This is a genomic window from Brevibacillus sp. WF146 (genome assembly GCF_001673705.2).
Taxonomy (GTDB): domain Bacteria; phylum Bacillota; class Bacilli; order Brevibacillales; family Brevibacillaceae; genus Brevibacillus; species Brevibacillus thermoruber.
The window spans coordinates 87501-143786 of record NZ_CP109943.1 but is presented as its reverse complement, the minus strand read 5'-3'; the positions used below and the strand labels follow the sequence as shown (position 1 = coordinate 143786).

General features: G+C 58.6%; 62 protein-coding genes and 1 pseudogene (2 of these 63 running past the window's edge). 60 read left to right on the top strand and 3 right to left on the bottom strand.

Annotated elements, in window-relative coordinates:
• The 8 genes from A6764_RS00880 to nadA form a co-directional block, all read left to right on the top strand.
• On the top strand, nt 1–95 hold the 3' portion of the coding sequence (locus A6764_RS00880) for a threonine/serine exporter family protein (RefSeq protein ID WP_035288859.1). It extends 361 nt beyond the left edge of the window; only the last 95 of its 456 coding nucleotides appear in the window; the start codon falls outside the window, past its left edge; its stop codon occupies nt 93–95.
• Nucleotides 67–1494, top strand: coding sequence for a tRNA lysidine(34) synthetase TilS (gene tilS / locus A6764_RS00875; protein ID WP_065067593.1), 1428 nt, complete (start codon nt 67–69; stop codon nt 1492–1494). Before A6764_RS00880 ends, tilS begins: the two co-directional genes overlap by 29 nt.
• Nucleotides 1491–2030: a hypoxanthine phosphoribosyltransferase gene (gene hpt / locus A6764_RS00870; protein ID WP_029098006.1), complete on the top strand. Its 540-nt coding sequence runs from the start codon at nt 1491–1493 to the stop codon at nt 2028–2030. The genes tilS and hpt overlap by 4 nt, the downstream gene beginning before the upstream one ends.
• A 69-nt stretch (nt 2031–2099) precedes the next feature.
• The gene (ftsH, locus tag A6764_RS00865; protein WP_029098005.1) at nt 2100–4025 is read left to right on the top strand and encodes an ATP-dependent zinc metalloprotease FtsH; all 1926 of its coding nucleotides are present in this window, start codon (nt 2100–2102) and stop codon (nt 4023–4025) included.
• A 163-nt stretch (nt 4026–4188) separates the two neighbouring features.
• Nucleotides 4189–4917 carry a hypothetical protein gene (locus tag A6764_RS00860; protein ID WP_044898674.1) on the top strand — a complete coding sequence of 243 codons (729 nt, stop codon included), beginning with the start codon at nt 4189–4191 and terminating at the stop codon, nt 4915–4917.
• 201 nt (nt 4918–5118) lie between these two features.
• Nucleotides 5119–5532 carry a hypothetical protein gene (locus A6764_RS00855; RefSeq protein ID WP_065067594.1) on the top strand — a complete coding sequence of 138 codons (414 nt, stop codon included), beginning with the start codon at nt 5119–5121 and terminating at the stop codon, nt 5530–5532.
• 252 nt (nt 5533–5784) lie between these two features.
• Nucleotides 5785–6630: a Cof-type HAD-IIB family hydrolase gene (locus A6764_RS00850; RefSeq protein WP_065067602.1), complete on the top strand. Its 846-nt coding sequence runs from the start codon at nt 5785–5787 to the stop codon at nt 6628–6630.
• Between the two features lie 94 nt (nt 6631–6724).
• Nucleotides 6725–7669, top strand: a complete 945-nt coding sequence (gene nadA / locus A6764_RS00845; RefSeq protein ID WP_029098001.1) for a quinolinate synthase NadA — start codon at nt 6725–6727, stop codon at nt 7667–7669.
• Between the two features lie 132 nt (nt 7670–7801).
• On the opposite strand, the gene A6764_RS00840 is transcribed toward nadA, so the two are convergent.
• Nucleotides 7802–8293, bottom strand: coding sequence for a PCYCGC motif-containing (lipo)protein (locus tag A6764_RS00840; protein WP_065067595.1), 492 nt, complete (start codon nt 8291–8293; stop codon nt 7802–7804).
• Nucleotides 8294–8462: 169 nt separating this feature from the next.
• On the opposite strand from A6764_RS00840, the gene A6764_RS00835 reads away from it, so the two are divergent.
• The 8 genes from A6764_RS00835 (at nt 8463) to A6764_RS00800 (ending at nt 16176) form a co-directional block, all read left to right on the top strand.
• Nucleotides 8463–9470 carry a metal ABC transporter substrate-binding protein gene (locus A6764_RS00835; protein WP_065067596.1) on the top strand — a complete coding sequence of 336 codons (1008 nt, stop codon included), beginning with the start codon at nt 8463–8465 and terminating at the stop codon, nt 9468–9470.
• A gap of 159 nt (nt 9471–9629) precedes the next feature.
• The gene (locus A6764_RS00830; protein ID WP_035296648.1) at nt 9630–10400 is read left to right on the top strand and encodes a metal ABC transporter ATP-binding protein; all 771 of its coding nucleotides are present in this window, start codon (nt 9630–9632) and stop codon (nt 10398–10400) included.
• Between the two features lie 31 nt (nt 10401–10431).
• Nucleotides 10432–11271, top strand: coding sequence for a metal ABC transporter permease (locus A6764_RS00825; RefSeq protein WP_065067597.1), 840 nt, complete (start codon nt 10432–10434; stop codon nt 11269–11271).
• Between the two features lie 31 nt (nt 11272–11302).
• Entirely contained in the window at nt 11303–11725 is a 423-nt protein-coding gene (locus tag A6764_RS00820; protein ID WP_029097996.1) for a Fur family transcriptional regulator, read from the top strand.
• A 324-nt stretch (nt 11726–12049) separates the two neighbouring features.
• On the top strand, nt 12050–13672 hold the full coding sequence (gene nadB, locus A6764_RS00815) for an L-aspartate oxidase (protein ID WP_029097995.1): 1623 nt from the start codon (nt 12050–12052) through the stop codon (nt 13670–13672).
• Nucleotides 13662–14507 (top strand): carboxylating nicotinate-nucleotide diphosphorylase, encoded by an 846-nt coding sequence (nadC, locus tag A6764_RS00810; protein ID WP_065067603.1) that lies wholly within the window; start codon nt 13662–13664, stop codon nt 14505–14507. Before nadB ends, nadC begins: the two co-directional genes overlap by 11 nt.
• Nucleotides 14508–14518: 11 nt before the next feature.
• Nucleotides 14519–15283 (top strand): type III pantothenate kinase, encoded by a 765-nt coding sequence (locus tag A6764_RS00805; RefSeq protein WP_035296656.1) that lies wholly within the window; start codon nt 14519–14521, stop codon nt 15281–15283.
• A 254-nt stretch (nt 15284–15537) separates the two neighbouring features.
• A complete protein-coding gene (locus A6764_RS00800) occupies nt 15538–16176 on the top strand; it encodes a hypothetical protein (RefSeq protein ID WP_065067604.1) in 639 nt (212 codons plus the stop codon).
• A gap of 227 nt (nt 16177–16403) precedes the next feature.
• On the opposite strand, the gene A6764_RS22300 is transcribed toward A6764_RS00800, so the two are convergent.
• Complete coding sequence (locus tag A6764_RS22300; protein WP_413541977.1) at nt 16404–16715, bottom strand: GNAT family N-acetyltransferase; 312 nt, start codon at nt 16713–16715, stop codon at nt 16404–16406.
• A gap of 155 nt (nt 16716–16870) precedes the next feature.
• Nucleotides 16871–17233 (bottom strand): FmdB family zinc ribbon protein, encoded by a 363-nt coding sequence (locus A6764_RS00790; protein ID WP_065067605.1) that lies wholly within the window; start codon nt 17231–17233, stop codon nt 16871–16873.
• A gap of 310 nt (nt 17234–17543) precedes the next feature.
• On the opposite strand from A6764_RS00790, the gene A6764_RS00785 reads away from it, so the two are divergent.
• The 44 genes and pseudogenes from A6764_RS00785 to greA all read left to right on the top strand — a co-directional run.
• Nucleotides 17544–18269, top strand: coding sequence for a Flp pilus assembly protein CpaB (locus tag A6764_RS00785; RefSeq protein WP_264622364.1), 726 nt, complete (start codon nt 17544–17546; stop codon nt 18267–18269).
• A complete protein-coding gene (locus A6764_RS00780; protein ID WP_065067607.1) occupies nt 18269–19672 on the top strand; it encodes a CpaE/TadZ family protein in 1404 nt (467 codons plus the stop codon). Before A6764_RS00785 ends, A6764_RS00780 begins: the two co-directional genes overlap by 1 nt.
• 12 nt (nt 19673–19684) lie before the next feature.
• Nucleotides 19685–21169 (top strand): TadA family conjugal transfer-associated ATPase, encoded by a 1485-nt coding sequence (locus tag A6764_RS00775; RefSeq protein WP_065067608.1) that lies wholly within the window; start codon nt 19685–19687, stop codon nt 21167–21169.
• Nucleotides 21170–21181: 12 nt separating this feature from the next.
• Nucleotides 21182–22081: a type II secretion system F family protein gene (locus A6764_RS00770; protein ID WP_065067609.1), complete on the top strand. Its 900-nt coding sequence runs from the start codon at nt 21182–21184 to the stop codon at nt 22079–22081.
• Between the two features lie 4 nt (nt 22082–22085).
• Nucleotides 22086–22994, top strand: coding sequence for a type II secretion system F family protein (locus tag A6764_RS00765; protein WP_065067610.1), 909 nt, complete (start codon nt 22086–22088; stop codon nt 22992–22994).
• 64 nt (nt 22995–23058) lie between these two features.
• A complete protein-coding gene (locus A6764_RS00760) occupies nt 23059–23235 on the top strand; it encodes a pilus assembly protein (RefSeq protein WP_065067611.1) in 177 nt (58 codons plus the stop codon).
• The gene (locus tag A6764_RS00755) at nt 23232–23711 is read left to right on the top strand and encodes a prepilin peptidase (protein WP_065067612.1); all 480 of its coding nucleotides are present in this window, start codon (nt 23232–23234) and stop codon (nt 23709–23711) included. The genes A6764_RS00760 and A6764_RS00755 overlap by 4 nt, the downstream gene beginning before the upstream one ends.
• A gap of 4 nt (nt 23712–23715) precedes the next feature.
• A complete protein-coding gene (locus A6764_RS00750; protein WP_029097981.1) occupies nt 23716–24135 on the top strand; it encodes a TadE/TadG family type IV pilus assembly protein in 420 nt (139 codons plus the stop codon).
• Nucleotides 24132–24641, top strand: coding sequence for a hypothetical protein (locus A6764_RS00745; protein WP_141669730.1), 510 nt, complete (start codon nt 24132–24134; stop codon nt 24639–24641). The genes A6764_RS00750 and A6764_RS00745 overlap by 4 nt, the downstream gene beginning before the upstream one ends.
• Nucleotides 24642–24734: 93 nt before the next feature.
• Nucleotides 24735–25352, top strand: a complete 618-nt coding sequence (locus tag A6764_RS00740; RefSeq protein WP_065067614.1) for a DUF4046 domain-containing protein — start codon at nt 24735–24737, stop codon at nt 25350–25352.
• A 106-nt stretch (nt 25353–25458) separates the two neighbouring features.
• The gene (locus tag A6764_RS00735) at nt 25459–25737 is read left to right on the top strand and encodes a hypothetical protein (protein WP_029097978.1); all 279 of its coding nucleotides are present in this window, start codon (nt 25459–25461) and stop codon (nt 25735–25737) included.
• 149 nt (nt 25738–25886) lie between these two features.
• Nucleotides 25887–26642 (top strand): hypothetical protein, encoded by a 756-nt coding sequence (locus A6764_RS00730; RefSeq protein ID WP_231558657.1) that lies wholly within the window; start codon nt 25887–25889, stop codon nt 26640–26642.
• 3 nt (nt 26643–26645) lie between these two features.
• Entirely contained in the window at nt 26646–27518 is an 873-nt protein-coding gene (locus A6764_RS00725) for a CpaE/TadZ family protein (protein ID WP_065067615.1), read from the top strand.
• Nucleotides 27515–28303: an SAF domain-containing protein gene (locus A6764_RS00720; RefSeq protein WP_035296682.1), complete on the top strand. Its 789-nt coding sequence runs from the start codon at nt 27515–27517 to the stop codon at nt 28301–28303. The genes A6764_RS00725 and A6764_RS00720 overlap by 4 nt, the downstream gene beginning before the upstream one ends.
• Nucleotides 28300–29421 (top strand): CpaE/TadZ family protein, encoded by a 1122-nt coding sequence (locus A6764_RS00715; RefSeq protein ID WP_065067616.1) that lies wholly within the window; start codon nt 28300–28302, stop codon nt 29419–29421. Before A6764_RS00720 ends, A6764_RS00715 begins: the two co-directional genes overlap by 4 nt.
• The gene (locus A6764_RS00710) at nt 29418–30767 is read left to right on the top strand and encodes an ATPase, T2SS/T4P/T4SS family (protein ID WP_035296686.1); all 1350 of its coding nucleotides are present in this window, start codon (nt 29418–29420) and stop codon (nt 30765–30767) included. Before A6764_RS00715 ends, A6764_RS00710 begins: the two co-directional genes overlap by 4 nt.
• On the top strand, nt 30764–31663 hold the full coding sequence (locus tag A6764_RS00705) for a hypothetical protein (protein ID WP_029097972.1): 900 nt from the start codon (nt 30764–30766) through the stop codon (nt 31661–31663). The genes A6764_RS00710 and A6764_RS00705 overlap by 4 nt, the downstream gene beginning before the upstream one ends.
• Nucleotides 31663–32502, top strand: a complete 840-nt coding sequence (locus A6764_RS00700) for a hypothetical protein (RefSeq protein ID WP_065067617.1) — start codon at nt 31663–31665, stop codon at nt 32500–32502. Before A6764_RS00705 ends, A6764_RS00700 begins: the two co-directional genes overlap by 1 nt.
• A 243-nt stretch (nt 32503–32745) precedes the next feature.
• Nucleotides 32746–32946, top strand: coding sequence for a hypothetical protein (locus A6764_RS00695; protein WP_029097970.1), 201 nt, complete (start codon nt 32746–32748; stop codon nt 32944–32946).
• 209 nt (nt 32947–33155) lie between these two features.
• The gene (locus A6764_RS00690; RefSeq protein ID WP_238550912.1) at nt 33156–33524 is read left to right on the top strand and encodes a hypothetical protein; all 369 of its coding nucleotides are present in this window, start codon (nt 33156–33158) and stop codon (nt 33522–33524) included.
• A 1-nt stretch (nt 33525) separates the two neighbouring features.
• Nucleotides 33526–33678, top strand: a complete 153-nt coding sequence (locus tag A6764_RS00685; RefSeq protein ID WP_162836733.1) for a hypothetical protein — start codon at nt 33526–33528, stop codon at nt 33676–33678.
• Nucleotides 33678–34094 carry a hypothetical protein gene (locus A6764_RS00680; protein ID WP_035296692.1) on the top strand — a complete coding sequence of 139 codons (417 nt, stop codon included), beginning with the start codon at nt 33678–33680 and terminating at the stop codon, nt 34092–34094. Before A6764_RS00685 ends, A6764_RS00680 begins: the two co-directional genes overlap by 1 nt.
• A 120-nt stretch (nt 34095–34214) precedes the next feature.
• Nucleotides 34215–34778: a hypothetical protein gene (locus A6764_RS00675; protein ID WP_035296937.1), complete on the top strand. Its 564-nt coding sequence runs from the start codon at nt 34215–34217 to the stop codon at nt 34776–34778.
• Between the two features lie 265 nt (nt 34779–35043).
• The gene (locus A6764_RS00670) at nt 35044–35988 is read left to right on the top strand and encodes a sigma-70 family RNA polymerase sigma factor (protein WP_065067618.1); all 945 of its coding nucleotides are present in this window, start codon (nt 35044–35046) and stop codon (nt 35986–35988) included.
• Nucleotides 35989–36298: 310 nt separating this feature from the next.
• Complete coding sequence (hslO, locus tag A6764_RS00665; protein WP_029097965.1) at nt 36299–37171, top strand: Hsp33 family molecular chaperone HslO; 873 nt, start codon at nt 36299–36301, stop codon at nt 37169–37171.
• 24 nt (nt 37172–37195) lie between these two features.
• Nucleotides 37196–38098: a peptidyl-prolyl cis-trans isomerase gene (locus A6764_RS00660; RefSeq protein WP_065067619.1), complete on the top strand. Its 903-nt coding sequence runs from the start codon at nt 37196–37198 to the stop codon at nt 38096–38098.
• Nucleotides 38099–38176: 78 nt separating this feature from the next.
• On the top strand, nt 38177–39109 hold the full coding sequence (gene cysK, locus A6764_RS00655) for a cysteine synthase A (protein ID WP_035296697.1): 933 nt from the start codon (nt 38177–38179) through the stop codon (nt 39107–39109).
• 142 nt (nt 39110–39251) lie between these two features.
• The gene (locus A6764_RS00650; protein ID WP_413541964.1) at nt 39252–40772 is read left to right on the top strand and encodes an anthranilate synthase component I family protein; all 1521 of its coding nucleotides are present in this window, start codon (nt 39252–39254) and stop codon (nt 40770–40772) included.
• Nucleotides 40769–41353: an aminodeoxychorismate/anthranilate synthase component II gene (pabA, locus tag A6764_RS00645; RefSeq protein ID WP_044898859.1), complete on the top strand. Its 585-nt coding sequence runs from the start codon at nt 40769–40771 to the stop codon at nt 41351–41353. Before A6764_RS00650 ends, pabA begins: the two co-directional genes overlap by 4 nt.
• A gap of 461 nt (nt 41354–41814) precedes the next feature.
• On the top strand, nt 41815–43155 hold the full coding sequence (locus A6764_RS00640) for an MFS transporter (RefSeq protein ID WP_065067620.1): 1341 nt from the start codon (nt 41815–41817) through the stop codon (nt 43153–43155).
• Nucleotides 43156–43288: 133 nt separating this feature from the next.
• Nucleotides 43289–44755 carry an aldehyde dehydrogenase family protein gene (locus A6764_RS00635; RefSeq protein WP_065067621.1) on the top strand — a complete coding sequence of 489 codons (1467 nt, stop codon included), beginning with the start codon at nt 43289–43291 and terminating at the stop codon, nt 44753–44755.
• Nucleotides 44756–44785: 30 nt separating this feature from the next.
• A complete protein-coding gene (locus A6764_RS00630) occupies nt 44786–45964 on the top strand; it encodes an iron-containing alcohol dehydrogenase family protein (RefSeq protein WP_065067622.1) in 1179 nt (392 codons plus the stop codon).
• Nucleotides 45965–46016: 52 nt separating this feature from the next.
• Entirely contained in the window at nt 46017–46871 is an 855-nt protein-coding gene (locus A6764_RS00625) for a R2-like ligand-binding oxidase (protein ID WP_035296702.1), read from the top strand.
• A gap of 69 nt (nt 46872–46940) precedes the next feature.
• Nucleotides 46941–48347 carry a UbiD family decarboxylase gene (locus A6764_RS00620; RefSeq protein WP_065067623.1) on the top strand — a complete coding sequence of 469 codons (1407 nt, stop codon included), beginning with the start codon at nt 46941–46943 and terminating at the stop codon, nt 48345–48347.
• A gap of 243 nt (nt 48348–48590) precedes the next feature.
• A pseudogene (locus tag A6764_RS00615) lies at nt 48591–50235 on the top strand (PhoX family protein).
• A 23-nt stretch (nt 50236–50258) separates the two neighbouring features.
• The gene (gene tatA, locus A6764_RS00610) at nt 50259–50471 is read left to right on the top strand and encodes a twin-arginine translocase TatA/TatE family subunit (RefSeq protein WP_065067624.1); all 213 of its coding nucleotides are present in this window, start codon (nt 50259–50261) and stop codon (nt 50469–50471) included.
• 108 nt (nt 50472–50579) lie between these two features.
• Nucleotides 50580–51302 carry a twin-arginine translocase subunit TatC gene (gene tatC, locus A6764_RS00605; RefSeq protein WP_083989864.1) on the top strand — a complete coding sequence of 241 codons (723 nt, stop codon included), beginning with the start codon at nt 50580–50582 and terminating at the stop codon, nt 51300–51302.
• A gap of 47 nt (nt 51303–51349) precedes the next feature.
• On the top strand, nt 51350–52195 hold the full coding sequence (gene pabC, locus A6764_RS00600) for an aminodeoxychorismate lyase (RefSeq protein ID WP_065067628.1): 846 nt from the start codon (nt 51350–51352) through the stop codon (nt 52193–52195).
• Nucleotides 52196–52257: 62 nt separating this feature from the next.
• Nucleotides 52258–53454: a dihydropteroate synthase gene (gene folP, locus A6764_RS00595; RefSeq protein WP_141669731.1), complete on the top strand. Its 1197-nt coding sequence runs from the start codon at nt 52258–52260 to the stop codon at nt 53452–53454.
• The gene (gene folB / locus A6764_RS00590; RefSeq protein ID WP_029097951.1) at nt 53447–53818 is read left to right on the top strand and encodes a dihydroneopterin aldolase; all 372 of its coding nucleotides are present in this window, start codon (nt 53447–53449) and stop codon (nt 53816–53818) included. Before folP ends, folB begins: the two co-directional genes overlap by 8 nt.
• Nucleotides 53815–54345, top strand: a complete 531-nt coding sequence (gene folK / locus A6764_RS00585) for a 2-amino-4-hydroxy-6-hydroxymethyldihydropteridine diphosphokinase (protein WP_029097950.1) — start codon at nt 53815–53817, stop codon at nt 54343–54345. The genes folB and folK overlap by 4 nt, the downstream gene beginning before the upstream one ends.
• The gene (locus A6764_RS00580) at nt 54297–54509 is read left to right on the top strand and encodes a helix-turn-helix domain-containing protein (RefSeq protein WP_029097949.1); all 213 of its coding nucleotides are present in this window, start codon (nt 54297–54299) and stop codon (nt 54507–54509) included. The genes folK and A6764_RS00580 overlap by 49 nt, the downstream gene beginning before the upstream one ends.
• 98 nt (nt 54510–54607) lie before the next feature.
• Nucleotides 54608–55636 (top strand): tRNA dihydrouridine synthase DusB, encoded by a 1029-nt coding sequence (gene dusB, locus A6764_RS00575; RefSeq protein ID WP_029097948.1) that lies wholly within the window; start codon nt 54608–54610, stop codon nt 55634–55636.
• Between the two features lie 205 nt (nt 55637–55841).
• Nucleotides 55842–56286 carry the 5' portion of a transcription elongation factor GreA gene (gene greA, locus A6764_RS00570; RefSeq protein WP_029097947.1) on the top strand. Its footprint extends 32 nt past the window's final position, so 445 of the gene's 477 nt are visible here — the first part of the coding sequence; its start codon is at nt 55842–55844; the stop codon falls past the right edge of the window.

Here is a 56286-nt window from a genome sequence, read left to right as displayed (position 1 = left end):
CCGGAGCGATTGCATTCGGGCTGATTTTTGGCATGTCGCTCGTGACCATCTGGAAAGGAGTCCGCCATGCTGGAAAACGTGCGCAGCGACATTGAGCGGGAAGGCCTGTTGAAACCGGGCGACACCATCGTGGTCGGCCTTTCCGGCGGAAACGACTCGACGGCGCTTCTGCATATCTTGTGGTCGTTAAATCAACACTATCCGTACGGCTGGACGCTGCACGCGGTGCACCTCAACCACGGCTTTCGCGGGGAGGAAGCCAGGGAGGACGCCCGCTTTGCGGAGGCGCTCTGCCGGCGGCTCGGGGTCGCGTTTCACCTGTTTGAGCGGAATGTCCCCGCTTATATGGAAGAAACGGGGATGGGGGCGCAGGAAGCCAGCCGGGCGATTCGCTACGAGCTGTACAGACAGGTGGCAAAACGTCACGGCGCGGGCAAAGTGGCGCTGGCGCACCACGCCGACGATCAGGTGGAGACGATCCTGTTTCGGCTGCTGCGCGGAACGAGGCTGCACGGCTTGGCGGGCATGCCGCGGCGCCGCTGGCTGGAGGAGGGCAGAATCGAGCTGGTGCGGCCGCTGCTTTCGACCAGCCGGGCCGACCTGGAGCGCTACTGCCGCGAGAACGGCCTTGCGCCGCGTGAGGACAGCAGCAACCGCTCGCGAAAGTACAAGCGCAACCTGCTCAGGCTGGACGTCATGCCGCTGTTGGAGCAGGTGAACGAGCGCTACCGCGAACACATCCTGTCGCTCGCGGATGCCGTGCGGCAGGACGAGGCGTATCTGCAGCGGGAAAGCGAACGGCGGCTGGAACAGGTGGTGACCCGGAGAAAAAAGGACGCTGTAACGGTTGATATTGACAAGTTTCAAACTTGTGACGTTGCTTTACAAAGGAGAATGATTACTCTAATATTAAGTTATCTCTCAAGGCAAACCGAATGGTCTTCGCAGCATGTGGAGGCCGTTTTGCACATGATAGAGGGAAACCGTCCATCGGCCGAGCTGCATTTGCCCGAACAGGTGACCGTACAGCGGATGTACGGGCAGGTCCGTTTTCAGCGGGATGGACGGAATCGACACATACACGGTTTTTGTTATCCGCTCGCTGTCCCGGGGACGACCTTGATCGCGGAGAGCGGAGCCAGGATACATACGTTTTTTCGTGAAAGCCCAGTCGATTGGGCACAACTGCCGGACAATGCGGCCGTTTTTGATGCGGATCGGCTTCCCGGGCCGCTGTTCGTACGCAGCCGAACCCCGGGCGACCGGTTCACCCCGTTTGGTGCGGAACGTGCCAAAAAGCTGAAAGAGCTCTTGATCGACGCCAAGGTTCCGCTGGCGTGGCGGGACAAACTGCCGCTTGTGGCGTCGGGGGAGGAGCTGATCTGGGTGCCCGGCGTCCGCCGTTCCGCCATTGCGCCTGTCGATGATCAGACCAGGCGGGTTTTGTACATGGAAGTTGAGTTTGGAGAAGATTGGCGGGAGGTTTTATCATGAATCAGGACATCAAGAAGATCTTGCTGACGCAGGAAGAAATCGCGGCAAAAGTAAAAGAGCTGGGCGAAATTCTCAGCGAGGAATACAGGGACAAAAACCCGCTGGTCATTTGCGTGCTGAAGGGGGCCGTTTTGTTCATGGCTGATCTGGTCCGGCAGATGAACATCCCCTGCGAAATGGACTTCATGGCCGTGTCCAGCTACGGCAGCGGCACGGAGTCGAGCGGCATGGTCAAAATCCTGAAGGACCTGGACACCTCCGTACAGAACCGGCACGTGCTGGTCGTCGAGGACATCATGGACAGCGGCCTCACCCTGAGCCGTCTGGTGGAGCTGCTCCGCCACCGGGAGGCGGCTTCGGTCAAAGTGGTGACGCTCCTGAACAAGCCGGAGCGGCGCAAAGTGGACATTTCGCCGGACTACAGCGGCTTTACCATTCCGGACGAATTCGTGGTCGGCTACGGGCTGGATTACGCCGAGCACTACCGCAATTTGCCGTACATCGGCGTGTTGAAACCGGAAGTTTACACCAAGTAGCTTTGTTGTGAAGACCCTGCTTCCTATGGTAAAATGTGAAAAGTGTCTGTTCGTGAGAGGAGGTAAGGAATGAATCGCTTTTTTCGTAACACCGGGTTCTACCTACTAATATTTCTTGTCACGGTCGGGATCGTGAATTTTATCCTCTCCGGTACTGATAAGGTTGGGAAACTTACATATCAGGAATTCCGGGTACAACTGCAAGCCAACAACATCAGCGAGCTCTCCCTCCGTCCCGAGGGCAGCACCTATCGCGTGGAAGGTACGTTGGTGAAAGCAGTTCCGGGACAGGAAAGCGGTAAGTTCGTTACGTATGTGCCGTTGTACGATTCGGATATGATCGCGCTGCTGAACGAAAAGATTGATGAACAAAAGGTGAAACGGGTGGAGTTTGGCCCGCAGGAAGGGAACAGCATCTGGCTGACGTTCCTGACCTCGATCATTCCTTTTGTCATCATCTTCATCCTGTTCTTCTTCCTCTTGAATCAGGCCCAGGGCGGCGGCAGCCGGGTGATGAACTTCGGCAAAAGCCGCGCGAAGCTGTATAACGAAGAGAAGAAACGCGTTACGTTTGACGATGTGGCAGGGGCAGACGAAGAGAAGGCGGAGCTGGAGGAAGTCGTCGATTTCCTCAAGGACCCGCGCAAATTCAACGCGGTCGGTGCCCGCATCCCCAAAGGGGTGCTGCTGGTCGGCCCTCCGGGTACGGGTAAAACCCTGCTGGCGCGTGCCGTAGCGGGTGAGGCGGGTGTGCCGTTTTTCAGCATCTCCGGTTCCGACTTCGTGGAGATGTTTGTCGGGGTGGGGGCATCCCGCGTTCGCGACCTGTTTGAAAACGCGAAGAAAAACGCGCCGTGCATTATCTTTATCGACGAGATTGACGCCGTCGGCCGTCAGCGCGGAGCCGGTTTGGGCGGCGGCCACGACGAACGCGAGCAGACGCTGAACCAACTGCTCGTGGAAATGGACGGGTTCGCCGGCAACGAAGGCATTATCATCATCGCCGCGACCAACCGTCCGGACATTCTGGACCCGGCCCTTCTGCGTCCGGGACGTTTTGACCGTCAAATTACCGTAGACCGCCCGGACATCAAGGGACGGGAAGCGGTGCTGAAAGTCCACGCCCGCAACAAGCCGCTCGGCGACGACGTGAAGCTGGACGTCATCGCCCGCGGAACCTCGGGCTTTACCGGCGCCGATCTGGAGAACCTGCTGAACGAAGCGGCTCTCCTGACCGCCCGGAAGAACAAGAAACAGATCAGCATGGAAGAAGTGGACGAGGCGATCGACCGCGTCATCGCCGGTCCGGCGAAAAAATCCCGCGTCATCAGCGAGGAAGAACGCCGCCTCGTGGCGTACCACGAAGCGGGCCACACCATCGTCGGCTATCATTTGAAAAATGCGGAAATGGTGCACAAGGTGACGATCATTCCGCGCGGTCAGGCAGGCGGTTACACCGTGATGCTGCCGAAAGAAGACCGCTTCTTTGCCACCAAGTCCGACCTGCTTGACAAGATCACCGGTCTGTTGGGCGGACGGGTCGCGGAAGAACTGGTGCTGGGCGACATCAGTACCGGCGCGCACAACGACTTCCAGCGCGCGACGGCGATCGCCCGCAGCATGATCACCGAGTACGGCATGAGCCGTCTGGGCCCGATGCAGTTCGGCCGCAACCAGGGACAGGTGTTCCTCGGCCGCGACATCGGCCACGAGCGCAACTACTCCGATCAGATCGCGTACGAGATCGACCAGGAGATGCAGCGCATCATCAACGAGTGCTACGAGCGATGCAAAGAGCTGCTCATCAAGCACCGCGACCAGCTTGAGCTGGTGGCGACCACGCTCCTGCGCGTCGAAACGCTGGATGCGGAACAGATCAAGCGGCTGATCGAAACGGGCAAACTGGAAGAAGACGACGCGGCGGACAACAGCGACGTCGTGGTCAATATCCAGCCCAAAAAGGACGAAGAGACAAACGGAGAACCGAAGGAATAAGGAGCGCCGAGAGCGCTCCTTTCCTTTTCCATACATTTCCCTTTTCTGTATAAAGAAAATATGTTCTCTTGGTTGTTTTTGCCTTGGGTTTTTTGCCTAGATAGGTGAAGGCGACATTATGACCGGTCAAAGTCGCTCAGAGAACAGAAAGGGGAAATGTCTTATGGCTAAATATTTTGATTATATGAAAAAATTTGGCCGTCCGCTAAACAATCATTCACTTGGCCCTGAGATGATCATTATCAAAACCAAACTTGATAACATTCGTACCGAAACCATTTTGCGCCCGCTGTCCAAAACTGATTACACGGGAATCAATGGTGGGTTCTTTGCAGCAGACAGCTATGACGAACCACCGACAGAAGGTCGTTCCATTGCGTATAACGAGTTTGACGAAGGAGATAAGGTAACCTATAAAGGACGGACGCTTCCGGAGATCTACGAGTATAACGGTACAGCCAAGAATCAGAAATCCAGAAAAACAGCCGTTCTTTATGAAAAGAAAGGAACCATCAAGGCTGACTACATGTATGCTCGAAACTTGGATGACGTCAAAGCTCGTTATGACAATATTACCAATGTAATTGGGGGAACCAGCTTTGCGGAATCGGATTGGTCTCCTTTGGCATACCAGTTACCTACCTATCGAACGATTTTCGCTTGGGACGATACAAATGCATATCTGATCGCATTCACGGACCCTGTCACTGTTCCTCATGCGAAACAGTCTATTGAGTTTATTGGTTTGGATCCTAAGAATGCCATCGTATTGGATGGATCAGGTTCTACTTCCATTCAGGTATACGATGACGGTAATCGGAAGAAAAACTATTGCTTTTACGGAGAAGATCGTTATCTGTTTAACATCGTCAGGGTGAAAAAGGATTATTAAATCTGTAAGTGAATATATTATATTGGACCAATTCCTATGGGAGTTGGTCTTTTTTCCTGATGAAATCCCGCTTGAGAAAGACGATAAGAAATGGGTAATGCATGATACGTATCTACTTGAAATTCCATAAAAATGAATTCTTAATAAATTTTGTTATTTGTCGCTTTCTTATGGTACTATATATGGAGGGGGAATCTGAAAATGATGAAAGACAAGCAGATATGGGTGTTATTGTTGGGTATTAACCTTATCATGGGTGCTTACATGGCTGCCCTTGAGTTAATTATCAATTACTATGACCCTGGTTTGGACAGTTTCGAGAAGGTTTCCAAACAAATGCCCTTTTTTGCTTTTTTCTACTTGTGGGGTTTGTTTTCAATTGCTACTCTAATCAAAAATGGTTTGAGTGTATGGTTCAAGCGGTGGTTGACCCAAAAAATAAGCGTGAACAGCTTTATTTACTACTCATTGCTGGCGATCATGTTTACCCTTTGGTACATGTATGAGATACACCCTGTTTCTGCCTTTTTGTATCCACTCATTCCCGTATCAGAAACATTACTGTTTGCTCTTGTATTTGAAAGAAATGTACAATTGACAAAAAGAAATGGGTGAGTATAACGAGATTATCTGGATGGACCATTCGGGAACAGCCCCCGGCTTACCGGCACGTGGGCGGGGAGCACTACGTCGCTTGTCATCTGGTATGATCGGGATTTATGCGTACCTCCTATTGAAACTCGGGACAGAATCGGGTACAGTGAAGGTGGATCAACGGAACACGAACGGAATGAAAAAGTGCAGGAGCGGCAGCCTGCGCTTTTCTTTTAGCAAAAGGAGGAGATCGCGTTGTTTTCCCAACTGCGCATGGCGGCATTTGACATGGACGGTACGCTGTTGAACGAGGACGCACGGATGACGGAGGCGACCCGGGAGGCGTGCCGCCTGCTTCAGGCCAGCGGCTGCAAGCTGGTGCTGTCGACGGGCAGGACGTACGCGTCGGCCCGGCTTCCGATTGACGACTTTCCGTTTGACGGCTACGTCTGCAGCAACGGGGCGGCCGTGTACGAAGCGGACGGACGGCTGGTACAGCGCACCTTTTTGCCGGCGGACATGGTGCGGGAAGTCGTACATACACTCAGGCAGGAGCTGCTGTATTACGAGCTGCACGACACGGCCAGCAACCGCTGGATGGTGCAGGAAGACCGGGAGCGCATAGAATCGCTGATCGGGGAGGATACTTCGGTGGAAGGGCTGGCGCTGCGCCGCTTTTCGTTTTACGAGTGGTCCCGCGTTGCACCGCTGGAGGAGATGATGCGGCTGGTATCGACAGGCGAGGCGGAGATCGTCAAGCTGTTTGTCTGGCACCCCGTCCCGGAGCGGCTGGAACCGGTGCGCCGGCAGCTGGAACAGTGGAGCGAGTCCGCGGCGATCACCACATCGGGTCCCTACAACATCGAGGTGATTCCCAAAAACGTATCCAAATGGGAGGGACTTCTCTATTTTTGCCGCAAGTGGGGCTTTGCGCCGGAACAGGTCATGGCGTTTGGCGACGCGGACAACGACCGCGAAGCGCTGACCCATGCCGGCTACTCCGTGGCGATGGAGAATGCGGACCCGGCGATCAAGGCAATCGCCCGGTTTATCGCCCCGCACCACAACGAAGACGGGGTCGCCCGGTTTATCCGGGAACGCGTGCTCGGGCGCGGGTAAAAACCAGCAGTTCCCCCAAGGACAATACATTGACAAGGGGGAGCGTTGGGATTACAATGGCCCTAAGTTATGACACCATGTAGGGGGATAATCCATGGAAGCCTTGGCGTTAGAGAAAAAAGCGCAGCGAAATGCTGAGTTACGCGAACGGCTGATGCAGTTGAAAAAGGAACGCAATGCCATCATCTTGGCTCACTACTACCAACGGCCGGAGATTCAGGAAGTGGCTGACTATATTGGAGATTCGTTCGGTTTGGCCCAAAAGGCGAAAGAGACCGATGCGGACGTGATTCTGTTCTGCGGTGTTCACTTCATGGGAGAAAGTGCAAAAATTCTCAATCCCAACAAGAAGGTGATCATCCCCGACGAGCGGGCCGGCTGTCCGATGGCCGACATGGTCAACGTGGAAGGCCTGCGCCGCCTCAAAGCCCAGCACCCCAACGCCAAAGTCGTGGCGTACATTAATACATCGGCAGACGTGAAAGCGGAAACATACATCTGCTGTACGTCCTCCAACGCCAAACGGGTGATCGAGTCAATTGACAGCGACGAGATCATCTGGGTGCCGGATAAAAACCTGGGCCATTACGTCTCCCAGTTTACCGACAAGAAAATGATCATCTGGGAAGGGTACTGCAACACCCACGACCAGCTCTCCGTCGAAGACATCATGACGCTGAAACGGCAGCATCCCAACGCGCTGGTCGTCGTCCATCCGGAGTGCCGTCCGGAAGTGGTCGCCCTGGCGGACTACGTCGGCTCCACGACGGGCATTCTGAAGTTCTGCCGCGAGTCCTCCCACAAGGAGTTCATCATCGGGACCGAAGACGGCACGCGCTACATGCTGGAGAAGGACAGTCCGGACAAAACCTTTATCTTCGCGTCCAAGTACCTGGTCTGCCCGAACATGAAGGTAAACAACCTGAAAAAATGCGTGGAAGCCTTGGAAAACATGAAACCGGAAATCTACGTGCCGGAGGATGTCGCCAACCGGGCCCGCGCTTCGCTGGAGCGCATGCTGGAAGTGGCGCCGGCGTAACGAAAAAGGCTAGCAAACAGGCAAAAACCTGCACCCTTGTGCGCAATGCGCGGGGGAGCAGGTTTTTTTGCTTGTGGGGGGTTACGGCATTCATGCAGGGGAAGCGTTCCTTGCGGGATGGGATGCGCGTGATTACGACGGCATCGGGGTTGGCGTCGGTTCGGCGTAGCCTTCCTTGTAGGTGTTGTCGATAAACTGGCGGATTTCCTTGACCGATTTGCCCTCCTGCTTCAGCTTGGACGAGATGACGGCGATTTCCATGCAGACGCCGCAGCGCGTGCCGTGATCGTCCCAGACGATGGAGCCGTCTTCCCTTTCTTCCTTGATAAAGCAGTTGCCGTTGTGCTGGTGGCCGGCGCTTTCCCCGCAGCCGCAGTAGCAGGGGATGGATTTCAGCAGGTCGCGGTTGGCGGCGGCGATTTTGTAGGCCTCTACGATCCGGGGATCCAGGTCGTTCAAAAAGCTGGGCAGTTGGTCCGCCGAAGCGGTCAGTTCCTGCAGGTCTCCGTTGGGGGCGTGCTGCTGGTGACCGGCGTGGCCGCCCTGGGCGTTATCCTGTGAAGCGCAGCCGGCAATCAGGGCTACGGCCAGGAGACTGATGGCGAGCAACGGTTTCCGTTTCATTCGGGACATACCTCCTCGCGACAATCATATCATATCCTTGTGCAGAAAGTGTGAAGGCAAACAGATAAATCGGAACAAATCCTATTTACATTCCGGGCAACTGTCCGTATAATTAAGAACGACATTTTGTAAATCGTAATGATTATGAATTTGGAGAGGACGAGTGAGGATGAAAAAGAGCCTGTTGGCTATGCTGAGTGTCATCACGGCGGCAGCGCTTGCCGGCTGCGGAGCGCAGGAAGCCTCCCAAAACGCGCCGCAGGCGGATGCGGGCGCGTCCAAACTGAAAGTGTACACCTCCATCTACCCGCTGGAGTTCGCGGCCAAGCGGATCGCCGGCGATCACGCCGATGTGGTCAACATCGTGCCGACCGGCGTCGAACCCCACGATTTCGAACCGACGGCCCAGGACATGGTCTCTCTGTCGGGAGCCGATCTGTTCATCTACAACGGCAGCGGCTTTGAGGCGTGGGTGGACAAAGCGGTCGAGGGTCTCGACAAAAACAAGACGGCTGTGGTCAACGCCACGGAAGGGCTGGAGCTGCTCAAGGCGGCGGAGGATCACGAGCACGGCGACGAACATCAGGAGGGGACCGCGGAACAGGTTCACGAGGAGCACCAGGAAGGCTCCACGGCGGAGGCCCACGAGCACGGGGAGTTTGACCCGCACGTGTGGCTCGACCCGACCATGCTGAAGGCGCAGGCCGAAAAAATCAAGGAGGCGCTGGCGCAAAAAGACCAGGCGCACGCGGCCGATTACGAAAAGAACTTCCAGCAACTGGCCAGCGACCTGGACCAGCTTGACAAGGAGTTCAAGGAGATGGTGGCAAAAGCGCCGAAAAAAGAATTTATGGTCTCCCACAGCGCGTTTGCCTATCTGGCCCACCGCTATGGATTGGAACAGGTGGCCATCTCCGGACTCAACCCGGCGGACGAACCGTCCCCGGCCGACATGAAAGAACTGGTGGAGCACGTCAAGGAGCACAACATCTCCTACGTTCTGTTTGAAACGCTGGTCTCTCCGAAAGTGGCGGAAGTGATCGCCAAAGAGGCAGGCGTGAAAACGGGCACGCTCAACCCGCTGGAAGGACTGACCGAGGAGGAAGCCAAGTCCGGCAAGGATTATCTCTCCATCATGCGCGACAATCTGAACATGCTGCGCGCAGCGCTGCAATAATCGACACGTCGGATGCCGCTCCCCCAAAGCGGCATCTTTTTTATGAAATTGCTGGTTTGCCTGGGTCTGCTGTAAACGGCGGCCTTGTGAAACCGGCCAAATCGTAGTAGGATGAAGTAAGCAAATCAGAACAAATCCGATTTGAGAAGGGATTGCCTTATGGAACGGACACATCAGGAAGAGGCCGTGGTAAAGCTCACCTCGGTCACCTTTCAATACGAAGACAAAGTGGTGCTGGACGACGTCACCTTTACGCTGGAGCGGGGCGATTTTGTCGGCATCGTCGGTCCCAACGGGTCGGGCAAATCGACGCTGATGAAGCTGATCCTCGGCCTGCTGCCGGCGACAAAAGGGAAGGTGGAACTGTTCGGGCAGCCACTCTCCCGGTTCCGCGACTGGACCAAGATCGGCTACGTCGCCCAGCAGGCCGCCCACGGAGCGGGCGGCTTCCCGGCTACCGTGCGGGAAGTGGTCTCCTCCGGCCTGGTGGGCAAGGTCGGGCTGTTCCGCCGCCTGAAGCCGCATCATCACGAGAAGGTGCGGGACGTGGTGGAACGCGTCGGCTTGACGGAAAAGCTGGACCAGCGGATCGGCAGCCTGTCCGGCGGTCAGCTCCAGCGGGTGTTTATCGCCCGGGCGCTGGTGGCAGAGCCGGAACTGTTGATCCTCGACGAACCGACGGTGGGCGTGGATCAGGAGTCGATCGACCAGTTTTACGAACTGCTGCGCTCGCTCAAGGAAGAGAACGGCATGACGATGATGATCGTCAGCCACGATGTGGGAGTGATGACCCAGTGGGTGAACAAGGTGGCCTGCCTGCAGCGGCGGCTGCACTTCCACGGGACGGCGGACGAGTTTGCCCACAATCACGAGCGGATCCTGCAGCAGATGTACGGCGACACGGTGAAGCTGCTGGCTCACCATCATTGACAAACGGGGAACGGAAAGAAGGAGTATGACCATGCTGGCTGACTGGTGGCAGTATGACTTTTTGCGCTACACCCTGCTGTCCGGGGTGCTGATTGGACTGATTTGTCCCATCTTGGGGACGTTTTTGATTGTGCGCCGCCTGTCGATGATGGCAGACGGCCTGTCCCACGTGACGCTCTCCGGCGTGGCGGCGGGGATGCTGCTGTCCAAAAAGGTGGCGCTGTTTCAGGCGATCAATCCGCTGTTTTTCGGCATGCTGTTTTCGGTGGTGGGGTCGCTGTTTATCGAGCGGCTGCGAAAGGTGTACAAATCGTATCAGGATCTGGCGATACCGATCATCATCTCCGGCGGGCTGGGGCTGTTTACGGTACTGATCAGCATCGCCAAAGGGTTTAATGCCGACCTGTACTCGTATTTGTTCGGGAAGATCGTCGCCGTGACCAAAGACGACTTGTATGCGCTGATTGGCGTGGCGGCGGTGGTGCTGGTCACCGTGTTTTTGATGTACAAGGAGCTGTTTGCCGTCTCGTTTGACGAGGAATTTGCCCGCGTCTCCGGCGTGGCCCGCCGGTCGATCAACCTCTGGTTCATGGTGCTGGTCGCGCTGACGATCGCGGCGTCGATGCGGATCGTCGGCGTGCTCTTGATCTCCGCGCTGATCACCATTCCGGTGGCGGCCAGCCTGCAGATTGCCGGCAGCTTCCGCCAGACGATCCTGTACGCGATCGTGTTCGCGGAGACGTCCGTGCTGGGCGGACTCTACTTTGCCTATCTGCTGGACTGGGCTTCGGGTGGTACCATAGTGTTGATGGCCGTACTCATCTTGTTCGCGGTCTTGGGTGTGAAACGGCTGAGGGCCGCTCTGCGGTAAGACCATAGTTTTGCGGGAAGGAGCGTTGGCGATGACGGTAGAAGAAGCGCTGCAGATACTGAAAGAAAACGGGTACAAATACACCGGCAAACGGGAAGAGATGATCCGCATCTGCGCGGCAGAGAAACGGTACCTGTCGGCCAAGGAAATCATGGAACGAATCAAGGACCACTACCCCTCTCTCAGCTTTGACACGGTCTATCGCAACATCTCCACGTTTGTGGAACTGGGCATCCTGGAAGAGACGGAGCTGGACGGGGAAGGGAAGTACCGACTGGCCTGCTCGGCTGACGGCCGCCACCACCATCACGTGATCTGCACGGTATGCGGCAAGACGTCGGCACTGCCCGGCTGTCCGATGAGCGTGCTGCAAGCGATCCCGGAGGAATTCCAGGTGACCGGCCACAAGTTTGAGGTGTACGGAACGTGCAAGGAGTGCCGGGCGGCGCAGTGAGTGCGGGGATGGCCCGCCTGCCGACGATACGAGAGGAAGGGAATCCCTCAGAGAAAGGGACGAGATGGGGTTTCCGCCAACGAAAGTGTTAGCGAAACATGCCGCCTGGAGATGGGCGGCATGTTTTCGTTTTGTTCAGCCGCTCCAGGGTTCGAGGGGGCTGGAGGCCGTGTGAATGTTCGCGGCTGGCTGTAACGAGCGGCAATCGGCCATCCGCTCGTTTGTCCGGCGGCATACCGGCTTTTGGCTGCAAACGGGTATTTGCTATAATGAGTGGGACAAGATGTGCCATTTGATCACGGAAGAGAGAAGGGACACAGTGGTATGATCCCCCGTTATATCGTTGACTTTGACCTGCATTCCCTGCCTCGCGTAAAAACGGACGTGGCGGTAATCGGCGCCGGGATTGCCGGATTGTACACGGCGCTTCAGGCGAGCGAGTACGCCGACGTGGTGATGATCAGCAAGAAGGGGCTGGACGACAGCAACACCCGCTGGGCCCAGGGCGGGATCGCCGCTGTGACGGCCAAATCGGACTCCCCCGCGCTGCACCGGCAGGATACCTTGATCGCCGGAGCGGGCCTCTGCTCGTACGCGGCGGTGGAGGTGCTGGTGCACGAAGGGCCGGAGCGGTTGAAAGAGCTGATCGCGTACGGTACGGAATTTGACAAGGACGCCCAGGGGCGTTATGAGCTAACCAAAGAGGGAGCGCACAGCAAGCGGCGCATTTTGCACGCCCACGGCGACGCGACCGGGGCGGAGATCGTCCGCGCCTTGTCCGCCCGTGTGCGCGAACACGCCAACATCACCGTGCTGGAAAACCACTTCGCGATCGACGTGGTGACGCAGGACGGCGAGTGCGTCGGCGTCATCGTGCAGAACCCGGAAGGCGGCCTCTTTTTCCTCGAGTCAAACGCAACCGTGCTGGCGACGGGAGGAGCGGGCCAGCTCTACCGCTACACGACCAACCCCGACATCGCCACGGCAGACGGGATCGCGATGGCGTACCGCGCCGGGGCGCGGATCAAGGACGTGGAGTTTATCCAGTTCCACCCCACCGCGCTTTACTACCCGGGAGCGCCCCGTTTTCTCATCTCGGAGGCGGTGCGCGGTGAAGGAGCCATTTTGCGCAACACCAGCGGCGAACGGTTCATGGAAAAGTACCATCCGCAAAAAGAACTGGCTCCCCGCGACGTCGTGGCCCGGGCGATCGTGTCGGAGATGGAGAGGACCCATTCGGCCTACGTGTACCTGGATATTACCCATGAGTCGGAAGAACTGATCAAGCATCGGTTTCCGACCATCTACCGGTTCTGCCTGCAGTACGGCCTGGACATGGTGACGGACTGGATTCCGGTGGCGCCCGCCTGCCACTACATCATGGGCGGGGTGCAGACCGATCTGAACGGCGAGACCTCCACCAGGCGGCTGTTTGCCTGCGGGGAGGTGTCCTGCACGGGGGTGCACGGCGCCAACCGGCTGGCCAGCAACTCGCTGTCGGAGGCGGTGGTGTTCGGCCACCGCATCGTTCGCCGCATCCGCGAGCTGCCGCCGCTGCCCGAGGTGCGTCCGTTTGCCGCGGTGGAACCAAAGCGGACGTCCCGCAGCGTGGACACGCGGGAGCAGCGGGTCCGACTGCAAAAGCTGATGCTGCGCCACGTGGGATTGAAGCGGCAGGAGAAGGGACTGCGAAAAGCGCTGGACGAGCTGGAGCGCATGCAGCGGTTCTTTTACGGTGTGTACCGCGACCGGGAAGCGTTTGAGTTTCTCAACCTCCTGAATACCGCCGTGCTGACGACGCGCGCGGCGCTGCTGCGGGAGGAAAGCCGGGGCGGTCACTATCGTATCGATTTCCCCAACAAGGACGACCTGATTTGGCGCAAGCACATCATCCAATCGATCGGCGAAGGCGTGCGCGAGGAGAGTGAACAGTACGATGTGGAGTAAACGGGAATTGCAGCGCAAAATCGAAGAGTGGCTGCAGGAAGATATCGGCTTTGGCGACGTGACCACGATGAGCACCATCCCGGAAGCGGCGCAGGGCGTCGGGATTCTGTACGCAAAGGAAGCGGGCGTCATCGCCGGTCTGCCGGTGGCGCAGTTGGTGTTTGAGACCGTGGATCCGGCGCTCTCTTTTACCGCTCTGGTGAAGGAAGGGGCCCGCGTCGAAAAGGGGGAGCAGATCGCCGAAGTGAGCGGCTCGGTCCGCTCCATTCTCAGCGGGGAACGGCTGGCTCTCAACCTGCTGCAGCGCCTCTCCGGCATCGCCACCCGGACCAGCCAGTACGCCCAAGCCGTCGCCGGGACCAAGGCGCGGGTGGTGGATACGCGCAAAACCACGCCGGGGCTGCGCATGTTGGAGAAGTACGCGGTCCGCGTCGGCGGCGGACACAACCACCGCTACGCCTTGTACGACGCGGTGATGATCAAGGACAACCACATCAAGGGCGCCGGCGGCATTGCCCAGGCGGTGGCCGCGGCCCGCGCGGCGGTTCCGCACACGATGACGATTGAGGTGGAGACGGAGACGCTCGACCAGGTGCAGGAGGCGCTGGACGCGGGGGCGGACATTATCATGCTGGACAACATGCCGCTGGACGTGATGAAACAGGCGGTGGCGCTGATTGGCGGCCGCGCCGTGGTGGAGGCCTCCGGCGGCGTCACGCTGGAAACGATCCGGGCCATCGCGGAGACGGGCGTGGACGTCATCTCCGTCGGGGCGTTGACGCATTCGGTCAAGGCGCTGGATATCAGTCTCGATCTCAATACACGGAAACGGTAAGGGGAACCCGCATGCTACTGGTGATGGATGTCGGCAACTCCAATATTGTCATGGGGCTGTACGCGGGCGAAGAGCTGCGGCACCACTGGCGGATCGCCACCGACCGCAACAAGACCGAGGACGAGTACGGCATGCTGGTCCGCAGCTTGTTTGACAGCGTCGGCCTGACGCTGGATCAGGTGGACGGGGTGATCATCTCTTCGGTGGTGCCGCCGCTCAACTTTACGATCGAGCGGATGTGCGACAAATACTTTCGTATCAAACCGCTGATCGTCGGACCGGGGATCAAGACCGGCCTCAACATCAAGTACGAGTATCCCCGCGAGGTGGGCTCGGACCGGATCGTCAACGCGGTGGCGGCCATCCACCACTACGGCGCGCCGCTGATCGTCGTCGACTTCGGGACGGCCACCACGTTTTGCTACGTGGACGAGCGGGGCCAGTACTGGGGCGGAGCGATCGCTCCGGGGATCGGCATCTCCACGGAAGCGCTGGTGAGCCGCGCCGCCAAGCTGCCGCGCATCGAGATCGCCAAACCGCCCAGCGTGGTGGGGCGCAACACGATTGCCGCCATGCAGGCCGGGATCTACTACGGGTTTGTGGGCCAGGTGGAGGGCATCGTCCGGCGGATCATCGCCGAGTACAAAACCCGTCCTACCGTGGTGGCGACCGGCGGCCTGGCCTCATTGGTCGCAGGCGAGACGTCGTGCATCGACGTGGTCGATCCCTACCTGACCTTGAAGGGACTTCGCCTGATCTACGAACGGAATCAATAAGGGGCGTACGCGCAGGAAATGCGTACGCAGTGGGAAGGAAAAAGCCGCAGCTTCGTCAGGAACGCTGCGGCTTTTTGCAGTAAATCACCTCCGGGTCGCCGGGGTCGAGGTTGTCGATCATGCCGCTCGGCATATACCCCAGCCGGCGGCAGAGGCGCTGCATACGCTGGTTGGAGAGGTTGGTTGAAAACAAAATAGTACAACTGACATTAACAGGTCTTTACAAGAAGCAAAAAATAGGATGGAGTGATTGTATGATTCGAAGATTAATTCTATTCTTTACACTTGCTTTAATATTTAGTGGATGTAGTAATACCGAGAAATCAATAAACAATGAGCAAGTTACCCAATCAATAAATGAGTCTACATTTCCGGCTGATAATCCTCCCATTGTTGGCGATGTAACAGACGAGAAAAGCATAGAACAGCCTATCAAGGAGAGGTTGGTTAAGCATTATAATCCGAGATCTGTAAGTGATTTTGAGGTTACGAATTGCTCTAAAATAAGCAAGACAATATTTTGCACCATCAACTTCAAGGTGGACGGTAAGCTGCATTATGGGCTTGTTCATGCCTTTCCCAAAGATAAAGGCTGGGTAATTCAAACAATCGATGAGGGGCCCGAAATCGCTGTACCTGTTGCGTTACAAATGACTGTGGGTAATGATCTAATAGAAGAAAATGAAACGATAGAAAAGCCGTTTCGAATTTATTCAGGCTATATACATGACAAAAGGGTAAAACAAATAAATATTACTACGACTGATGATCGTATGTATGTTATTAAGATAAGTGAAGACCAGAAACAGTTTCTGTATGTGTCTCCTCGAAAGGAAGAGAAAGCTAAAATCGTAGCACTAGATAAAGATGGAAATATGATTTACCAACAATAAAAGTAGAAGGTAGAGGCTACCCCATCCCCTTTCCTCTCACACTACCGTACGGATTGTTCGGTAAACGGCCAGCGTTTCTGTTTGTGGGTAAATGACGATATATCCAAAACGATCATTTTGAACGTGAAGATGGAAAGGAATAAAGACGGAAAGCAATGGGTTGTCGAGTTGGCCAAAAGTAAAATAATTCCAAATTGAAAAATACGTCACAAAAAGCCGCAGCTTCGTCAGGAACGCTGCGGCTTTTTGCAGGAAAACACTTCCGGGTCGCCGGGGTCGAGGTTGTCGATCATGCCGCTCGGCATATACCCCAGCCGGCGGCAGAGGCGCTGCATTTGCTTGTTGGAGAGGTTGGTTGAGATGAACAATTTCTCCGTTGGGCAGACCGCCTCCAGATAAAGGAGCAGTGCTTTGCCAATGCCTTTTCGCTGACGGTGCAAGGATGCACAACGATAAGTTCGACAAAGCTCTGGCGAAAAAACGACTGGTCCATGACCACAAACCCCACAACCTCGCCGTCTTGCCAGGCTGCGTAGCATTGTCCGGCTGCGATCCACTGCCGAAGCTGCCCGTTTCGTCCAATATCGCCCAGCACGGTCGCGTCGATACGGCAAATGGCGTCGGCGTCGCGTGCCGTCGCCTGTTCAATCGAAATCATTCCAGCCACCTGCCCTGCGGGAAGATCGAGGTACTTCTAATCATACCACGATTCACTGGCCAACCTGCCACGGACGAATGGGGACATGGGCGAGGCGCCGTATCGGTGTGAGCGGGCATGGGTGTGATGCTCGTGATGTCCGTGGTGGCCGAAATGTCCGTACCGGCCGTGCTGATGTCCCGAGCTGCGGGGCGGCTCCTTTTTCCCCACGTGGAGCACCGTGTTTTGCACGCTCCGGGTGCGCACCGCCTGGGAGGAGGTAGCCGGACCGACCGGGGAAAAGAGCCGGGCCGCCGGCTTCCGGCACTCGGGACAGTGGACCGGCTCCGCTGCCTGGGCTGTGCTGCGGTGCAGGTCAAACACACCGCATGTTTCACAGAAAAACGGGTAAATGGGCATGGGCGTTCCCCCTTTTTGGCAATGTCTCGTTGCAGCCCCCTAGTAAGTCCATATGCGGAGAGGTGGGGAAATAAACATGGTTTTTGACGGGGGGGCGACTGGATGATCTCAGGGCGGGAAAGAAAAGGGTAAACCGCAAATCGCTGCTCCGCTGGGTAGGGTATCGCATGTCGCTCTGCCTGGAAACATGCTTCACCGTCAATCCAAACGTTTTGTCCTCCGTCTGTGCCGCTCCACACCTGGAGCGGCTTTTTTTGTCCCGCCGTTCCCCTGTACGCTGATGGCAGAACACAGGAGAGGAGGTTGCGGGATGTCGATACATCCGCTGCGGCTGGTGGCGATCCTGCTGTTGGCGGCCTGCGTGGCGGCCGGTGCATATCACGTGCTGAAGCCGCACACCATCGCCTACGTCAAACTGCGGGAGGGAGTCGCCAAAGAGAGCGGCCAACGGCTGGAAGCGTCCGACCTGGAGCGGGCGGAGCTGTCGCTGGGCGGCCTGTTTCGCATGCAGTCGTCTCCGGTGCCCGGGCTGATTGCGTGGGAGGAGGCGCCGCGCTTCGTCGGCCGGACCCTTGCCCGCCGGGTGGAGGGAGGACGGCCGCTGTTGGCGGAGGATGTGGAACGGCCGGGAGAAGCAGGGCAGGAGCGGGCACTGGGAGCATCCATGACCGGCATCAGCATCCCCGTCGACAACGTGTCCGGTGTGACACCCTACGTCGCCGTCGGGGAGCGGGTGCACGTGTACGCATCGTTTGAAGACGACGCCGGCGCCCACACGGGGCTGCTCCTGAAAAACATGCCGGTCATCGGCGTCCAGCGGGAGATGGAGGGGGATCATCCCCGGCTGCAGGCGGTGACCCTGTCGCTCGAACTGGACGAGGCCGTTCTGCTCACCCATGCGCTTCACTACGGCAAAATTCGCCTGGGACAGGCGTCAACGGCGGACGGGCAAAAAGCGGGCATTGGCGACGCGGCGTTTGCCGGCGCCTTGATCAAGACCAAAAAACGATGGATCGACGGAGAGGAGGAACGTTAGTGAGAAAACGACTGCTGATCGTGGATGACGATCCCGCCGTGGGCAGCGCGCTTGGGGAGCAGTTGGCGGGCAGCCGGTGGCTGGAGCCGTGCGGCCAGGCGGAGAATGTGGAAGCCGCCTGGCGGATGCTGCGTGACGCCCGGCCCGATCTGGTGCTGCTGGGCGGGATCAAGGAGGCGGAACGGGGCGTGCTGTGCCAGCAATTTCGGCTGGCGTTTCCCCATTTGGCGTTTATCGCCGCCTGCGGGACCCGGGAGCTGGCGTGGGAACCGTTTTTTCGCAACCTGGGCATCTGGGTGATCGCCAAGCCGATCCAGCCCGGACAGTTGGAGGCGCTGGCGATGCAGCTCGCTTCCCTGCAGGTCCTGCCGATGGGGGGAGTGCAGGCGGGAGGAGCCCCATCGTTTGCCGGAGAGACAGGACCTACGCCCGGTCTGCACGCCGTCGCCGAGGCGAGACCGGTCCAGCCTTACCTGGCGGGCCGCTCGTCGACCAAGCACCTGATTACCGTCTACGGCCCCAAGGGAGGGGTGGGAAAGACCTTTCTGTCGCGGGAGCTGGCGGTCTACTTTTCCCTGCAAAAGCGGGACGGACGGCCGCTCAAGGTGCTGGCAGTCGACTTTAACCTGGATCTGGGCACGTTCGCCACGTCGCTCAATCTGCCGCGTTCGCCCAACCTGTTCACCTGGGTGCAGGAAATCGATGCCCGGCTGCACGAACTGGTTCGCCGTCACGGCCGAGATCCGCTGGACGTACGCCCCGAGGAGTGGCAGGAGTATGTCGCGGCCGTACACACGCAGCCCGAAGAGGTGGACAAGTACGTCGTCACCTATGAAGAGACGGGCCTTCACGTGCTCACGTCGCCGCGGGACATCCGGCACAGTTTTGAGATTCGTGACTACCACCTGTACCTGATGCTGGAAACGCTCAAACACAGTGCGTACGACGTGATCCTGATCGACACGGCTCCCGATACGACGGACGCGACAATCCAGGCGCTGTTTTTTGCCGAGCGGGTGGTCATGATCGGAAATCCGGTGGTGGATTCTATTGAAAATATTCAACGGATGTTAAAACTGCTCCGGGAGGCGGAATACCCGGAGGAGCGGATTCAATTGTGCATGAACCGGCTGCAGAAGAGGGAGATGTTTACGCTGGACGAGATTCGGGCGTATTTTCACCTGCATCCGAGCAAAAAGATCCATCCGATCCCGGATGACGCCGAAGTGAAAAAGTCGATCAACACCGGGACGCCGGTTGTGCTTCATCCCGGCAGAAGCGCGGCGAAAGAGGCGATCGAAGCGCTCGGCAGCATCCTGCTGCCGCTGGACGCGGCCGAAAGCGGCAGCGTCAAGGGAAAAGCGAAGGAGCGGCCCGCCTTGTTGAAATGGCTGTGGCGGTAAGGAGGGGAAACGATGAATTTTGACCGAAAAACGCTGCTGGGGATTCAGGCGGCGGGACGGGAGCGGTTTGACCTGCGGTCGCATGTGCGGGAAACGGCGCGTGCGTCGCAAACGCTGAACGAGCGGATGCACATGCCGCAGCCGGCCGGGGACAAGCGGGTGCCGGCGGAAACAGAGGCGGCCGTCCGCACGCAGATTGTGGAGAAACACGGGAAGCGGCTGTGGGAAGAGAAGCATCAGCCAGCGTATCTGGACGAGCTGGCCCGCGATATCCGCCTGCTGCTGGAGACCGGCACGACGCTTGCCTCCGCCCATTTGGAAGCAGAGGTGGAGCGGCTGCTGCGCTCGCTGATTGGCTGGGGCCCCTTGGACCCGCTGCTGGAGGACCCGGACATCACGGAGATTTTGTTTCACCGCTACGACCGCTTGGTGGTGGAGCGAAAGAGCACGGGAAGGCTGGAGGTGCCGGATGTTCCCGTGTTCCGGGACGAGGAGGAGATGCTCCGCCTGCTGGAGCAGATGGCCGCCGCGATGGGCCGGGAGTTTAACGAAACCAAGGCGGAACTGAACACCCAGCTCCCTGACGGCTCTCGAATCGCGGCTGCCCACCGCTCCATTTCGCCGGACGGCCACATGCTGACGATACGCAAACACCGCGATCTGCTGACAGAGGCGGACTACCTGGCCTACGGATCGATCTGCGAGCCGATGCTTGCCTTTTTGCAGTGGGCGGTCGGCCTGTCCCGCGCATCCGGGCTGGTCAGCGGCGGGACGGGGTCGGGCAAGACCCATCTGCTCAATCTGATCTCGCAATACGTGCCCCACCACTTGAGCATTATCACCATCGAGGATGTGCTGGAACTGAAGCTGCAGCATCCGTTCGTCCGCCGTTTTCTGGCCAAACCGCCCAACCACGAGGGAAGAGGCGGGTTTTCCATCCGAGATTGTGTCCGCCTTTCGCTGCGCAAGCGGCCGGACGTGATTATCGTCGGCGAGGCGCGCGGAGGGGAGATCGTCGACATGCTGTGGGCGATGAACACCGACCACCCGGGAAGCTGGAGCACGGCCCACGCCAACTCACCGCGGGCGCTGGTCGATTCCACCCTGCCCATCCTGTTCGGCAAAGCGGAAGAGACGTACAGTTCGTTGGAACGCAACCTGATGATCGGTTCGGCTCTCGACCTGATCGTGCAGGTCAAGCGGTTCGAGGAGGACGGCAGCCGCAAAGTGGTGGCGATCACCGAGGTGGTGGGAACCGGCCAGTCGCACGAGGAGCTGATCCGGCGGGCCTGCAACGTCAGGCAGGTCATTGGCGACCGCGTCTATTTGCAGGACATTTACGTGTACGAACCGACAGGCGTACGGGACGGCAGAGTGGTGGGACAGTTCAAATGGACCGGCTACAAGCCGGAGAAGCTGGTGCGGCGCTGGCTGGAAAAGGGATTGCGGCCGGAAGAGGCGGAACGCGTCTTCTTTCCGACGCCCATCCCGATGTAGGAGGGACAAACAATGGCCGATATCGGAATGTTGGTTGCCGCCGGGGCCGGCGCGGGAGTCGTCCTGCTGCTGCTTCCCCGCCGTTTCTTTCAGGGCGGACCGGCGGGCAGGCACGCGATCGTCGATCAGCTTCAAAAGGAACGAAAGACCGTGTGGGACCGGCTGGACGAGCGGCTGCAGCAGTCGGGTTCAGGAATGGGGGTCCATCAGTACGCGGCGCTGGTCTGCCTGTTCGGACTGGTTGCATACGGGCTGAGCGGGCAGATTTTGCGCTCCTGGTGGCTGGCGCTTCCCGCCCTGCCCGCAGGCATCCTGTTTGCGGAGCGGCTGGTCAGCGTATTGGGGGCGAGGCGAAAAGACCGGTTTGAAGAGGATAACGTAAAGGCGATTCGCTTGATGGCAAGCTCGCTCCGGACCTCCCCGTCCTACCTGCACGCATTTGAAGAGGTGGCGGCCAGTCCGTACGTGAACAAGACCGTAACGGACGAATACCGCCGGGTGGTGGAACTGCTGCGGGTGCAGGTGCCGCTGGATAAGGTGATGGCGGCCTTTTACCGGCGGACGGGCTCGGCAGACGTCCGGTATCTGGCGACCATCGTGCAGATTCAGCGGGAAATGGGCGGAGACATGGCCAGAACGCTTGATTTGGCGGCGTCCACCATCCTCAGGCGGCGCCAGTCGCTGCGCAGGCAGAGGGCGGCGACGGCACAGATCGTGGCGCAGGTCAACGTGCTGAGCGTCATGCCGTTTGTCTTTGTTACCGCCTTGTACGCAAACAATCCGCACCATTTTGATCCGCTGACGGCAACGGTTCAGGGGCGCCTGTCCATCCTGGGCGCGCTGCTCTCCATTTTGACCGGCGGAGAGGTGATCCGCCACCTCGCCCGCAAAGGCATTCACAAAGGAGGATGACCCGGTGTTGTTGATCAGCGCGCTGGCCGGGGTGGCCGTGCTCTTGTTTGGGCTGCCCGCCTGTCTGGAAAAGACGGCTGCGGATGAGGGAGATTTGTTCGGGCGGATCGAGCGGGAGCGGCAGGCCCGCCTGGCGGAATCCTTTCGCCGGCGGCGTTCCTCCTGGACGATCGTACGCGCATTGGAGCGGCGTGAACGGTGGCTGGAGTCGCTGTGCCGATGGACGGGCGTGGACCGAAAGAAAACGGCGGACATGCTCTACCGTCTGCGCTCCCCGATCACGGTGACGGAAGTGGCGCTGGCCAAGGCGGTGGGCGGTGCCGTCATGCTGGGAGCGGTCTTGCAGATGGCTGCCCGGCTGTACAGCGGGCGGGAGTGGAGTGTGCTGGCTGCCTGGCCGATGCTGGGGGCCGTCCTGGTGTTTCTGCTGCCCACCCTGCTCCTGGAATGGGCGGACAAGCGAGCGAAAGCGGAGATGGCGGAACAGGTGCCGGTCTTTTTCAGCATTGTGCAGGCGCTTGTCGAGGCGGGCATGCCGATACAGGCAGCGGTCAAACAGGCGGCCCGCCGCTTTGACGGGAGGCTGGGACGCGAACTTGCCAGGCTGGAAGTGGAAGAGAAGCGCTGCGGCAGTTGGCGCAAGGCGCTGGAGGAACTGGCCTTTCGCTGGGAAGTGGATACGCTGACGGCCATCGCCTTGGAGATCAACGAGGCGATCAGCAAAGGCGTAAGCGTGGCCCCCATGCTGGCCGTACAGGTGGAGGAGCAGGTCCGCCAGCAGGAAGACGAGGCTTCCGCCCACATGAATCGGCTGAACGTCCGGCTGCTGCCGTTTGTGATCGTGCTGATGGGCGTACCCCTGCTGTACCTGGTAATGGGGCCCGCCTTCATGGGCATTGGCGCCCGGCTGTAATTTTTTTTGCGGCACCCGCTGTCTTTTGTCAGAGTGATAGTACACACCGCAAAGGAGGGATTGTATGTCGTTCGTTCACGAATATGTGCGCAGATTTGCCCGGGAGGAGGATGGCGTCACGATTGTGGAGATGGTGATCATCATCGCCGTCATCCTGATTCTGATCATTCCCACGCTGGCTACCCTGGGGGAAGCGGAGGACGCCAAGCTGAAGGAACTGGAGGAAAAGATCAGCAAATGAAAGAGGCGGTCTTGTTCGCCCTGCTGGCGGCGGCCGCGTGGTCTGACTGGCGCTGCCGCAAGGTGCCGAACAGGTTGACCATGCCCGCAATGGCCGCGGGTCTGCTCTATCAGTGGCAGAGCGGGGCGGGATGGCCGGCGTTGGGCGGTTTGCTGGGGGCGTTTCTGCTGACGGTCGGGCCGGTCGCGGTGCGGGGCATGGGGATGGGGGACCAGAAGCTGCTGATGGCGGTCGGCGCCTGGACCAGTTGGGCGGAGGTGTATCCGCTGTTTCTGCATGCGCTGCTGCTGTGCCTGGCTGTGGTCTGCTGCCGTCCGGGGACGTGGCGGCGGCTGCGCATCAATGTGCACGGCCTGGCGGCGGGCTGGACCGCCCACAGGCAGTTGTGGCTGCCTGGACGGGCAGAATCGGCCCTCGTTTTTCCCTATGCGGTTTTCCTGCTGGCCGCCTATTTGCTGCAGCCGGCTTGGAGGTAAGCGGATGAGAAAGCGATGGAGCCGTTTCGTTTGGGACGAGCGGGGCAGCCAGCTCCTGGAGTTTGTTCTGGTGTTTCCGCTCGTCTGGATCTTGTTCGTGTTTACGTTTGACCAGTTTACCGTTCTCTACAACCGGCAAAAAGCGCTGGAGGCCGCCTACGAGGCCGGGCGGATCGCCGCCGTGCAGCCCAATTTCGGACTGGCGCAGTACCACGCCAGGGAACGGGGCGAGGCGGAACTGGAGCAGGGCATTGGCACGACGTGGGGGGAGGTGCGGCTGTCCCTGCAGGGCGGGACGTGGAAAAAAGGAAATCACGTCGAGGCGAGGGCGACGATCGCGTTTCGCCTGCTTGCATCCGGCACGCCGCAGGAAGTGACGGAAAGCTATCACGTGATGATCGAAAACGCGGAGGAAGGAAGATGATGCGCTTGCGCGGGATAAGCGAGCGGCTGGCGGAGGAGCGCGGGACCATCACGTTGACCGCGCTCTTTTTTCTCCTCTGTCTGGGCGGACTGGTATCGCTGCTGCTGCTCTTGGGCCAGGCGGGACTGTTGAGCATGCAGGCGCAGCAGACGGCCGACATCGTGTCCAAAGGGGCGCGGGCGGCAGGAAAGTGGGAGTACATCGACGACCAGGGCAGCAAGCGGACGTATCTGTTCGCCACGACGAGGGAAGCGAGGCGGCACAATGCCGACATCGTTCGCGGCGCGAGGGAGGAGGCGGACATTCTGTGGCGCCTGAACAGTCCGGCCGTGGAACGGCGGGCGGATGAAGCAGTGATCATTCATCAAAAGGGAGAGCAGAAACATTTGTACCGGCAGGGCATTTATCACGTACGCGTGCAGGTTTTCAGCCGACTTCCTCTCCTGTGGCAAGAGGTCGAAGCCGGGCTGGACAGAACGTCCCAGTCGGGAATCTATGATTTTTGAACCAGATGCGCACGGGCGAACCGTTATTTTTGTCCTATTTCTGCATGGTAACGTAACAGTATATTCCAGAAATGGGACAGGAGTGAGGTAGCAGTGCCGTCAAGAATTGTCGAACGGTACAAGCGTATTCTCAACGGAGAACAGAAGCGCTTTTCGCCGTACGAATTTGAAGATGCCCAATACCGCAAGCAAAAAGTGCAGCTTGTCTTGCGGTACGCGATCGAACAGGTGAAAAAATGGACACCGGAGCAGGCGCGGAAGGAGTTGAGCATCAAGGACGTCAAGGAGCTGAAACTGCATCTGGTCCGCGAGTACATCGACCCGCCGATAGAGGCAAAGCCGGAGGACGTCTACTACATGGTCGAATTTGCTTATCCGTATCTTCCGCGGATGTCGGAAAAACAAAAGGTGCTGTGGGTGTACCAGGAAGTGCTGGCGGGCGTCCGCCGCCACTTTCCGCCGCTTTACTTTCAGAGCGTCAAGGGGGAGGAACGGGCCAAAATCTGTTTCGACTTCATGTGCCGCGAACTGATGAAGCTGCAGGACCTGCGCCAGCTCCCCCGCATCTTCGGAAAGACGGAGCAGGCGTACAGCCTGCTGAGAAAGTACAAGCTGAAAATCCTGGTCGATACCCTGTATTTCTCCCCTTTCGACATGATCACCGACATGTATCCCGAACTGGCCGATCCTGATTTGTGGAATGAAGCGTAAAAATTATTTGCGTCCATGCGCTGTCTTTTCTTACGGTAAAGGTAGTTTCATTGGCTTATAAGCACATGAAACGGCCGTATGTTGGTGAGAAAAGGAGGCGTTGCGCATGGCAACAGTAGAAGCTCACCAAGATTGCTCCGCAAACGTGGAGCTGCTTTTGGGCAGGCGAGTCCGCTACCAAAAGCACAAGCCCGGCAGGCATCTGTCGTTGGACCGCATGCCGCAGGGAGTCTTTCAAATCGAGTCCGTGCACCGATTTGGAAGCAGAGTTGTACTCAATGACGGGGCTGTCACGATGGAGAGTGCTCCAACCGTCATGGAGCGCGGGGGAAGAATCGCTCTTCTGCTCGCAACGGGAGAGGAACTCTACTTTTTCGCGGAGTAGACCTCTCGGGATTCGCCTTGCACGAGTGCGTGCGAGGCGAATCATCCCCCATTTTTCCGATATGAAAAAATGATTTGACGAAGGGCGAAAGATGTAGCAAAATGTCTGTAAATGTATAAATATGTAAATATTGGGGGTAATTTGAAGTGATGGTGAATAGCGCAATCGAATTGGTCGAACGCTGCTACGAACAAACGAATTGCCTGATTTCACTGGAAGAGCTGAAAGAAGTGTTCATTGCGTACGTGTTCGGCAGTTACCAGGAAGAGATCGTTGCCCGGTACGGGCTGGATCGCTTTTACGAACACCTTGACCAAATCCGGTTAACCACATGCCGCAAGGACTTTGACCAGGCGGTGGAAGACTGGTATCTGCTCCAGTACGGCTGCCGGTCGGATGAGGCCAACTACCACGACATTTTGTTTGCCCTTGTCAAAGAGGCGATTGTGCACTACCAGTCGGAAAATCGCAGCGCACTGATTCGGGACGTGACCAAACTGCTGACGACGCCGACGGGGTTTATCAAGCGCTGGCAAATGGGACAGGCCCGCGAACGGACGCTGCCCGCCTACTTCAAATACCTGATCAAGCTCGGGATTCGCACGTATGATGACATTGAATCGTTGGTGGACATGTGGCTGGTGGAGTATCCAAACGCGTTTGACAAGAAGCAGCAGCAGCTTTTTGCCAACCCTCCGCGCAAAGGCAGGCCCAACAACGTGGAACTGGCCCTGCTGCAGGACATGGTCAGCCAGGTAAAGCCGGAGCTTACCCCGCAGGAACGCGAACGGCTCAGAAAAATCTATTACTATCACCGCAAGTCGCTGACCATGAAGGAAATGGTGGAAAAATTTAAAAAGTACCTGCTGACGAAAGAGAATCAGAAGGATTCGCAGGCGGGGTAAGCGATGTTTCAGCAGGTAAACCGCTTCGTCACCCAGTTCCGCGAACTGGAGAAAAGGGAATACGCCCGCTCCCGGGAAGAGGAGCGGTTGTGGCAGTCGTTAAAGGACAAACTGTCAGCCTCTCCGACGGAAGAACAACCTTCAGCAGTTCGCCGCTGCATCGCCGTAACCGGGTTGTACGCCCAGGCCGGCGCCAGTTTCCTGGCGGGCAACGCGTCGTTTTTGCTGGCCGGCAGCGGAGTCTCCGTCACGCTGTGTGAGCTGCCCGGCACCGCTTCCTATTATTACTTCGCGCTCGACTGTGAACGCAGAGCGCATCATCGCTTCAAGAACTCATCCGCATCCGTGCTCCTCATGCAATCCAATCACTTGCGCATCTTGGTGGATACCCCTTTGTCGAATGAATCGTCAACCCCGACCGACACGGCGGACTGGCTGCTGAGAATGAGCAAAGAGAGCGCCACGGTCGTCATCGATTTGTCCTCGCGCTGGAAGGAAGAACAGGCTGTCCGGGTAATGGATCTGGCCGACGAAATCTGGGTGGTGTTCGATTCCGACCTGGCCAGGTTTACTCGTCTGTTTCTGACGGAAGAGCCGCCCTCGTGGTGGGAAAAACACGGCGATAAAATCAGGCTGATCGCAAACAAATGGGACGAGTATCTGAGCCGCTCCGCCGTCATGAAAAAGGTGGAAGGAACCGTCTCGCTCTGGAACGGCGAACGATTCGGGCCGGGCATTGACGCCGTCGTTCCCCTGATTGACAGCGAGAAAACGGCGATTGCCCATACAAAAGCTAGCCTCTTGCTGGAGCTGTATCCGGAGGAGGAACATCGGTTCCAATCGCTGCTACACTCGGAAAAGGGAAGGATGTTATGAAAAAGCAGACCCTGCTGCTCATCAGTTTGCTCTCGTTTCTCTTGGCCGGTTCCTGCTTCTACGCGGCGACCCGGTATATCGACGCGCTGGCCGTTGAACGGCTGTTTGCGCCGGTGGTAAAGGTGGCCGAAGGAAAACAGATCGACCCCTTTGAACCGATCACGCAAGACGACGTGGTGCTGGTCCAGGAAGAAGTGGACGAGATTTTGCCCGGGTCCCTTCAAACGCTGGAGAGCGTGTTGGGAAAACGCAGTTCCCAGACGCTCTATGCCGGGGAACAAGTGCTGAAACACAAGTTGACCGATACGCAGTTGCTGCCGGAAAAGGGGGAGGCACGCTACGAATTTCCGCTGACGTTTATCGACCCCATAACCGAATTGCGGAAAGGAGACCGCGTCAAGCTGTGGGTAAAGTACAAGCCGCCGGCGGAGCTGGAGCATTTGCCCGAACCAACGCATTTTCGCAAGACGAACCCGACGGCCGATCTGCTGTTTGAAAGCCGGTTGGCAACGGTGAAGGACAGCAACGGTACGGAGATTTACACGCTGAAGCCAAGCATGCTTCCGGCCCCCGATCACATGGATGCCGTGTTTAACGGCTCCCGGGAAAAACCGCTCTTGAACGGAGAAAAGCGTTACCGCGACTACCGGGCCCAGCCGACCGCCTTGACGGCCTTTATCGGCTTTAACCTTTCCGATCAGCAGTATGTCGCGTTGAGCGAAGCCATGATGTACGGGACCATTCAAATTGGTCAAATTTCCGGTGCGGAGGAACGGACCCCATGAGAACCCTGGTATGTTTTCCGATGAAATCGCTGGCCAAAACCTACATGCCGACGGAATGCGAGTCGCTGGTCGCGGAGTCGGCCGAAGAGTATTTTCGCCTCGCCAAACTGTACCAACCGGAAGCAGCGGTGCTGTTTTCCGAAATGTTCGACGAACCGGTCTGGGAGTGGCTGCCGCGCGTGCAGGAGGTTCTCCCGGAGGGCGTGCCTGTCATCATTGTGCCCTTGTACAAGGATGAATCCCTGATCGCAAAGGTCAAGGAGGAAACCGATCCGGCCGGTTTGTACATCCTCCCGGCCACTCTCAATCAGGAGGAGATTCGGGAGAAAATCGCTTTGATACTGGGTGTTTCGCAAAAAAGCGAGGAGCTGCCCACCGCAAAGGGCGACGGCATTGTCTACACCTTGATGAGCTACGGTTCCTCAGGCATCACCACGTTTTGCATCAATTACCCGATCCTGCTGGCAAAGCGCAATCCCGACAAGCGCATCGTCGTTCTTGACATGAACGCGCAAAAGCCGGATTTGACCCGTTTCTTCAAGCTGCAGCAGCATCATCTGGCATTGTTCCGGCCCGACCTGCTGGAAGTGCGAACAGCGGCGGCCCGCAATTGGGAGCGCGGCTGCAAGCAGATCAGCCACATGCCCAACCTCTACTATGCCAGCGCCACATGCAGCTGGAAAAGCGGAGAGATCTCCAACCTGCTGACGGCCCTGCGCCAGCAGTTCGATTACGTCTACATCGACTGGGGCTACTGCTTTCCGGAGACGGAGGCCTTACAGCGCTTGATTTACGCGTCCGACCGCAATCTGTTTTTTGTGCGGGCCGATCCGTTTGGCATCGAGAACGCAAAGGCGTGGATTCATGCATGGGCCGAGCGGGGCGTGGAGTATCAGGTGATGCTCAGCCATCTGGACAAGGGGCAGACGTACCGCATCGGCGAAGGAATCTCCGTTTATGGAGTGGTACCGCGCATTTCCGATACCCGGCTGATTCAGTCGCACCGCAGTCACAGCGTGCTGGTGGAAGAGATCTTCCCGCCCAAGCCGTACGTCACCAGCCTGCAGGCGATGGTGGATGCGGTACATGCGGACAAAGGAGCTGTGGTCTGCCGATGAAAACCGCTTTCCGACAATGGACCGCATCCCGGCTCAAGGATGTGGAAGACCTCAAGCAAGCAGCCCGCGACTACCTGAATCACTTTGGCACCACTCCCGAGGAGAAGATGGAGATGCAGCGGATATTGACCCTCGCGGAGCTGGGCGACCGGAACAGCCACAGCCATGTCATCCTGCGCTTGCAGCATTACTTTGAAGAAGTCCTGAAACGGCCGGTAACCGAGGAAATTTTGCCGCATGTCAACGGATACGAAGGGCTGTTGTTTGCCACGTACGGGTGGGGAATTCTGGATGCCGTCCTGCATTTGTCGCCATGGGTGGAAGAGGTACGGGTGGCGGCAGGACGTCCGGTGGCGTACATCGAGCAGGGGCGGAAAAAGAGCCTGCCGTACACACCCACATGGACGGAAGTGGAGACCCTGCAGCAAAAGCTGACCAACGCGGCCGGCCTGTCCTTTCATGAAAAAAAGCCGCGTTTGAGCGGGTATCTCGATTCGTTGAAAGCCAGGCTGACCATGTTCACCTTTCCCTATTCCCGGGTTCCGACCATCATTGTGCGCCGTTTTACCACGCCCTCGTTTTCGCTGGACCAATTGCGGACGCAGTCGCTGCCGACGTTTGACGAAAGGGTGCAGCTTTTGCTTGAGCAGCAGGTGTACGGCAGGAGCAACGTCCTGGTGATCGGACCGATGGCGGCGGGCAAGACGACGCTGATGCTCTGCATGCTGAAACTGAAAGACCCCCAGACCGAGTACGTCACGATTTTTGAAAGCGAGCATGAAATGAGATTTGGCGATGTTTGGCCGGGAGAGGTGATCGAACTGCAAAACGTGGAAGAGATCGGCATCGAACTGGAAAGCTGCTTCAAGGACATGTACCGGACCACCGCCAACACGATTCTGATCGGGGAGATTCGGGAACCGATCGAAGCCTATCACTTTGTCAACGCCGGCGTGCGGGGAACCGACGCTACGATCGCCGCCATGCATGAACGCTTTCCGCACAAGGCGCTGCAGGATTTGACCGACCTTGTTTATCAATATGGCGGACGGAGCATTGAACTGACGCAGGAGAGGATCAGCCGGGCGGTCAATTTCGTCAATTCGCTGACCTACCGGAACAATGGTCACCGCTTTATCGACGCCATTCACGTCAGCGAATGGAACGACGTGATGAGCCGGGTCGAGTCCGTGCCGCTTGTCTTCCGCAACAGGCAGACGGGCGCCTATGAATGGACCGGAAAGAAGCTGGACGAACATCTGGTCGAATACATGTGCCACGTGGGCAGGGCGGATATGGATGTCTTGAAGGAGTTACGTCTCATCGATATGGGCAGGACGCTATGAAACACCTTCTGTTTATTCCCATGTCTGTCTGCCTGTTTGCCGGATTTTGGCTGCTTGGGCTTCATTTGTACCGTACCTGGTCCGCTCCCCACGTATTCTTTCCCAAGACGGTGGCCGTGTGGCGGGAGAGGATGCTGCGCCACAAAACAAACCGCATCATATACGAGAGGTACGAGAGATGGTGCGGAATCGCTGGCGGGACGCCGGAAGCCCACATTCTGCTGTCGCTCTTTGGGGGAGCTGCAGGGTTTGTCTCCGGCATCCTGCTTGGCAATATCGTCGTGTCCCTGTCCCTGTTTGTGCTGCTGGTATTGCTGCCGACCCTGCTGCTGTACGCCCGCTATACGGTACGCATCAACAAGAAAATCGGCGCGTTTTGCCGCTTTGTCGACCTGTTTGCGCGTTATTACAGCAGCCGTAAAAACATCATCCTGACGTTCAGAGATATGGTGGAAGAATGTCCGAAAGAGCTGCTGCCCGATTTGCTGCTGCTCATCAACCATCTGTCGGACGGAGGAAATCCCGTCCGGGCGGTGGAGATTTTCGCCGAGCGGATTAATCATCCGTGGGCCCACGATTTTGCCATGTATGCGGCCAGCGGATTGGAAGGCGAAACGGAGGACATTCAGAACGCACTGAATCGATTGACCAACGAGATGTTTATTCAGCAAGACGAAAAAGAGGAAAGAGACAGTGAAATTTACGCGATCTGGGTCAGCTTGATTCTGGTCATCCTGATCTGCATCTGCCTGATTCCCTACAACCAGAGCCTGCTGAAAGATTCGTACCGCCTGTATTTCTTTACCGCTGACGGACAGGCCATCCTGTCGCTCGCGGTAACGGTCTGGTCTCTTTCCATTCTGTTAGCGTTCATCTGGGGACGGAGGTATCGCTGATGCCCTTGTTGTTCATGTATGCCTGCCTCACACTGGGATCCCTATTCGTGTTTGTGGCCGTGTTTGCCATCGGCAAGCAGTTGGCGGCGATGCGCCTTCCCAGGCTGTTCGTCACCGGGCAGTGGCGCCGCATGTGGGAAAAGGCGGTCAACGCCGAGGAAGACGAAGCGTGGGAAAAGCTGCTGGCACGAGCAGGCCGGCCGTTTGGCTGGGGAAAGCCGGAGTGGGTGTTCCTGCAGCTCGCCAGCGGGAGTGCCGTTTGCGTGCTGATCCTGTTGTGGGGGATGCTGAGCGGAAGCGAGTCTTTCCCGCTGTTTTCCCTGGTTGTGGCGTCTGCGGTCAGCTTTATGCTGCCGTACTTCGGTCTGAAGATGTGGGCGGGGTACCGCGAGGAAGTGCTCAGCACCGATATCGCCCGCTTCGTCAACCGGTACGTCAACCTGCTGGAAAACCAGGTGCCCATATACAATGCGATGGTCAAGGCAGCCCGGCCTACGCGCAAGCTGAAGGAGTACCTGCCGACCTTGTCGGAGTGGAACAAGGACCGCGATGAAGCGCTGGAGGCGTTTAAGCGCAGGCTCGGTGTGGACGATGCGATCATGCTCGTGTCCAGCATGAGGACGGTAGAACAGCTAAGCGAGGGACAGATGGCTGTCACGATGCAGCGGCTGGAGTGGGCGGTCGACCATCGCCGCATGTTTCGCCACCGCAAGCAGATTAAATCGCTGGGGATTGGCTACAGCGTGATTGTTTACCCGGCTTTCTACATCGGATTGTTGGTGGCCATGTTTCCCTGGTACAAGCTGCTTACCGAGATTCTCGACAAATACTTGACGTAAGGTAGGGTCAGCCGCATGACAAAGCTCTTTTCCATTCTGATGTGCATTGTGTTGACACTGGGCATTATCGTATCGAGTCTGTCAAAGGTTAACGGCTCGATTGTGAATGAGGGCGGTTTGCGCGACAGGGCGGTTCATTGGATTGACCAGGCCATCCCCTAGGGCAAGCCTGTTCCCCCGCTTCATTCGTCCTGCAGATTGTCAATCAAACCTGATCAAATCATGTGAAGGAGAGTGTTTCTCATGTCCAAAATGTTTTTCATCTTCCTGGCGTGCGTCATGGTGCTTGGCATCGGCGTCAGTTCCTACGGAAACGAACTCAGCCCATCGGCCAACCAATCGGCGGAACGTATCAACAATTCGGTCAGCTCGCTCAAATACGACACCAGAAGTGAACGGGTGCAGTTCCAAATGCAGGACGGCACTCCGTATACCAGCAACTGATGCTGAATCTTCAGGCGTTTCTCATCATCCTGGTCATGGTTGGCAGCCTGTGCGCGTTCATATGGGGGACCGACCCCCCGAAACAGTTGAAACAAACCCAACAGGAAAGGGTGTTCAGGGCAGCGACGTTCAGCTTTCATTAAAAAATGGGCGATCGCTGACCGGCTGTGATGGTCAAGACAAAGGTTTTTCTCATCTGCTTGTCTGTCATGATTGTGCTGTTTTCCGCCGTCGCCGCCTGCCAGATGTACGCGATGGAACGAGCGATCGCACGCGGAATTTTCGCCGATGTGCTGGATGACATGCAGGATATCGGCTATCTCGATCCGGCCCTTGCCGATTACTACCGGCAAAAGATGGCGGAGCTGGGCTGGGATGTGACGGGAGACGTGTTTGCGGGGAGCTGGCCGCAAGCGGAACAGCAGCGGGCCTTGAAGGAGCGAAACGAGATGGTCACGCTTACCCTCACCGTTCGGCCTTCCCGTGTCGCTCAATGGTTGAATCAGTTTGCGGAAGGCAATGCCGCGTTCTTTTTTACGGGCAGCCGTCCCTCCGAATATTTCGATCCGGGGTGGTAGTGTGAACAAAATAATTGCCGTGCTTGCATTGATGGTGATCGTCCTGCCCATAACCGTTCACCTGCTGTTGAGCGGCCCCGACAACCTCCTTTCGGCCTGCACGCGGTTTTTCGGGGACCTGCTGGAAAACGCGACGCGGTTTGGGACGGGCTGATGGGACAAGTCGTGGCGGTTCTTCTCAATGTGATGGTGCTTCTGCTGGTCCCTCTGGGCATCCTGCAGATTCATACCGTGGTGCAGACGCATAACGAATTGTTGGAGGTGAGCGCTGCCGCCGCCAAATACGTCAGCAATCACGGGGGCGGCAGCGATGCAGAAGTGATGGCTGACGTCCGTTCCTTTGTCTCGCGGGAACTGGCAGAGAAATCGTTTTCCCTGCCGGACGGAGATCTGTCCGTCCGCATCACCAGAACGCGGGCGGCCGATCCGGTATTGTGGAGTCACGAAGACGAATTTTTGCTGCAGGTGGAAGTCCCCTATCCCCGCCTGACCGAACTGCTTCCCGGAGGCAGCGAAACGATGCGGGTCGAGCGGTACGGGACGATCAATATCATGGATTACGATTTATGAATCGGTCTGCGAATGAGGCGGTCAGCCCAATAGAATGGCGGCGCCCATGGGAAATGGCTGCCGAACCGTTTCGGAAGGGAGGGGAGGCTTACGGGCATCAATGTGCTGTCCATTTCGGCCCTGCTGTTATTTCTGCTGGTCGGTCTGTTTGTCGTCGACGCCGACATCGCCATGCAGAAAAAAACGGAAGTCAAAACGCTGTTGGAACTGGCCAACCATCACGCTACCTTTGCGGTCGAGCCGGTGTTGAAGACAGAGGGCGTCATCGATCTGGTCGAGGAAGAGGCGCTGCTCCGCTTTGACCAGCGCATGCGGGAGAACGGCGGCTATCGCCGGGAAGGAAGCGCCTACGTGCCTGCCGCCGACAGCGTCACTACCGATCCGCTGCGGTTTGTTCGCCATTACGTCGACTTTCGTTCCTGGCGCAAAGACCTGCAGCTCCGGCTGCGATACGACGGAGCCGCCCTGATCCTGGAGCAGGCGGTAACCGGCGCAGAGCGTCCGTCCGGCGGCCATCTGCAGATTGCGGTGGTGACCGAGCGGGGAGAGGAACTCCGGCTTGCCCCGAAAACAATGGTGGGCCCCTCCCATGTGGTAGTCGCGTACGTCGACGAACGTCCGTTTCTGCCGGTGCTGCCCGCTCACGCTTTTCCCGTCGTCAGCGTCGAGGAGTTGAAGCGGTAATGCCGCCTTCGTGACCATCGCCAATCTTCGACTTTTTTCTCCATGCATCCCGTCTTTCCGGGATGTTTTTTATGTAAAGAAACAAAGTCGGCTCGACCTAAAAATGGCAGCGCTTCCATCAACTATTTGCATATACTAACGTTAATATTCTGTAAACAGGGAGGAATTGCCCAGGCTTTGTCGAAATACGCATACAGTAACGCATCCGAGAACACCTGGCTGAACCTCAACGTGAATATCCATTCCAGAGAAGTGAGGGTTGCATATGACTGTGAGTACCTCCACTTTCCAGTCTACTCCCCGTCGCTGGCGGGAAGTCGAAAAGCAGTTGGGAATAACCGTGCCCCGCTCGTTGCGGTCTGACACGTCAGCCCTGCTGTTTCTGGAAAACGTCGCTGCAACACCCATGTTGGACAAAGAGGAAGAGCTGGACTGCCTGGTTCGCTATCAGCGTGACGGCGATTTGAACGCCCGTGAGACGCTGGTGCGGGCCTATTTGCGCTATGTGGTCAGCACAGCCCTGCGCCATTTGAAAAAGGGCATGCCGTTTATGGATTTGATTCAGGAAGGGACGATCGGCCTGTTCACCGCCATTGACAAGTTTGACGTGAGCCGAGGGGTCCGTCTCTACCATTATTCACACTGGTGGATTTCGCAGGCGATCACCCGCGCGATTAACGATAAAGGCACACTGATCCGCATTCCCGTTCACATGCACGAGCAGATTCGGCAGTATCAAAAGCAGGTGATCCACCTGGCCCACATGCTGAACCGCACGCCGGAGCGGCAGGAAATTGCCGACTGGTTGGACATCCCCGTGGAAAAGGTGGAAGCGATCGAGTATGCGTTGATGCTGAAAATGGAATCGATTGATGCTGAACTGGACGACGAACCGAACTCGTTTGAACACGATGACGAATGCCTGAGCTACGCGGAGATCGTGGACGACGGCGAGGCGTCGCTGGAGGACTGGATCGAGAAGATCGATCTGCGTGCCCACATGCGGGCCGCGCTGGAACGGCTCAGCCCGCGCGCCCAAGAGATCATCGCCATGCGCTACGGCCTGTACGACGACCAGGTCTACACGCTGGAGGAAGTGGGCAGGATGTTCGGCCTCACCCGCGAGCGCATCCGCCAGATCGAGGCGACCACCATCGATCGGCTGCGCAAGCAAAAGTGTTCCCGCGTGCTGAAAGAATACCTGACATGACAGCGCTTCTATACAAAACGCATCCCCTCGCTCGCCGAGGGGTTTTTTGTTGGGAGATACCACCTGTCCGGCTTGTTGGGGCACTCACTGGCCAAGCCGCCGGTCCACAGTGCGTGTACCGCAGGGATGCTAAATACTGCCCGGATTGGGCGGGAAGCTGCCGCTTTCCCTATTCGCCACCCCCACCAAACGCCCCAAACGTCGCCTTTTTCTGTCCGTGCTCCGCGCTGCACCCCTCGGCTTGAACGGTACCGGTTCTCTTGTGGTACACTACTTCTTGCAGACGTCATGGCAAAAGGAGGATCGCTGCATGAGCGATTATTTGATACGGGCGACCGGGTTTGACGGGCATGTGCGCGCGTTTGCCGCCCGGACGACCGGCATTGTGGAAGAAATGAGACGCCGCCACGACATGTGGAACACGGCGGCGGCGGCCGCGGGGCGGACGTTGACCGTCACCCTGATGATGGGGGCCATGCTGAAAGGAGACGAGCGGCTTTCCGTCAAAGTAAAAGGGGGCGGGCCGATTGGGCAGATTATCGCCGAGGCCAACGCCCACGGGGAAGGCATCGCGTACGTGACCAACCCACACGTCCACTTCGAACTGAACGACAAGGGCAAACTGGATGTGGCCCGCGCGGTCGGCACCGACGGGTTTTTGTACGTGGTCAAGGACCTGGGGATGAAGGAGCCGTACAAGGGCAGTTCCCCGATCGTCTCCGGTGAAATCGGCGAAGATTTCACCTACTACTTTGTCACCTCGGAGCAAACCCCGTCCGCGGTCGGCGTGGGCGTGCTGGTCAACCCGGAAGATCGCTCCGTGCTGGCTGCCGGCGGATTTATTCTGCAGCTCATGCCGGGTACGCCGGACGAGGTGGTGAGCCAGATCGAAGAGCGTCTGGGGCAGCTCCCGCAGGTCTCCCGCATGATCGGGGAAGGACTGACGCCGGAGGAGATTCTGGCGCGCGTGGTGGACGAGCCGAAAATTCTCAGCCGGACCGACATTCAGTTCCGCTGCACCTGTTCGCCGGAAAAAGTGAGCCAGGCGCTGGTCAGCCTGGGCCGGGAGGAAATGACGGCCCTGATTGAAGAGAAGGGCGAAGCGGAGGTCCACTGTCATTTCTGCAACGAGCGCTACCACTACGATAAAGCGGCGCTGGAGGAGATTCTGCAGGAGATGTAAACCCGTCTTGGGGGAGGGAAAGGTGTGACGAACGCCAAAACGCTGTGGACGCTGATCGGAGCGCTGGTGGTGCTGCTGCTCGTCGTGAGCTGGTCCTGGTACCGATCGTCCGCCGCCTTCCACCCGGCGGCGATCGTCGGGGAGCGGACGATCAGCGAAGCCGACTGGGTGGCGATGCTCAAACAGAAGTACGGACAGCAGGTCCTGGAGGACATGATCAACCGGGAAGTGGTCTTTCAAGAGGCGAAGCGGCTGGGCGTCACAGTCGATCCCAAGCGGGTGGAGGATGAGCTGGCGCAGATTCGTGAGAGCTACGGCAGCCGCACCGACGCCGAGTTTCGGGAGGCGTTGGCGAAGCAGGCCGGCACCACGTTGGACGCGCTGCGGCAGGAGATTGCCTACCAACTGCTGTTGCAGGAGCTGGCCATCAAGGATATCGCCATCAGCGACGAGGAGCTGCTCGCCTTTTACAGCAGCCATCCGGAGCGCTACGCCCGGCCGATGCAGGTGCGGCTCCTGCAGATCGTGGTCGCCTCCCGCGGCGAGGCGCAGCAGGTGCTGAACGAACTGAACGGCGGCGCCAACTTCGCGACGCTGGCCAAAGAGCGGTCCATCGATTCGCTGACGGCGGCCAACGGTGGCGACGCAGGGTGGGTGACGCTGAACGATTCCCGGCTTCCGGAAGCGGCCAAAGAGGTGATCGCGTCGCTGGGGATGCAGGTGAACAGCGAACCGGTGGAGATCGACGGAACGTTCACCATCTACCGGATCGTGGATCGCAGGGAAGCGGAACAGGTGACGTTTGAACAGGCCAAGGACGAGATTCGCCGGGAGATGGCGCTCGCCCAGGTGGAATCCCTGGATGTCGTTCTGGAGCGTTTGCGGAAAGCGGTCGGCGTCCAGGTGTCTGGGCAAATGCCTCATTGACCGGCTGGGCATACCTTGTTATAATTATGCCAATAAAACCTAGTATTTTACTCGGTTATCAAAAGGGGGATGGACACAATGCGTGTCGCCAATTCCATTACGGACCTGATCGGGTATACGCCGCTGGTGAAGCTGAACCGCGTCGTCAGCGCTGATATGGCCGACATTTACCTGAAGCTGGAGTTTTTCAATCCGGGCAGCAGCGTCAAGGACCGGATTGCTCTGGCGATGATCGAAGCCGCCGAGGCGGAAGGCAAATTGAAACCGGGAGACACGATTATCGAACCGACGAGCGGCAACACCGGGATCGGCCTGGCCATGGTGGCGGCGGCCAAAGGATACCGCGCCATCCTGGTCATGCCGGAGACGATGAGCATTGAGCGGCGCAATCTGCTGCGCGCCTACGGAGCGGACCTGGTGCTGACACCGGGCAGCGAAGGCATGGGCGGCGCGATTCGCAAGGCGGAAGAGCTGGTGCGGGAAAATCCTTCCTATTTCATGCCGCAGCAGTTCAACAACCCGGCCAACCCGAAAGTGCACCGGGAGACGACCGGTCGGGAGCTCTTGGAGCAGGCAAAGGAAATCGGCGGGATCGACGCGTTTATTTCCGGCGTCGGCACCGGCGGGACGATCACCGGCGTCGGTCAACTGCTGCGCGAACATTACCCCCATGTCCACATTGTCGCAGTGGAACCGGCCGCCTCGCCCGTCCTGTCCGGCGGCAAACCGGGCCCGCACAAGATTCAGGGCATCGGTGCCGGCTTTGTACCGGCGATTCTGGACACCAATGTGTATGACGAGATCATCAAGGTAGAAAACGAGGAAGCCTTCGAAACGGCACGACGCGTCGCCCGCAACGAAGGGATTCTCGGCGGCATTTCTTCCGGTGCGGCCATTTTCGCCGCGCTGAAGGTGGCGCAGAAGCTGGGCCGGGGCAAAAAAGTGGTGGCGGTCATTCCGAGCAACGGTGAACGCTACCTGTCCACCCCGCTGTATCAGTTTGAAGAATAGGACGGAACGAAACGTCGGCTTGCGGCCGGCGTTTCTTTTTGCATGCGATACGCTCCGTGCAGCCAATAAGTAGCCGCCAAAAGTCCCCGGCGGTTGTGGTATGCTAGAGGCGAAAATGCAGAATGACGGAGCGTGAATTGATTTGATCCTGCCATCCTTTACCGACATCCAGAAGTATGCCGGCGAGTATCCGTACGTCCCGCTCGCCGTTCGCCTCGCCTGGCCGGACCACCTGGACCCGTGGGAACTGCTGAAGGCCCTGCAGCCTTCCCTGGAGGGGGCGGCGCTCTTGGAGAGCGGACGAGCCGGCCGCTTTACCTACCTCGCCTGGCAGCCTGTCGCGGTGATGCAGAGCAAGGACCTGCAAACCACGGTCGCGTTCGCCGACGGCCAAACCGAACGGATTGCAGGGAAAACCCCGCTGTTTGCGCTTCGCGAGCTGCTGGCCCGCTACCGGACGCCGGTTGTGCCGGGGCTGCCCGACTTTTGCGGCGGCGCGTTGGGATACCTCAGCTACGACATGAACCGTTTTTTTGAACCGACCCTGCCGCAGATCGCCGCAGACGACTTACGGCTGCCCGACCTGTATGTTATGATAGTGCAAGACCTTCTTGTCTTTGATCATGCGACGCGGGAATGCTTCTGCCTGACGCACCTGCCGACGAGTGGATTGACGGAAGATTCGTACCGCGACGCGGCGGAGCGCCTGTCACGCCGGGCCCGCGAGCTTACATCCCTGACGCGGGACGCGGAGGCGGACAACACCGACTGGGACGCGCTGCGCAAACGGCCGCTGGAGTCGGCCACCCCGGCCCAGGTGTCGTTTGCCCGGGAACAGTTTGAAGAGGCGGTGCGCCGCGTGCAGGCGTACATTGCCCAAGGGGACGTGTTCCAGGTGAACCTCTCGGTGCGGCAGAGCAAACCGATGCGGGTGGCGGCAGCGGACGTCTACGGCGTACTGCGCAAGCTGAATCCGTCGCCGTACATGGGCTACCTGCACTTCCCCGAGTTTCAACTGGTCAGCGGCTCGCCGGAGCTGCTCATCAAGGTAAAGGGCGGCGCAGTCAGCACCCGGCCGATCGCCGGCACGCGCCCGCGGGGGCATAACGACGCGGAGGACGAGGCACTGGTGCGCGAACTGGTGGAGAACGAGAAAGAGCGGGCGGAACACGTCATGCTGGTCGACCTGGAGCGTAACGACCTCGGCCGGGTATGCCGGTACGGCAGCGTGCGGGTGAGCGAGTTCATGGTCGTGGAAAAGTACTCCCACGTCATGCACATCGTCTCCCATGTGGAAGGAGAGCTGGCGGAGGGAAAAGACGCGTTTGACGCGGTCGCGGCCGCGTTTCCCGGCGGGACGATCACCGGTGCGCCCAAAGTGCGGACGATGGAGATCATCGAGGAGCTGGAACCGGTCAAACGGGGTGTCTACACCGGGTCGATCGGCTGGTTCGGGTTTAACGGCGACGTGGAGGTCAACATCGCCATCCGTACCATGGTGGTCAAGGACGGCATGGCCCACGTGCAGGCGGGAGCGGGCATCGTCATCGACTCCCGTCCCGAGGCGGAGTATGCCGAGTCGCTGAAAAAGGCGGAAGCGTTGTGGAAAGCATTGGAGTTTAGTGAGCAGAGAAAGGCGAGTCGAGAGGAGTTGAGCGTATGATTTTGATGATTGACAACTACGATTCCTTTACCTACAACCTGGTGCAGTACGTGGGGGAGCTGGGCGAGGAGCTGCGGGTCGTCCGCAACGACAAGATCACGCTGGAGGAGATCGAGCGCCTCGCGCCGGACTACCTGATGATTTCGCCGGGGCCGTGCACGCCCAATGAGGCGGGCATCAGCATGGAGGCCATCCGCCATTTCGCCGGCAAAATCCCGATGCTGGGCGTATGTCTGGGCCATCAGTCGATCGGGCAGGTGTTCGGCGGCAAGGTCGTGCGCGCCGAGCGGCTGATGCACGGCAAGACGTCCGAGGTGTTTCACGACGGACAGACGATCTTTCGCGGCATTCCCTCCCCGTTCACGGCGGCGCGCTACCACTCGCTGATTCTGGAGGAGGCGAGCCTGCCTGACGTGCTGGAAGTGACCGCGCGGACGGCGGAAGGGGAGATCATGGCCGTGCGCCATCGCCATTACCCGATCGAAGGCGTGCAGTTTCACCCCGAGTCGATCATTACCCAGCACGGCAAACAGCTCCTGCAAAACTTCTTGGACACGTACGCGAGACACACGGCAGGATAACGCATAGATACAGACGCTGAGCATGCGAAACCGCCCGATCCACTCGGGCGGTTTTTTACGTTTCGACAATGGGACTGCCGGAACCGTCCTTTCCGCAGCCCAACCGGCCAGGGTGAGCAAAAATATAAAAGATAGGTTGATATGATCTTGAAAATGACTATTTCAGAAAATTCGTATTATTAAATCATACATTCTTTCGCCTGCATCGCGTCCACGCCCAATGCTCATCCCGCAAATTGAAACCCCTTTCATTTTTGGATCACGCACATTGCGGTTGGCCAATCTGACGCGCTTCCGGCAGTGGACGAATAGGGAAATGCTTGCAATTTCCGGGCGGGGAGAAAAGGAGGTGACGTACGGTCCGGCCGGTTGGCGGCGTGTCAGGGACACGATCATCGGGAGCCGGCAGTACCCCATCCATTTCTGGCATGTATCACCCATACGTTGAAGGAGGGAAGAAAATGTCGACGGTTGACGGCACCAGCGCGCTTTCTGCTGATAACGCGACCCACGTCGTTATCAGCCGCCGACAGATGGTCACGGCGTCCGTGGCGTCTTTGTTGGGATGGTCTTTGGATCTGTTTGACTTGTTCATCCTTCTGTATGTAGCTCCCGTGATTGGCACGCTGTTCTTTCCTGCAGACGTTCCCACGCTCTCCCTGGCGGCCGTGTATGCGTCGTTCGCCGTCACTCTGCTGATGCGGCCGATCGGCTCCGCGGTGTTCGGTTCCTATGCAGACCGGCACGGTCGGAGGCGGGCGATGATTGTTGCGGTGACCGGGGTGGGCATCTCCACCGCGCTGTTCGGAGCGCTGCCGACCGTGCAGCAAATTGGAGCGTCGGCGGCTGTGCTGTTCATCATCCTGCGGCTGGTCCAGGGGATTTTTGTTGGCGGCGTGGTCGCTTCGACACACACCATTGGCACCGAGTCCGTTCCCCCGAAGTGGCGCGGATTCATGTCGGGTCTTGTCGGAGGAGGAGGGGCCGGCCTGGGAGCCCTGCTGGCTTCCATCGTGTACTTTCTGGTCTCTGCCGCTTTTCCAGGGCCGGCCTTTCACGAGTGGGGATGGCGGTTCATGTTTTTCACCGGACTGATCAGTTCGGTCCTGGGTCTGTTTGTCTTTCGAGCGCTCGAGGAGTCTCCGCTGTGGATGCAATCGAAACAACAGTCGGCAGGAGCCGCGAAGCCGGTGGTCTCGCCGGTGCGAACGGTCTTTTCGCAGTACTTCACGGTTTTGCTGGTCAACCTGCTGCTCGTCATCGGAGGCGGTACCGCCTATTACCTGACCTCCGGGTACCTGCCGACGTTTCTCAGCGTCATCAACAAGCTGTCGAGCGGGACCTCCTCGATGGTGCTCATGGGGGCCAGCGTGATGGCGATCATATCGGCGGTCTTGTTCGGATCGCTCAGCGACGTGTTCGGCAGGAAGAAGATATTCATGTTCATCGGCGTTCTCAACCTGCTTGTTCTGCCCTTCCTTTATTTGGGACTGGCAGACGCTGCATCCCTGCCGGCCATTGCGTGTTACGCGCTGGCCCTGGCGTTTCTGGGAAACGCGGCGTATGCGCCCATCCTCATTTTTCTCAACGAACGGTTTCCGACCGTGATCCGCTCCAGCGGAACCGGGTTGTCCTGGAACATGGGGTTTGCGGTCGGGGGAATGATGCCGACGTTCGTCTCGCTGGCCAGCAGAACGACAGCCGACATCCCCTATTCGTTGATGTACTTTTCCATCGGGGTGTTCGTCCTGTATCTGATTGGCAGTCTGGTCATCCCGGAAACAAAAGGGAAGTTCGACTGATCCGGTGGCGGAATCCGGTGCAAGCAGGGCGGGCAACAGACGTGTAACCAGTTTCATGTGGAGGCGAACCTGTTTCAGAGAGTATGGACTGATGGTGTCCGTTCGCCAATCTGACAACAGACGGAGGGGACGCATGTTTGCCGTAACGGAACAAAAACCTGTTGTGTACTACAACTACGTGGGGGGAGAATGGACGGAATCTTCCTCAAAAGAGCGGTTGGAGTCGTATAACCCGGCCACCGGCGAATTGGTGGGCTGCGCGCAGAACTCCACCGTTGCAGACGTGGAGCAGGCGATCGACGCGGTGTACCAGGCATTCCAGCACAGCGATTGGGGCTGCAATCCCAAACGCCGCTATGAGGCGCTGCTCGGATTGGCGCACAAAATCGAAGAGAATCTGGAGCGCCTGGCCGTGCTGCTGACCTGCGAGCAGGGGAAGACCATCCGCGAGTCCCGCCTTGAACTGGCCGGCTGCGTGGACACCTTGAAATACTTCGCGGGTGCGGCGCGCGCCGTGTTCGGCCGCTCGATCCAACTGGAGCCGGGGAATTTCGGCGTGATTGCCAAGGAGCCGATCGGCGTGGTCGGCATCATCTCGCCCTGGAACTGGCCGGCGCTGCTGATGATTCGCGAATTGGCCCCCGCGCTTGCTGCGGGCAACGCCGTGCTGGTAAAGCCGGCCAGCCTGACACCGGCCATTTCCGTGGAGATCGTGAAACTGATTGACGAAATCCCGCAGTTCGCCAAAGGCATCGTCAGCATGGTCACCGGCCCGGGCCGTTCGATCGGAGCAGCCATGGGAGGAAGCAGGAAAATCGACATGATCAGTTTTACCGGAGATACCTCGACCGGAAAGACGATCATGGAACTGGCCACGAGCAACATCAAGAAGCTCGCGCTGGAACTGGGGGGCAAATCTCCCAACGTGGTGTTTGAGGACGCCCGTTTGGATAAAGCGATTCCCCTGATTGGACGCTCCATTTTTATTTCCGCAGGCCAGATCTGCATGGCCGGCTCCCGGCTCCTGGTGCACGAGGCCGTCAAGGATGAGGTCGTATCCTGCCTGCAGGACTATGCCGAACGTCTCCGCGTTGGCAACGGACTGCATGAATCCACAGACATGGGACCGGTGATTTCCCAAACCCAACTGGATCTGATTGCCGAATACTGTGAAATCGGCCGCCGCGAGGGCAGGATCATTACGGGCGGTTATCGGTTGGAGGGCGGGGACTATGACAAGGGCTACTTCTTTGCGCCGACGATTATCGATGATCTGCCGCCCTCCTGCCGTGTCGTGCGGGAGGAAATTTTCGGTCCGGTTCTGGCCGTACAGACCTTTTCCAGCGAGGAGGAAGCGCTTGCCTTGGCCAACGATACCGACTTCGGCTTGTCGGCGGGCGTCTGGACCTCCGATGTGAACCGGGCGCTGCGCATGTCAAAGGGTATCAAAGCGGGAACCGTTTGGATCAATACGTACAACAAAAACTTTCCCGAGGCGGAATTCGGCGGCTACAAACAGAGCGGCTTGGGGCGTACGCGGGGCATTGACGGCTTGATGGAATACTGCGAGACCAAGCATATCCACTTCGAGATCGAGTAATGCCGGGATCAGGAAGAAGGGAGCGAGACGATGCGTTTGAGTCAAACGGTTCAGGGGACGGATTTTGCCTTTTCCTTTCACCTCCCCACGTTGATCGAGTTTGGGTACGGCAGGGCTTCCCGTCTCGGAGAGCGACTGCAGCATCTGGGGGTCACGAACGTGTTTGTGGTGACGGACAAAGGCGTGGAAGCGGCAGGCCTGCTGAATGGACTGGTGGGGTCGCTGCAGTCTGCGGGCATTGCGTTCGACTTGTATACGGAAGTGGAGCCCGATCCCGGTCTGGAGACGATCGATCGCGGGGCGGCGGTCTTTCGCGCAAAACCGTACGACTGTCTGGTTGCGGTCGGCGGCGGAAGTCCGATTGATGCGGCCAAGGGGATGCGGGTTGTCGCGTCCTGCGGGGGAAGCATTGCCGATTATGCGGGCGTGAACCGTGTCCCAATGGCTCCGGCAGTCCCGCTTGTTGCCGTTCCCACCACTTCGGGCACAGGCAGCGAAGTCACGATGTTTGGGGTCTATTCCGATTGGCATAACCACGTGAAAGTGACCGTGACAAGTCCGCACATGGCGCCGACCATTGCCCTGGTCGATCCGGCATTGACCGTGAGCCTGCCCGCCAAAATGACGGCCGCGTCCGGGATTGATGCGCTGGCGCATGGAATCGAGACGTTCTTTTCCGTGCGATCCCGCCCCGCATCCGACGCCCTGGCCATGGAAGCGATCGCCGCGGTGAATGCCCACTTGCGCCGTGCGGTTCATGACGGATCTGACGTCGAAGCGCGCATCGGGATGTCACATGGCAGTCTGTTGGCTGGCATGGCTTTCACCAATGGATTTCTGGGGCTTGCCCACGCGATTGGAAGTGCACTTTCCGGGCATTGCCACGTTCCTCACGGGATTGCCATCGGGCTGCTTTTGCCCCATGTGGTCGCCTTCAACGCCCCCGCGCGTCCGGACAAGGCGGCACAGCTTGCGAGACTGTTGGGAGTGGAGGCGAATCCGAGGGAGGAACGAGGGGAAGAGGCTTCGGCGGCTGTCGCCCGGATGGTTGCAGATATCGGGCTGCCCACCCGGCTTCGTGACGTCGGTGTCCCTGAAGAGAAGCTCCCCGCGATCGCCAAAGACGCATTCAAGAGCGGCATGATGACGTGCAATCCGCGCCAGCCGACCGAACAGGAAGTAAGGGAATTGTTACGGCGAGCGTTTTGATCGGCGGTGCAGCGGATCATCATCTGATAACATTTTCGGGAGGTATGCGATCATGAGCAGCCATTTTCATCAAGACACGACGGATGAGTTCATCCCCAGCCTGGACAAGACAACGGACGAAGTCGCATGGGATCTGTACCGCAAAGCCATCCGGTTTGGCAATTGGGATCCGGCGGCCATTGACCTCAGCCAAGACAAGCAAGACTTTGCGGCTCTCGACGAGGATCTGAAAGGGTATCTCATTCATTTCTGCACGGGGTTTCTGGATGCGGAAGAAAACGTGGCGCTAAAGTTCTGCCCATGGATCATGCTGGGTTCTTCCACGGAACAGCAGGCTTTTCTCAGTACCCAACTGCTCGAGGAATTCAAGCATACCGAGTTTTTCATGCGGTATTTCAAGGAAGTGTTCGGGCGTGAGCGCATTTCCGGTGTACAAAACATCGTGCAGCAGAAGCTCGATGAACGTGTGAAAAAGATGCTGGCCGCGCTCGAGCAGGGGCCCGAGGAACGCGAGGCGGCATTGGTGGAAGGGTTGACCCACTACCAGGGCATCATCGAAGGCGTTCAGGCCATGACCGGTTACGACGTGTATGAAGCCGTCTTCGGCAGCAAAGGGCTGCTGCCGGGATTAGGCGAAGGGTTTGCCCGGATCAAGGAAGATGAAGGACGTCACGTGGGGTTCGGCCTTCGGATGCTGAAGCTGTTTGCCCGCAACCCGGCGCATGCCAGGCGCATCCGCGCGCTGTACGACGAATATCTGCCGCACATCCTGATCCGATACGATCAGCCGGTCGTCGTGGATGGACGGGAATACCCTACGCCGCCTGAGGTTCGGGGACGCGAGCGCTTGACCAAAATGTTTGAGCGTCGGCTGAGAGATATCTTTGGCAAACCGGTATCCGTGTAAGCGAACAGGAGGGGGCCGATGGTGAACGGAAGCATGATGATGGTGAGGGGATCGGAGGCTTGATCGTTGATGAGAGCAAAGACGTTTCGCACGTGGCTGGAATACCTGCAGGCGCAGGACCGGTTGGCCGTCATTGACAGACCGGTCAGCCTGCGGTTTGAGCTTGCCGCGTTGGCCAAAAAACTGGACGGCAGGAAAGCGGTCTTCTTTTCACAGGTGGACGATTACCAGGTGCCTGTGGTTTCGGGGATATGCTCGACGCGGGAACAATTTGCGGAAGCGTTGGAAACCGACCCATACGGCCTTATCCCCAAGTTTGCGCAGGCGGTCGCCTCCCCCGTTCCCTGCCGGCAGGTAAAAAAGGAGGAGGCTCCCGTAAAGGACCACATCCGGCTGGATGATATCGATCTGATGCGGATGCTTCCGATTCCCGTGCACCATGAGAAGGACGCGGGCAGCTACATCACCGCCGGCCTGTTTATCGTTCGCGACCCTGTTACCCGGAAGCAGAACGTGTCGATCCACCGTCTGCAGGTCTCCGGGAAAAACCGCCTGGGGGTTTTGCTCCTGCCCCGGCATACCTTTCATCTGTACAAACAGGCGGAGGAAGCGGGCAGACCGCTGGAATGCGCAATCGCCATCGGCGTCGATCCGGCTACGCTGCTGGCGTCGCAGGCGAGTACGCCGTTTGGGGTGGACGAACTGGAAATCGCAGGTGCGCTTCGCGGCGAACCGCTCGAAGTGGTGCGGTGCGAGACGGTCGACATCGACGTCCCGGCGTATGCGGAGATTGTGCTGGAAGGCCGGATACTCCCGAACGTTCGGGAACCGGAAGGGCCGTTCGGTGAGTTTCCCAAGTACTACGGTCCGCGCAGCGACAAGGAAGTCGTCGAAATTACAGCCGTGACCCATCGCAGCCATCCCATCTTTTACACGATTGTGCCGGCGGGGTATGAACATTTGCTGCTCGGCGGCATCCCGCGGGAGGCGAGCCTGTTCCAAACGATTCGGCAAGCGGTGCCGAGCGTCAAGGCGGTCCATATGAGCCCCGGTGGAACGTGCCGCTACCACGCGGTGGTGTCCATCCAAAAAAGAAACGAGGGAGAAGGGAAAAACGCCATCGTTGCCGCACTGGCCAACAGCTTTGACATCAAACATGTGGTCGTCGTCGATGAAGACGTTGACATCTTCAACATGGAAGAGGTGGAATGGGCCGTCGCTACCCGCTTTCAGGCCGAGCGGGATTTGGTCGTGGTGCATGGGGCGCAGTCGTCCAGGCTGGACCCCTCGACCAAGGACGGCGTCGGGTCGAAAATGGGCTTGGACTGTACCGTTCCGTTGGGCAGTGAGCCGATGCGGTACCTGCGAATCAACATCCCCGGATACGAAGAGATCCGGTTGGAGGATTACCTGCGTCCGGGTGGCGGTACGCTTGGGGAAACCTATCTGGAAAGGGGAAAGAAAGCTGTTCGCTGAACAAGCGTGCAGGCAGCGGCCGATCATACCGGCGGGACGATGCAGCAAGGCGGGGCAGGTGAACGGTTGCGTATCATCTGCCCCTTTTTTCCGGTTCGCCGTTCATCATGCAGCACGCGCGGCGCACTCGAAAAAACAAAATATTAACACAATATTTATCCAGAATTAACCGTGTGTCGACGATCCGCTTGTACAATCGACGTAAAAGATCCGTAAAGATCCGAGTAAAGGAGCGAACGTGCAATGGACGTGAATCGTCGACAGTTTTTGACGTATCTCGGCGCGGGTACGGCAGCCCTGGCTTCTCTGGCGACCGGCATTCCGGCGCTGGCGGCGGGAGAATCGATCTCCAGCAAAACGGCTGACCACCTGTTCGGGCTGGAGGCAAAAACGCACAAGTTTTCCCCCAAATTCAAACCGATCCAGCCGACCACCAAGGACGACGTGGTGCTGCCCGACGGATTCCGATACGACGTCGTGGCCGTCTACGGCGACAAAATCAACAAAACCGGCGACACGTTTGGCTTCAACGCCGACTTCACCTGTTTCCTGCCGATTGACGGCAAGGCGGATCACGGCCTCCTGTGGGTCAACCACGAGTATCTGGGCGAACTGGAATACTACGTCACCGGCTATGACGCTCTCAACGCCGATCCGAAAAACAACCAGCGGACTCCGGAGCAAATCAGGAAGTACCTGTATGCGCTGGGCGGTTCCGTGATCGAAGTGAAAAAGGAAAACGGCAGATGGAAGCTCGTGAGCGACTCCACGTACGGCCGCCGCGTCAGCGGATTGACCAAACACGTGCTCACCGGTCCGGCCGCGTCCACCGCCAAGGAAGTAACCGGCACGTTCGCCAACTGCTCCGGCGGCGTGACGCTGTGGAACACCGTCCTCTCCTGCGAAGAGAACTTCCAGGACGTGGTGAACGACTGCAAGCTGCCGGACAGCCGCCACTACGGATGGGTGGTGGAGGTGGATCCGTTCGATCCGAATTCCACGCCGAAAAAGCATACCGCCCTGGGCCGTTTCTCCCATGAAAACACGGCCATGGTGATCGCTCCGACGGGACAGCTCGTCGTCTACATGGGCGACGACGCCAACGACCAATACGTGTACAAATACGTCTCCAAAGGCACGTTCGACCCGAAAGCGGGCAAACACAACTCAAGGCTGCTGGAAGAAGGCACGCTGTACGTGGCCAACTTCGGCAAGGGCGCATGGATCGCGCTGGACTATGCGGCCAACGAAGCGCTGCAAAAGGCAGCCGACAGCGAAGGCAAACCGCTGTTTGCCTCCCAGGCCGACGTGCTGGTCAACTGCCGCGATGCAGCCAAAGCCGTTGGTGCCACCCCGATGGACCGTCCGGAAGACGTCGAGGGTGCATCCGATCGACGGCAGCGTCTTTATCTCGATGACGAACAACGCCAAGCACGGCAACTTCTACGGCCAGATCGTCCGCCTGTTTGAAAAGGACGGCAATCATGCCGGCACCGCGTTTACCTTTGAAATCTTTGCCGCCGGCGGTCCGCAGAGCGGTTTTGCCGCACCGGACAACCTGGCGTTCGACAGCGCGGGCAACCTCTGGGTGGTGACCGACATCTCGTCGTCGTCCATGAACAGCGGCATCTACACGACATTCGGCAACAACGGCGTCTACTTCATCCCGACCTCCGGTGCCCACAAAGGGGAAGCGGTGCAGTTCGCTTCTGCACCGATCGGCGCGGAGATGACCGGCCCGTGGTTTACGCCGGACGAAACGACGCTGTTCCTCTCCGTGCAGCATCCGGGGGAAAACCTGACGTCCTACGACCGGCCGACCAGCCACTGGCCGAAAGGCGGCAGCGCGGTCGCTCTGCCCGGCGTCATTGCCATCACCGGCTTTTAATCCGCGAGGGAGTGTAGCCTGACATGTTATCCAGCATCGGCATCCCCGGGCTCATCTTGATCCTGATCATCGCCCTGGTCATCTTCGGGCCGAGCAAGCTGCCGGAGATCGGCCGCGCCTTTGGCCGGACGCTGACGGAGTTCAAGTCGGCGGCCAGGGACCTGACCAAAGACGACGATGAGGAAAAGAAAGTGAAGGGTCCGGACGTCTCCGCGAACAGCGGGGAGAAGCGTTGAAGCGAGTCAAAGTCAGCCATCCGGCACAAAAAGGTGGTGCGTCCCGTGCGCACTGCCTTTTTCCCTGTAGCGTGGCTTACCATGTCGCCTTGTGGAGGAGGGATACGCGTGCGCCAGGAGATGCCGTTTCTCGAACACCTGACCGACCTGCGCCGCCGCCTGATCATCGTTTTGTCCGCGTTTGTCGTCAGCCTGGTGACGTGCTTTTTGTTTGTCGACCATATCTACCGGTTCCTGGCCAGCCGCGCGACGGAAAAGCTGGCGGTTCTGGGGCCGGGCGACATCTTGGCCATTTATCTCAAGCTGGCCGGGGTAGGCGCGGTTGCCGTCACCATTCCGATCGCCGCGTACCAGGCGTGGCGGTTTGTCGTCCCCGCGCTGACGGAGCGGGAGCGAACGGTGGCGCTGATGTACATTCCCGCCCTGTTTCTGCTCTTTTTGTTCGGCTTGGGCTTTGCCTATTTCGTGCTGTTCCCGATGATGTACCGCTTTGTCCTGGGACTGTCCAACGGCAGCTTTGACCTGGTGATTACGGCCAACGACTACTTTACGTTCATGATGAACATCTGTCTGCCGTTCGGGTTCCTGTTCGAACTGCCGGTGGCGGTGCTGTTTCTCAGCCATCTGGGCATTCTCAACCCGCACCGGCTGGCCCGCATGCGCAAGCCGGCCTACTTTTTGCTCTGCGTCGTTTCCATTGCCATCACGCCGCCCGACTTCGTCTCCGACGTGCTGGTGATTGTGCCGCTGATCGTCCTCTACGAGCTCTCCGTCACCATCTCCCGGGTGGTTCACCGCAAACGGGTCCCGGAAGGAGCGCTGAACGGGTAGAAATGTGGTATGATGCTCTCGAATACGGATTTTCGGGAGCGAGCGCGATGCATGTCTACGTAAACGGAACGATCATGCCTGCGGAAAAGGCGTCGGTGTCCGTCCTGGATCACGGTTTCCTGTACGGGATTGGCCTGTTTGAAACGGTGCGCGTGTACCAGCGACGCCTCTTTCTGTGGGACGACCATTACGCCCGGCTCAGCTCCGGGCTTTTGGCGCTGCGCATCAAAGCGCCGTGGACGGCTGAGGAACTGGCCGACGCGATCCTGCGGACGGCGGACGCCAACGGGCTGGAAGACGCGTATGTGCGGCTCAGCGTGACGGCGGGTCTGGAGGGAGTCGGCCTGGCGGCGGACGGGTACGCGCGGCCGTCGCTGTTTATCTTTGCCAAGGAAGTGCCGCCCCTGGCGGAACCGCCCCGGCCCAAGAAGCTGCAGACGCTGTCTGTACCGCGCCAGACTGCGGAGGGCCATCAGCGGTTCAAATCGCACAACTATTTGAACAACGCGCTGGCCCGCCTGGAGCTGGGGGCGCAGCCGGACGTGGAAGGGCTGTTTTTGACGCGGGACGGCTATGTGGCGGAAGGCATCGTCAGCAACCTGTTTTGGGTGACGAACGGCCGGTTGTACACGCCTTCCACGGACACAGGCATTCTCGACGGCGTGACGCGGCGGCATGTGCTGAACCTGGCGCGGCGGCTCGGCATCCCCGCGCAAGAGGGATGGTACCGGCCGGATGCGCTGGTGCAGGCGGACGAAGTGTTTGTGACCAACTCGGTGCAGGAGATCGTGCCGGTGAGTGAAATCGACGGCCGACCGGTGCCGGCTCCGTACGGGGAACACACCCGTGCCCTGCGCCGCGCCTACCGCGAATCGGTAGCGTCCGGTGGGTAAGTATGGTATGCTATCAATCAACATGCCACCTTGTCATGGCAACGTGAAGGGGAGCTAGGCAGATGAAGCACAATCCATTCGTGATACATGGCCGGAGCCGGGCCGAACTGGCGGCGGAACTGTCCGGCCGAAACGGGAGCGAGTCCGACCTGGAGCGGCTGGCCGATGCGGGAGAACCGCTGTTGATCCACCTGGAGCGGCTGGCGCCGGCGGCTGCAGGACTGCTGCGGACAAGCGTACAGGCGTGCGGAGGCGATGCGGTCGTTCTCGACAATCCGGCTGCGTCCGGCTTGTCCGACGTCATCATCCAGGCGACGCGAGGCCAGTTGGAGGGCCTGCTGCACCGTCTGCCGGATCAGGAAGGCGGCCTGCGGGAAGCGGCCGAGGAAGTGCGGGAGCTGATGGCCATGCGTCGGCAGCTTCAGCAGCGCCGGGAGCTGGTCTGCGGCCGTTACGTGCTGCCGTTGGGACAGCGGACTCTGGTGATGGGGATTTTGAATGTGACGCCCGACTCGTTTTCCGACGGCGGCCGTTACGTGGACCTGGATCAGGCGGTTGCCCGGGCCCTCGCGATGGTGGAAGCGGGAGCGGACATCATCGACATCGGCGGGGAGTCGACGCGTCCCGGCGCTGCGGAGGTAGGGCTGGAGGAAGAGCTGGAGCGCGTCATGCCGGTCATCCGCGCGCTGGTGGAGGAAGTGCCGGTCCCGCTGTCCATTGACACCTACAAGTCCGAAGTGGCGGAGCAGGCAATCAGAGCCGGCGCCCACATCATCAATGACGTCTGGGGAGCCAAAAGAGACCGGCGGATCGCCCAGGTTGCCGCGCGCTACGATGTTCCGATCATTTTGATGCACAACCGGGAGGACATGGCCTACACCCGCTTCTTCAGCGACATGGTGCGCGATCTGCGGGAATCGGTCCGCATCGCGCGGGAGGCTGGCGTCCGCGACGAGCAGATCATCCTCGATCCGGGGATCGGGTTTGCCAAAACGCTGGACCACAACCTGGAGGCGATGCGCCGCCTGGACGATCTGGTCGCGCTCGGCTATCCGGTACTGCTCGGCACGTCGCGCAAATCGATGATCGGCAAGGTGCTCGACCTGCCGGTTCATGACCGGGTGGAGGGTACGGCTGCCACCGTTGCCCTGGGCGTGGCGAAGGGCTGCCACATCGTCCGGGTGCACGACGTCAAGGAAATGAAGCGCGTCGTCGCGATGATGGACGCGATGTGCAAGGGAGGCCTCCCTGTTGGATAAAATCTACTTCAACCGCATGTCGTTTTACGGCTATCACGGCGTGTTCGAGGCGGAGGCGCAGCTTGGACAGCGCTTTTACGTGGATCTGGTGCTGTCGTTGGACTTGTCCCGCGCCGGAGCCAGCGACGATCTAAACGATACGGTCAATTACGCCGATATCTTTGATTGTGTTCGAAAAATCGTCGAAACAGAGCGATACAACCTGGTGGAAGCGTTGACGGCCCGCATTGCCGGCCAACTGCTGCAGTCGTTTCCGATCGCGGAAGTGACCGTGAGAGTGACGAAGCCCAACCCGCCCATCAACGGCCAGTACGACTCGGTTGCCATCGAGATGACGCGCAGAAGAGAGGACAGGAACGCATGACGGTACGGTCGTATCTCGCCCTCGGTTCCAACCTGGGGGACCGGGCGGACAACTTGCGGCAGGCAGTGCAGAAGCTAAACGGACGGAAGGGCATCCGCGTCGTGCGGGTCTCGCCCGTGTACGAAACCGATCCGGTCGGGTACGTGGAGCAGGACGCGTTCCTGAACATGGCGGTCGCGGTGGAAACGGACCTGTCCCCGGAAAAACTGCTGGAGGAAGCGCTGGCGGTGGAACGGGAACTGGGACGGGTGCGCACCGTCCGCTGGGGGCCGCGCACGATCGACATTGACGTGCTGCTGTACGGCCGCCAAGCGGTGAAACAGGAACACCTGGTCATTCCCCATCCGGCGATGGTGGAGCGGGCGTTTGTCCTGATCCCGCTGCGCGACGTCTGGGAGGGAGGGCCGCTTCCCGTATTCGGCCGGACCGTCGAAGACCTTCTCGGGTTGTTGCCGCAGGATGACAAGGGGGTACGAAAATGGGGAACAATCGATTGGGCAATCGCATTCGGTCATTCCGGAAGCTGAAGGGGTACACGCAGCAAACCCTGGCCGACAAGATGGGCGTGTCCCTGTCGTTTGTCGGTTCACTGGAGAGGGGCACCCGCACGCCGACCGAACCGGTGCTGCGCAAAATTGCCAGCACTTTACAGGTGGACTACGAAGAATTATGTGCTATAAATAATAAATGACCTTTTGGATGGGTCTGACGCTCTCCGCATCACCCGCCCGCGCACGTATGCGGCGCAGAGGTCACCTGTACCTTGCGGGAAAAGGAGGTTGAGTATAGATGAAAATCGGTAACATCGAACTGAAAAACAACGTCGTTCTTGCGCCGATGGCCGGGGTGTGTAATCCCGCTTTCCGCTTGATCGCCAAAGAGTTCGGCACCGGTCTGGTCTGTGCCGAAATGGTCAGCGACAAGGGAATCGTGCACGGCAACAAGAAGACGATGGATATGCTGTTTGTCGACGAACGGGAAAAGCCGTTGAGCCTGCAGATTTTTGGCGGGGACAAGGAAACGCTGGTGGAAGCGGCGAAGTATGTCGACAAGAATACCAACGCGGACATTATCGACATCAACATGGGCTGTCCGGTCCCCAAGATCGTGAACTGCGACGCCGGCGCCCGGCTGCTGCTGGACCCGAACAAGATTTACGAGGTCGTCTCGGCGGTCGTCGATGCCGTGGACAAACCGGTCACGGTCAAAATGCGCCTGGGCTGGGACGACGAGCATTTGTACGCGATTGAAAACGCCCAGGCGGTGGAGCGTGCGGGCGCCCAGGCGATTGCCGTCCACGGCCGCACCCGCGTGCAGATGTACAAGGGCAAGGCCGATTGGAACTGGATTCGCCGCGTCAAGGAAGCGGTCTCCATTCCCGTGATCGGCAACGGCGACGTCGCGACGCCCGAAGATGCGCGCCGCATGCTGGACATGACCGGCTGCGACGGCGTCATGATCGGCCGCGCCGCTTTGGGCAATCCGTGGATGCTGTACCGCACCGTTCAGTACCTGACCAAAGGGGAACTGCCGCCGGAGCCGACAGCCCGCGAAAAGGTGGAGATTTGCCTGCTGCACGCGCAGCGGCTGATCGCCTTGAAGGGACCGCGCGTCGGCGTCCTGGAGATGCGCAAGCACGCGGCCTGGTACCTGAAAGGCCTGAAAGGGGCCACCCATACCAAGAACCTGATCAATGCCGTGGAGACGGAGGAGGAGCTGCGCCGCATCCTGATGGACTACGTCGAATGGGTGGAAAACCACGCCGACGATCTCGACGAAGCGGACGTCTCCGTGCAGGAAGAAGCCGTCAGCTATTAACATCCCAGACATTGACAAGGGTTCCTTCATATCCTATAATACGTCGTATTATCAGGACTCAAGCTGCCAGTTCAACCTGGCAGCTTTCCCTATGAAGCCTCATGAGCATGCACGTTCGAGCTGTATATTGTATAGAACATCTACATATAATCCTTTGTACTTTACCAGGTGTGAAGGAATTATCTGTAAACGGGGGAATTGAACCATGTCGGAAAAAGAAGTGATTCTTACACCAGAAGGTTTGGCGAAACTGGAACAAGAGCTTGAGGATTTGAAAACGGTTAAACGAAAAGAGGTAGCGGCGCGGATCAAGGAAGCGATCAGCTATGGCGATATTAGCGAGAACTCCGAGTACGAAGAGGCGAAAAACGAGCAGGCCTTTATCGAAGGGCGCATTCTGACGCTGGAAAAAATGCTGCGCAACGCCCGCATCATCACCAACGAGGATGTGGACACCGGAGTGGTGAGCGTCGGCTCCACCGTCAAGCTGAAAGACCTGGAGTTTGGCGACATCGTCGAGTACACCATCGTCGGTTCCGCCGAATCCGATCCGATGAACAACAAGATCTCCAACGAATCTCCGGTGGGCCAGGCTCTGCTGGGCAAGGCCAAAGGAGCCATCGTCGACGTGCAGGTGCCGGCCGGCGTCA

Coding starts and splice junctions, on each gene's coding strand:
- A6764_RS00720 (WP_035296682.1), top strand. CDS start 27,515: ATGAAAAAGCAGACCCTGCTGCTCATCAGTTTGCTCTCGTTTCTCTTG.
- dusB (WP_029097948.1), top strand. CDS start 54,608: ATGAAAATCGGTAACATCGAACTGAAAAACAACGTCGTTCTTGCGCCG.
- A6764_RS00635 (WP_065067621.1), top strand. CDS start 43,289: ATGTTTGCCGTAACGGAACAAAAACCTGTTGTGTACTACAACTACGTG.
- A6764_RS00625 (WP_035296702.1), top strand. CDS start 46,017: ATGAGCAGCCATTTTCATCAAGACACGACGGATGAGTTCATCCCCAGC.
- A6764_RS00790 (WP_065067605.1), bottom strand. CDS start 17,233: ATGCCCATTTACCCGTTTTTCTGTGAAACATGCGGTGTGTTTGACCTG.
- A6764_RS00670 (WP_065067618.1), top strand. CDS start 35,044: ATGACTGTGAGTACCTCCACTTTCCAGTCTACTCCCCGTCGCTGGCGG.
- A6764_RS00785 (WP_264622364.1), top strand. CDS start 17,544: ATGTCGATACATCCGCTGCGGCTGGTGGCGATCCTGCTGTTGGCGGCC.
- pabC (WP_065067628.1), top strand. CDS start 51,350: ATGCATGTCTACGTAAACGGAACGATCATGCCTGCGGAAAAGGCGTCG.
- hslO (WP_029097965.1), top strand. CDS start 36,299: ATGAGCGATTATTTGATACGGGCGACCGGGTTTGACGGGCATGTGCGC.
- folP (WP_141669731.1), top strand. CDS start 52,258: ATGAAGCACAATCCATTCGTGATACATGGCCGGAGCCGGGCCGAACTG.
- A6764_RS00680 (WP_035296692.1), top strand. CDS start 33,678: ATGGGACAAGTCGTGGCGGTTCTTCTCAATGTGATGGTGCTTCTGCTG.
- A6764_RS00730 (WP_231558657.1), top strand. CDS start 25,887: ATGGTGAATAGCGCAATCGAATTGGTCGAACGCTGCTACGAACAAACG.
- ftsH (WP_029098005.1), top strand. CDS start 2,100: ATGAATCGCTTTTTTCGTAACACCGGGTTCTACCTACTAATATTTCTT.
- A6764_RS00855 (WP_065067594.1), top strand. CDS start 5,119: ATGATGAAAGACAAGCAGATATGGGTGTTATTGTTGGGTATTAACCTT.
- A6764_RS00755 (WP_065067612.1), top strand. CDS start 23,232: ATGAAAGAGGCGGTCTTGTTCGCCCTGCTGGCGGCGGCCGCGTGGTCT.
- A6764_RS00710 (WP_035296686.1), top strand. CDS start 29,418: ATGAAAACCGCTTTCCGACAATGGACCGCATCCCGGCTCAAGGATGTG.
- A6764_RS00850 (WP_065067602.1), top strand. CDS start 5,785: ATGGCGGCATTTGACATGGACGGTACGCTGTTGAACGAGGACGCACGG.
- pabA (WP_044898859.1), top strand. CDS start 40,769: ATGATTTTGATGATTGACAACTACGATTCCTTTACCTACAACCTGGTG.
- nadC (WP_065067603.1), top strand. CDS start 13,662: ATGTGGAGTAAACGGGAATTGCAGCGCAAAATCGAAGAGTGGCTGCAG.
- A6764_RS00820 (WP_029097996.1), top strand. CDS start 11,303: ATGACGGTAGAAGAAGCGCTGCAGATACTGAAAGAAAACGGGTACAAA.
- A6764_RS00760 (WP_065067611.1), top strand. CDS start 23,059: ATGTCGTTCGTTCACGAATATGTGCGCAGATTTGCCCGGGAGGAGGAT.
- A6764_RS00830 (WP_035296648.1), top strand. CDS start 9,630: ATGGAACGGACACATCAGGAAGAGGCCGTGGTAAAGCTCACCTCGGTC.
- A6764_RS00805 (WP_035296656.1), top strand. CDS start 14,519: ATGCTACTGGTGATGGATGTCGGCAACTCCAATATTGTCATGGGGCTG.
- A6764_RS00620 (WP_065067623.1), top strand. CDS start 46,941: ATGAGAGCAAAGACGTTTCGCACGTGGCTGGAATACCTGCAGGCGCAG.
- cysK (WP_035296697.1), top strand. CDS start 38,177: ATGCGTGTCGCCAATTCCATTACGGACCTGATCGGGTATACGCCGCTG.
- A6764_RS00715 (WP_065067616.1), top strand. CDS start 28,300: ATGAGAACCCTGGTATGTTTTCCGATGAAATCGCTGGCCAAAACCTAC.
- A6764_RS00700 (WP_065067617.1), top strand. CDS start 31,663: ATGCCCTTGTTGTTCATGTATGCCTGCCTCACACTGGGATCCCTATTC.
- A6764_RS00630 (WP_065067622.1), top strand. CDS start 44,786: ATGCGTTTGAGTCAAACGGTTCAGGGGACGGATTTTGCCTTTTCCTTT.
- A6764_RS00770 (WP_065067609.1), top strand. CDS start 21,182: ATGGCCGATATCGGAATGTTGGTTGCCGCCGGGGCCGGCGCGGGAGTC.
- tatA (WP_065067624.1), top strand. CDS start 50,259: ATGTTATCCAGCATCGGCATCCCCGGGCTCATCTTGATCCTGATCATC.
- A6764_RS00725 (WP_065067615.1), top strand. CDS start 26,646: ATGTTTCAGCAGGTAAACCGCTTCGTCACCCAGTTCCGCGAACTGGAG.
- A6764_RS22300 (WP_413541977.1), bottom strand. CDS start 16,715: ATGCTACGCAGCCTGGCAAGACGGCGAGGTTGTGGGGTTTGTGGTCAT.
- A6764_RS00690 (WP_238550912.1), top strand. CDS start 33,156: ATGATTGTGCTGTTTTCCGCCGTCGCCGCCTGCCAGATGTACGCGATG.
- A6764_RS00775 (WP_065067608.1), top strand. CDS start 19,685: ATGAATTTTGACCGAAAAACGCTGCTGGGGATTCAGGCGGCGGGACGG.
- tilS (WP_065067593.1), top strand. CDS start 67: ATGCTGGAAAACGTGCGCAGCGACATTGAGCGGGAAGGCCTGTTGAAA.
- A6764_RS00695 (WP_029097970.1), top strand. CDS start 32,746: ATGTCCAAAATGTTTTTCATCTTCCTGGCGTGCGTCATGGTGCTTGGC.
- A6764_RS00860 (WP_044898674.1), top strand. CDS start 4,189: ATGGCTAAATATTTTGATTATATGAAAAAATTTGGCCGTCCGCTAAAC.
- A6764_RS00580 (WP_029097949.1), top strand. CDS start 54,297: ATGGGGAACAATCGATTGGGCAATCGCATTCGGTCATTCCGGAAGCTG.
- A6764_RS00750 (WP_029097981.1), top strand. CDS start 23,716: ATGAGAAAGCGATGGAGCCGTTTCGTTTGGGACGAGCGGGGCAGCCAG.
- hpt (WP_029098006.1), top strand. CDS start 1,491: ATGAATCAGGACATCAAGAAGATCTTGCTGACGCAGGAAGAAATCGCG.
- A6764_RS00825 (WP_065067597.1), top strand. CDS start 10,432: ATGCTGGCTGACTGGTGGCAGTATGACTTTTTGCGCTACACCCTGCTG.
- A6764_RS00800 (WP_065067604.1), top strand. CDS start 15,538: ATGATTCGAAGATTAATTCTATTCTTTACACTTGCTTTAATATTTAGT.
- nadA (WP_029098001.1), top strand. CDS start 6,725: ATGGAAGCCTTGGCGTTAGAGAAAAAAGCGCAGCGAAATGCTGAGTTA.
- folK (WP_029097950.1), top strand. CDS start 53,815: ATGACGGTACGGTCGTATCTCGCCCTCGGTTCCAACCTGGGGGACCGG.
- A6764_RS00705 (WP_029097972.1), top strand. CDS start 30,764: ATGAAACACCTTCTGTTTATTCCCATGTCTGTCTGCCTGTTTGCCGGA.
- A6764_RS00735 (WP_029097978.1), top strand. CDS start 25,459: ATGGCAACAGTAGAAGCTCACCAAGATTGCTCCGCAAACGTGGAGCTG.
- A6764_RS00835 (WP_065067596.1), top strand. CDS start 8,463: ATGAAAAAGAGCCTGTTGGCTATGCTGAGTGTCATCACGGCGGCAGCG.
- nadB (WP_029097995.1), top strand. CDS start 12,050: ATGATCCCCCGTTATATCGTTGACTTTGACCTGCATTCCCTGCCTCGC.
- A6764_RS00745 (WP_141669730.1), top strand. CDS start 24,132: ATGATGCGCTTGCGCGGGATAAGCGAGCGGCTGGCGGAGGAGCGCGGG.
- A6764_RS00840 (WP_065067595.1), bottom strand. CDS start 8,293: ATGAAACGGAAACCGTTGCTCGCCATCAGTCTCCTGGCCGTAGCCCTG.
- A6764_RS00640 (WP_065067620.1), top strand. CDS start 41,815: ATGTCGACGGTTGACGGCACCAGCGCGCTTTCTGCTGATAACGCGACC.